The following is a 55,787-nucleotide window of genomic DNA, read 5'->3' as shown; positions in this document are numbered from 1 at the left end:
CGTCCAGAAATCTCGCCAGCATCAACCTTGGCTGCACGCTCCAGCGCACGCTCTTCCGTTAGGCTAAGCAGCGCATTATACTCCTCAATTTCACGCGCTCGTCGCAACGCTTTTTTTACGTTCTCGACCGCGCTCTTGCCGATAAAATCACTAATCTTACTCATTACAATACCTGCGGAACTTTCACTTGGTTATTCTGTTTTTCTGGCGCCAAATCGAGCAATTTCTCAACAGGAATCCCCGCCTGAACTTCATCCTCGCGCCAAACATTGCTCAATCCTGTAACTTGATAAGTCGGCTCAACACCCGACACATCAAGCTCGCCCAACTGCTCAATATAGCCAATTATATTTTCCAAATCTTGGCGCAGTCCGTCGGTTTCGTCATCAGTCAATGCCAGACTACTCAAACTCGCCAAGTGCTGAATATCGCTGGTAGAAATAGTTATCATATCAATATTATACCACTAAAAAAAGCCGCCCATCAAAGTGAGCGACTTTATTTTTCCAAGTTTTATTACATCGAGTAATCTTGGTAGTTCTTGTAGCGACTGTAGTCTGATGGAATAGTCTTTACTGAACTGCCCGTGTCGTGCGCCTTAACAGCGATTGTGATAGCGCCAGTCAATAATACAACAGAAGAGGCCGCAATCAGCATCAAAGACAAAGCCTTTGACATGTTGCGTCCTTTGACAATTTGGCAAATGAAGTAAGCGCTAGTAGCAACAATTGCAAGAGCTAATGCGTATGGCAAGAATTCACCCAAGTACAAACTCTTATAGAATTCGCCGCCGTCACCAACGCCGATAAATAGCAACGAGTTGATCAAAATACTTACTAATCGAGCGACTAAGTCGACAGCTGGAATAATCAAAACAGCCAAACCGCCGTAAGTTACCAATTTGTAAGCTGTTCGCTTTGTGTAGCCTTCACGCTCTGGAACTGCTTTTGATACGCGTGAGAATAGAACTAGTGACAATACAGCCAAAAGCACAGCAAACACTGACGCCGCAATAATTCCCGTTCCCTGAGTTACCATTGATGGGGCAAAAAATCCGCCAACACTTCTTAATAACATTGATGTTGAATTTGTCCACAAACCAAACACCTTAGTTATAATATCAATCAGCAACATGATTGAAATAATCGCTGAACCCATTGCCAAAGCGTATTCCAAGGTCAACATCTTTGCCTTGCCCTTATTCGGGTCTTCATATGCGTATTGTGGATATGCTTGATAAGCATTTGGTTGCATCGGCATTTCTGGTTGCGCGACGTTTGTTGGCTGTGGTTGTTCTTTTGTTGCCATAATCCCTCCTAATCTAATAATATTTTTATTCTACATCGTATGACGAATTTCTGCAATTAAATCACGCAGCTCTGCCGCTTTTTCAAACTCCAAATTAGCACTATGTAGCTCCATCTGCGCCGTCAGATCTTTAATCAAAGCTGGATATTCGTCTTTTGGAATTTTCTTCAGGTTGAGCTTTGGCTTTTTATCAGATTCTTTTTGCGGAATAATCGATCGCAAACCATCGTCGATTTTCTTCTGAATAGTTTGCGGCGTAATATTATGCTCTTCGTTATATTTTTGCTGGATCGCTCGACGTCGATTCGTTTCGTCAATTGCTCGACGCATGCTATCCGTAACATTGTCGCCGTACATAATAACTCGCCCATCAACGTGCCGCGCCGCCCGTCCAATCGTCTGAATTAGCGCCTGTTCACTACGTAAGAAACCTTCCTTATCAGCGTCCATAATTGCCACCAAACTGACTTCTGGAAGATCCAGACCTTCGCGCAATAGATTAATCCCAACCAGCACATCATACGTCCCAAGTCGCAAATCTTTCAGAATATCGCCACGCTCCAGCGTATCAATTTCGCTATGCAAATATGCCGTCTTCACGCCGTTTTCCGTCAAATAGGCACTCAAGTCCTCCGCCATTCGCTTGGTTAGTGTCGTCACCAATACGCGATGACCTTTCGCAATCGTCTGGCGAATTTCCTCCATCAAATCATCGACTTGCCCGTCGGTTGGTCGAACTTCAATCGGCGGATCAAGCAGCCCAGTCGGTCGAATAAGCTGCTCAGCTGGCTTTGGCGAATGAGAAAGCTCATAATCTCCTGGCGTAGCAGAAACGTAAATTGCCTGATGAATATGCTGATTGAACTCGTCAAATCGAAGCGGGCGATTATCCAGCGCGCTCGGAAGACGAAAGCCATGCTCAACCAAAACTTCCTTACGGGCGCGATCGCCGTTGTACATTCCCCGAACTTGCGGCAATGTCATGTGCGATTCGTCAACCAAAAGCAACCAATCGTCCGGAAAATAATCAATCAAAGTCGCAGGCTGCTCGCCAGGTTCTCGGTCGGTCAAATAGCGCGAATAGTTCTCAATTCCCTTCACAAAACCAGTTTCCTTCAACATCTCCAAATCATATTTGGTGCGCTGACTCAGCCTTTGCGCCTCTAAAAACTTGCCATTATCTTCAAACCATTTCAGCCGTTGATTAAATTCATTCTCAATCCCAACAATTGCCTTTTCAATTCGCTCACGTGGCGTCGAATAGTGGCTGGACGGGAAAATTGTCAATTGGTCTGGCCGATCCAAAATCTCGCCAGTCAAAGGGTCAATCTTCGTCAGCCGCTCAATTTCATCACCAAAGAATTCCACGCGAACCGCAGTGTCTTGACCTGCTGGGAAAATATCCACAACATCGCCGCGCACCCGAAAAGTTCCGCGCGCAAAATCGATGTCATTGCGCTTATACTGAATGTCAGTCAATAGGCGGATAAACTTGTCCTGAACTCGACGCTCACCAACGGTCAATTTAATAGCCATATCAGTGTAAGTTTCTGGCGAACCAATGCCGTAAATACAGCTCACACTCGCTACGATAATTACGTCGCGACGTGTAAGCAACGCAGAAGTTGCTGCGTGTCTAAGCCGATCAATTTCGTCATTAATCTTTGAGTCTTTTTCAATGTAAGTGTCGCTTGAAGCGATGTACGCCTCCGGCTGGTAGTAGTCGAAATAGCTAACAAAATAATGGACTTCATTGTCCGGAAAAAATTCCTTAAACTCAGAAAAAAGTTGCGCCGCCAAAGTCTTATTGTGAGCCAAAACCAGCGTCGGCACATTGCGCCTGGCAATAATATTCGCCATCGTAAACGTCTTCCCTGAACCAGTCACACCCAGCAAAGTTTGCTCGCGCTGACCTTTTTCCAAACCATCGACTAATTGAGCAATTGCTCGCGGCTGGTCGCCAGTGGGCTGATATGAAGAAGAGAGGCGAAATTTATTCACCCCTCTATTTTACTATATTTATGAAAACTAGTCTTGGCTATAAGTTTGAGATGAGCCAGAAACTTCACATTTGCCGTCAACTAGACGACTCGGCACAGATGCCTTCTTTAAATCCGAGCACGGCATTCCGCCCTGTTGCGTGCCTGCAACAATTGCAATTTCACCAGTACCGTTCTTTGGTCCGATAATAGTATAAGCGTTTGTTAAACCGTAAACCGCTGCGTATTTTCCGTATGCTCGGTCGATAATTGGCTCATATACAGAACCTTCACGTTCTGGGATTGGCTGACCGACTTTAGATTTCAAGAATTGCTTCAATGACGCGTCAATATCCAATTTATCAACATCACTTGCTGAAGTTAAACGAATGCCCGTACCGTCGCCTTTGGTTCGGAAATCTTTATATTCTTTCTTTGTCTCATTTGATGGCTCCTCGCCTTCACCACGCGCTTTTTCTATTGAGTCAGATGAATCCTTCTTTGTCTGGCTGGTTTTTGCCGAAGAGTTAGAGTCACTATTTTTATGCATAGCACCAGCAATTATCCATGTCGCCATAGCAACAATGATTATGCCCATAATAACCACCACAACGATCAGCCACTTGTTTGTTGTTGATTTATTTTCCATAAAACCTCCATTTAGATTGTGTTTTGATTGTATATGATGGATTATTTGCCGTCAACGTATTGTAACCATAGGCATTTTATGATATAGTAGTAAAGTTAAAATCATAAAATAAAAAGGATAATGATGACACCGAAAAATGTTTGTATTCCGCGCGAATTGCAACTTCAGGCTGCGATGTTCAGATTAGGAAAAGTCGATGACGAAATTCATGCTGGCTATGAAATTCTCCAAAAATATCATAAAACCGTGACTTTTTTTGGATCAGCCAGGACAACTGAAGATAATGAATATTATCAAAAAGCCAAAGATTTAGCGTTTCAGCTAGCTAAAGAAGGCTACACGATCATCACCGGCGGCGGTGGCGGAATTATGGAAGCGGCAAACCGCGGCGCTATGGAAGCTGGCGGAAAATCAGTCGGATTCAACATTCGCTTGCCACACGAGCAATCCTTAAACAACTACACGACAGATTCGTTCGCATTCACTCACTTCGCGCCACGAAAAATCGTTATGACGCTTCTGGCTGACGCGTACGTTTGTTTCCCTGGCGGATTCGGTACGATGGATGAAATTTGTGAGATTATCACATTGACACAAACTAAGAAAATGGCGCCAGTGCCAATTGTTCTGTTTGATAAAAAATTCTGGGGCAAATGGGATGATTTTGTTTGCGAAAATATGCTTCCAAATAAGCTAATTTCTGACGGCGATGAAAAAACCTACACAATTACTGAAGACATTACGGAAGTAGTTGAGCTAATTAGGAATCAGCGAACTTGTTGCGACCGATAATTATTTCTTAGGTTTCGGCTCAATCCAACAAATTCCACCCTGACAAACCACTCGCTCCACAGCTGGATTATATGTACGCGGGTGGTTTTTATATCGGCGCGTAATCTCAAATCCCAGACCTCGCTTGCCATACGTTGTTTGCTGCTTTCCCAGAGGCAACTGGCAGTGATAATTATTTATAATGTCAATCGGATTAAACGAAATCACTTGTCCATCAACATCCAAAAGCACCCACTCAGAAGCCTTAAACGGCGCCCACTTGTCCACTTTCGGCGCGATAGCCATTAGTGATTGATAAATTTCTTCTGCCGTAGCGTTTGACGGATCCAAACCTAGAGAGCGAATAATCGAATGCGCTCTAGCCAATATTTCCGCAATCAATCGCACATCACTATCATCTCTAGTCATCTGCCTGAGCTCGGTTAATGCTCGACGCTTTTTCGCGTCATCGCCCAACAATTTCCCCAAATTTTGCGCCATTATATTTCCCTTTCTTGAATTGGCATAGCATGAAGCACTGTGCCAGCATATAAAATTCCAGCCTTTGCTCCAATTTTCATAACCACCGAACTAGCATTCGCGCTGCCCATAATTACAGAGTTTTTCAAGTTGCCACTTCGCGCCCATTCGCTCAAAAATCCCGACGCAAACGCATCTCCAGCGCCAGTTCTATCAATTGACGGCCTGTCGTCGTACATTAGTGCTCGCACGATAGTTTTTCCATCGCTTGCAATTGAGCCGTTTACGCCGTCCGTCACCAAAACGACCGGAACTAATCTCAAACCTCTTCTAACCAAGGCTTCCAAGTCCTCGCCAGACACCAATTGTTGCATTTCCTCCTTATTAAGCGTCAAAACATCGACATCAGACAAAAGTCCCAGCAATTTATCTTTTTGTGCAAGCTCTTTCTTTCCAGGATTAAAACAGATTTTCATATCGCGATGCTTGGCTTGTTGGAATAATTTGTGAAGCATCGGCATATTTCCCGCCAAAGTTGAAACGTATAGCCAATCCGCGTCCTCTTCAGACAAATCAAAATCCGCCTCATGATAATGCGTTGAAGCACCGCGGTATGTTAAAATCGTTCGCTCGCCATTTGAGGCTAACAACAACACCGAATATCCCGTACTGTATTTTGGCGAATATCGCACCAAATGCGTGTCAATATTTTCCTTATCCAAGTCAGCAATTACCGCTTGCCCTGCTGGATCATGACCAATCGCGCCCATAAAGCTAGCATAATGCCCTTGCCTGGAAAACGTTACCGCGGCGTTTGTAGCGCCACCGCCAGTCGAAAAATGAATCTGGTTTACGTCGGCTTTCGCCCCCAAATCTAGTCGCGCAAAGCAATGTTCTGGACTCTCACAAACTGGCGTCAGTGCGTCTGATTGACTTAAAAATACGTCTTGAATCGCCGCACCAACGGTGATGATTTTCGCCATTAAACCACCGCCTTTCTGACGGAATTAAACGCCTTAATCTTTGACTCCACCACTTCCTGTACGGCGGCATAAACTGGCGGCATTAACTTAACGATAGCATACTCATTTGGATTTTCTCGCAAGGTTTTCTCCAAAGTCGTTCGGAAAGCGTAACGCATATCAGAATTGATATTGATTTTAGAAACGCCAATTTTCGCAGCATCCTCAAAATAATGTAGCGGCGTGCCAGACCCACCGTGCAATGAAATCTGACAATGAATCGCCTCACGAATGTCAGCCAACAAATCCAAATCCAACACTTTCGGAACTGGATATTTGCCGTGCAAATTGCCAATCGCCGCCGCAAAAGTGTCAATTCCAGTCGCCTCGACAAACGCACGCGCACCCTCTGGCGTAGAAAAAGTCTTTTTTATTTCTTCGTAATTTATATCTTCCGTATGGACATTTGAACTTCCGCCAAAATAATGCGGCTCAGATTCCACTAGCGCACCAGTAAACTTGGCATATTCAACAACTTCACGAGTCTTCGCAATAATTTCCTCGTCGGAAGCGTCGTGATTTGCCTGAGAAATATCAATATGGATAAACTCATATCCAGCGTCAATCGCTCGCTTGCAGCCCTCAACCGTCGGACCGTGGTCCAGATTCAAATACATTTCAATTCCGTACTCAGTCTTATAATTATCCACCAAATCACGAACGTTCTCTAGACCCATAGCCTTCACTTCGGCGTCAGAAACCTCAACCAACACTGGCGATTGAAGCTTTTGTGCCGCCCGCGCCACCGCAATCAGCGTCTCTTGATTGTCAATATTAAACGCCCCAACCGCAAAACGCTGCGCCCGTGTCCGCTGCATTAAATGACGCGCCCGCGTCGTGTTTTTCCGAATCTCTGAAATCGATAATCCCATACTGCCCCCTAAAATACTTATGGTAATTATATCAATTACCGCCCGCTATGCCAAGAGAATTGACATTATGTTGTTTTGGTGGTAACATAAAATGGCTTTTGCTCGAGGCTTACCCCTAAGGGCGAAAGAGCCCTTTGGTCTTGAGCATTTTCTTCTCAGAAAGGAAGAAAAAAATGAGCCCTACAGTCAAGGCATCCGTCCTCGCAGCCAAGCTATCCGTGGGGTTAGCTTGCGTGATATGGTGGGTTATTTTTGCTCTGGCGTGGGCGACCTACGGGTTGCTTGGAATTGTGGTGCACATACTGTGGACCATAATGATCCCCGTCGTGGTCACATGTGGGATAAGTCACAGCCACCACAAATACGATCACAATGACCGTAGGCACGACCACAGGTGACACATACCCGTCAGGAGGACTACCGCTTTGAGGTCTATTAGATCTTGGCGGTAGCTCCTGGCGGGTTTTTCACTGGAGAAAATTGACAACACTATAAACAATTGAATCGACATCCAAACCGTGCTTTTTCCACAATTCAGACATTTTACCCGACTCGCCAAATGTATCATTGACGCCAATTCGCTTCATCTTCACGGGCAAATTCTCACTAAGAACTTCTGCCACGCTTGAGCCAAATCCACCAGAAATCTGCCCTTCTTCCGCCGTAATAACAGCTTGGCATTTTTGAGCCGCGTCAAGCACAGCGTCCTCGTCCAGCGGCTTAATCGTCGGAAAATGAATCACTTCTGCCCGAATGTCATATTCATTCGCGAGCTTTTCCGCCGCCAACAACAATTGATAAGTCATCACACCAGTTCCAAACAAAGCAACATCTTTGCCGCGCCTCAACGTATAGCTTTTTCCAATCTCAAAAGTAGATTGATTTAGGAATAACGCCGTTTTTTCTCTCGGCAATCTTACGTAATTCGGGCGTTTATCTCCAGCCATTGCCGCCGCCATTAGCTTGGCCTCATTGGCATCACCGGGCGCCAAAACCACCATATTAGGCAAGCTTCGCATCAGCGCAATATCTTCCAACATTTGATGCGTCGCGCCGTCCGGACCGACATTAAGCCCCGCATGAGAACCCACTAACTTAACCGGCTGATTGTTCAGACAAATAGTCGTTCGAATCTGCTCCCAATTGCGACCCGGACTAAACGCCGCATAACTAGCCGCAAACGGAACATTTCCCATAGCCGCCAACCCAGACGCCACGGTAACCAAATTCTGCTCCGCCACGCCAACTTCAATTACCCGCGGTTTCCCGATTTCCTCATAAAACTTACCAAAGCCAACGCTCTCCATTAAATCCGCACTCAGCGCCACCACCAAATTATTCTTCTTAGCAATATCAACCAGGCCTTCGCCAAAACCCATCCGAATTGCCGCAAGTTCTAAATTCTGCCAATTCTCCATTAAGAAACTCATTCGCCACCTCCTTCACTCAATTGAGCAAGCGCCCGCTCCGCCTCCTCGGCGTTTGGAGATTTTCCATGCCAACGGTAATCATATTCCATAAAATCAACGCCACGACCAGGAATTGTATGCGCAATTATCACGCTCGGCTGTCGAGAATTCTTTGCCTTATCAATCGCCTGAATTATCGCCAAATGATCATGCCCGTCAATCTCCTGCGCATCCCAGCCAAAACTTCGCCATTTGTCCGCCAAATCGCCCAGCGGCATCACCTTTTCCGTATCGCCACCAATCTGAATATTATTTCTATCAACAATCGCAATCAAATTCGCCAGATTATATTTTTTCGCAAACATCGCCGCTTCCCAAATATTCCCTTCATCCAGCTCGCCATCGCCCAAACTGCAGTAAACGAATCGCTCAGAATTGCCGCCCAAATATTGCAATGAATACGCCATGCCTGCCGCCTGACTCAGACCACAGCCCAGAGGACCGCTAGTCGTTTCAACTCCCGCCAGACTACCGCGTTCCGGATGACCTTGAAGCTTGGAGTCAAATTTTCGCAAATTAGCCAACTCTTTTTTATCGAAAAATCCCCGCTCCGCCAGCGTGGCATATAAAAGTGGCGCATAATGGCCGTTACTCATCACGAAAATATCCCGATATTCCCAATTAGGATTCTCAGGATCTAATCGCATGGCGTGAAAATACAAAACTGCCATAACGTCAGCAAAACCCAAACACCCAGCAGAATGACCCGAGCCAGCTTCAGATAGCTCACGAATAACAGACTTTCGCAATTGTTGCGATATTTTCTTCAATTTCGCTATTTGGTCGACATTCATTAAAGCACGCTCGTTTTATTAATCTCCTGTTGCAATCTGGAGAAAATGGTGCGCGGATCTGACGATTTCTGAATAACGCCGCCAACGTTCAAAACGTTAACGCCACCCTGAACCAAACTATACGCATTATCTACAGCCACTCCGCCGTCCCATCCGATTTCAACATTAGGATTAATAGCTTTAATGAGTCGTATTTTTTCTAATTGCATCAAACTAGCAGTGCCGCCAAATCGCCCCAGTTCACCGCTAAAAATCATCACATGATCTGCTATTTTTATCAATTCCTCAACCGTTCGCGGAACCGTTGGCTTAAGTAGTGCCAGCCCCGCCATAATTCCAGCTTGACGAATCTGCATAAGCGCAGTCTTCACATCTCCCGTCGCCTCTGCGTGAATAATAATCATATGCGGTCTTAAGGCAATCAACTTCGGAACATACTCAGCAACATCATTAACCATTGCATGAATATCAATCATCCAACCCTCCGGCGCCCATAATTCTGAAATTCCGACAGTCAAAGTTGGAGCAAATTCGCCATCAGAAATATCAATATGCACACGCTCAACAAGACCAGTTATCTTATCAACCTGCTCTTTATATTGATCAGCATTTTCCGCCAAAATTGCTGGTGCGATTACAGAATTACTCATGACAATTCATCCAACTGCGCATTACGCCTATTAAATCGCGGAGCATTCGTGTAAGGGGTGTTCAGCCACGTTTCCACAATTCCCTTCCAAGCAGACTCGTTGTCTTCCAAAACTCGCGCTGGCAAACATAAAACATTTGAATCGTTATCTTGGCGTGTCATTTTTGCCTCAAACGCATCCCAAATCACGCTGGCACGAATTCCCTTAAAGCGGTTCGCCGCCATACACATTCCTTGACCGCCGCCGCAAATTAATATCGCACGCGGATCTTTGCTATCATCACCAATAACCTTCAACGCCGCCGCCTGCGCGAATTGCGGAAAATCATCATCAGGATTTAATTCTACACCGCCAACGTCTTGCACGTCATAGCCATTCTTAACCAAATAGGCAAAAACTTTTTCCTTCAACATAAAGCCACGATGGTCAGATCCGAGGTAGATTTTCATAATTTTAGTATAAGCGTTTTCGGTGATTTTTGCAAGGAAAAGTTAGGTATTTTATCAGAGGTAGGGTGTAGATATTTGACAAAAAGTATTGACATTTTGTGGCTGGTATGATATATATATATCAGCTTTTCAAACCGTGAAAAGCAACTAACCGGGGAGTTCACCCCGGTTGAGGTCGCGGTTCTGAAAGGCCGCACCTCAAAAATTTCTCTGGAAGGAGAAAGTTATGTCCACTGCCGTTCTGACCGTGGCCATTAGCGTCACGCTCATTGCTGGACTGCTTGCTTTCACCATCGTGTCACTGTACAGACACCGACTGTCGACGGCGGCCCTGTCGGCGGCGGGGCTGTTCGCAACGATCCATATCACGTTCGTCGCCCTGGCTTGGTCGGAGCTGGCGATCGCGTACCTGGACGCACCTCTGACGGTGCAACGGTGGGAGGTGGCGTGGCCGCCAATCTCGTCTTTGTCGACGATGATATACGACGCTCCTGCCTGGGCGGCCATCATTTCTTTCATGATGAGCGTCGTGCTCGGAGCCATTGAGTGGAAGCGTAGGAGAGCCGCCGAAAAGGAGATGGCGGCCTTCTTGAAGTACCTCTTTGGGGGCAATGAGGACACTAAGCCTGAGAAGTCCGAGGAGGACTGATGAGGTGCTCCGCGCCAGCAGAAGGCGTACGTAAAAAATATTCTGTGAAATCGTCAAAATCTGGCGTCCCCGCACTGTCACGGTGCGGGGTTATTTCCTTTTTGGAAGATGGCCTTATTCACTCTTTTTAAAGTAGTATCCAACATCAGCTACCAACTCGACCAAGCGATTAGAATAGCCCCATTCATTGTCATACCAGACCATAACCTTAATCAAATTACCGCCAACTACCTTCGTCAACGGAAGATCGACAATTCCAGAATATGAATTGCCAATGAAGTCGCGGCTGACCAAAGGTTCCTCAGAAACGCCCAAAATGCCTTGATAGAAATTACTCTGGGCGGCTTTTTTGAACGCGTCATTTACCTGCTCGACAGTCACATCTTTCCTGAGAAGCGCCGTCACGTCACTAAGCGACACCACTGGAGTCGGTACGCGCACACTAAGTCCGTCAAATTTTCCGGTTAATTGCGGCAAGGTTTTAGTTACAGCAATTGCGGCGCCAGTCGTAGTCGGGACAATATTTTCGGCAGCATTGCGACCTTCTCTAAGATCCTTGGATGGCGCATCCTGAAGCTTTTGGCTAGCCGTATAACTATGCACTGTCGTTAGCATTGACTTTTCAACGCCAAACTCCGCGTCCAAAATCGCCATAACCGCGCCCAAAGAATTGGTCGTACAGCTAGCATTAGACACGATTGGCGTCGCGTTTTTTACCTTGTCATCGTTAGTTCCCAAAACAATCGTATCGACTCCCTCAGACTTCGTAGGACCACTAATAACCACACGCTTTGCGCCAGCCGTTAAGTGCTTGCTCGCACCATCTTTATCGGTGAAAAATCCCGTCGATTCAATCACCACATCAATATTCAAATCTCGCCACGGCAGATTTTCTGGATCTTTCTCAGCCAACACCTTAACCGACTTACCCTCAATAATCAGCTCGTTTTCCGTAAAATCAACTTGACGTCCGTACTCGCCGTAATTGCTATCATGCTTCAACAAATAAGCCAACGTTTTCGTGTCAGTTAAATCATTGATCGCGACAATCTCCAAGTCGCTTCGCTCGTTCGCAATCTTAAACGCATTGCGTCCGATTCGCCCGAAGCCGTTAATTGCTATTCTCGTTACAGCCATATCGCCCTCCCTGTTAGATATTTTCGCTTTAGCTTTTCCTTATTATACTACAAAGTTGTATAATATAAATATGACGCGCGAAGAGTTATTGTCAATTGCTAAGCAAAAATACGACGAAGTGCCAGTATTGGTTTTAGCGAGCGCAATCGATTACGCTACGGAAAAGCACGCTGGACAAAAGCGCAAAAGTGGCGAACCCTACATCAATCACCCATTGGCAGTGGCGGGAATTCTGATTGAATGGGGTATGGATATCGATACGGTTGTGGCGGGAGTTCTGCACGACACCGTTGAAGATACCGACGCAACTTTGGACGATTTGGAGAGTTTGTTTGGGCGCGATGTGGCGTTTCTGGTGGACGGCGTAACCAAAGTTTCACAAGCTCGCGCCGGGATGCGAAATTTGGATAGTTATTTACCGCACACGAAGGACAATTTGACCAAGTTGATGATTGCCGTGGGCGAAGATGTGCGCGTGATAATTATCAAGCTAGCCGACCGCCTGCACAACATGCGAACGCTGCAATTTATGACGCCAGAAAAGCAGAAAAAAATTGCCAGAGAAACAATTGAAGTTTTTGCGCCGCTGGCCGACCGCTTAAATATGGGGCGAGTTCGCGTTCAGTTGGAGGAGTTGAGTTTTAGATATTTGATGCCGAAAGCTTTTCAAGAAACCAAAAATTTGATGGACAGTCGATTGAAAAAATCGCAACGAAAATTGGATCACGTTCGCCGCGAAGTTGAAGCGCGACTAAAGGCGGAAAAGCTGGTTTTCCAGATGGACGGACGTGTTAAGAGCGTTTATAGCTTGTTTAAGAAATTAGACAAAGTTGGCGATATTGATAAGATTTATGATTTGATTGCCCTGAGGATAATTGTCGATGATTTATCGACCGGCTATCTGGTTTTGGGAATTCTACACGATATGTATCAGCCGATGTACGAGAGGATTAAGGATTACGTTGCCAATCCAAAGCCAAATGGCTATCAAAGCCTGCATACAACCGTGCAAACTCCGAGCGGACAAATTGTCGAGTTCCAGATTCGAACCAAAGAAATGCACGAATACGCCGAGCGCGGATTAGCGGCCAGCTTCCACTATAATGAGCAAAAATTGACCGACGCCTATAAAAAAGGAAAAATCGGAACTATGCCAGCCGATTTGTCGTGGATTCGCGAGCTTCAAGAAGCCGCCGCTTTAATTAGCGAAGGAAAGCGATTCGACTCCAACAAATTCCGAATGAAGCTGTTTTCTGATAGGATTTTCGTGTACTCACCAAAGGGCGACATTTATGATTTGCCCCGCGGAGCGTTTCCCTTGGATTATGCCTACCGAATTCACTCTGATATTGCGGCGCGCGCAAGCGGATTTAAGATCAACGGCGTAATGAAGCCGTTCAATTACAAATTACAGCACGGCGACACAATTGAAGTCTTAACAAGTAAATCCGCTCGTCCAAAACCAGATTGGCGAGACGTCATAATTACGCCACACGCCAAAGATAAATTACGTTTACAATTATCCCGCTCAAACGGCATCTTACAACAATTAACTGGCGGCGTTTCCTCGTTCTTCCGACACAAGTAACGCTCGCCAGTCTCTCAGTTTTAATTAACAATCAAACGTGATTTATTTTTCGTTCCAACGAGTAATTGACTCGCGGATAATCTGCTTTGCTCTTCCTACGTCGCCGAATCCCTTGACTACTGTTGAACCAGGCTTCTTCAAATCCTTGTAGTGGTTGAAGTGGTGTTCAATTTGCTTCAATAATTGCGGAGGTAGGTCTTCTAGTGAGTTGATTGCGTTGCCCGTGTTTCGGTCGTCGGCTGGCACAACGATAACCTTGTCGTCAACTTCATCATCATCAACGAATTCCAACACGCCGATAACTTTTGCTTCCATAAAAATACCGGTCGTCAACGGCTCGTCGGTAATAATTAGCGCGTCCAATTCATCGCCATCTTCATCCAAAGTCTGTGGAATGAAACCGTAGTTTGTTGGCTTTGCAAAAATAGCTGGCTCAACACGATCCAACTGCATCACTGCAAGCTCACGATTCCACTCAATTTTATGACTTGATCCCTGTGGAATCTCAACAACTACATTTACGATGCCGTTATCGACATCACCAGGTGTTAAAATTTGATTAAAATCCGCCATTTTTTACTCCTCTCTGGCTTTTTCTTGTAAATATTCACGAATCTGCACCGCAGCTACTGCGCCTTCACCAACCGCCGAAGCGATTTGCATAGTTGCCCCCGAGCGCACATCGCCAGAAGCAAAAACGCCAGGAATATTAGTGTGCAGATGTTCGTCAGTAATGATGTGTCCGCCCAAATCCAACTCAACGTCCGAGTTTGTCAGGAATTGCGTGTTCGGAATTAGCCCAATAAACACAAACAATCCGTCAGCGGTAAATTCTTTCTGCTCGCCGTTTTGGGTCGATTTAACGCCGTAAAACTTATCGTCCTTGACAATAATTTCATCAGTCGTTGCACCGATGTGAACGGTAATTTTTCCATCATCGACATACTTCTGCAAATCTTTTTGTAAAATGTCACTGGCGCGTAACTTACTGCGAACTAGCAGATCAATGTGGCTAGCGTATCGCGTCAAAAATATCGCCTCTTGCACCGCTGAGTTTCCGCCACCGACAACGATTAGATTTTTATCACGATAAAACGCACCGTCGCAAGTCGCACAGTAATGCACGCCTCGACCATATAATTCGTCTTCGCCCGGAACGCCTAATTTGCGATGATTCGAGCCAGTCGCCAGCAAAACTGACTTCGCGCGGACAGATTGACCGTCAATTGTCAGCTCCAATTCGCCATCAACTTGCTTCAATTCCGTCACGTCGCCATACTCAATCTTCGCACCAAATCGCTCCGCCTGTTGTTGTAATTCAGACGCCAATTTCATTCCCGTAACGCCCTCGGCAAATCCAGGATAATTGTCAATTTGATCAGTAATCGCCGCCATTCCGCCGACCACGCCACGCTCATATAATGTCGTGTTGACATCTTCGCGCGACAAGTAAATTGCCGCCGTTAACGCGCTTGGACCAGCGCCAACAATAATAACATCTTTAGACATTGAAACCTCGCGATCGATAATATTGCTTCATCACTTCTGGCATTTCTGGCTCTGGAATATCGGCTGGCTTTTCAATAGCCATCACTACGAACTTAAGTGGAGAATTTGCAGGAATTTTATCGCCTTGAGCTTTGTCGCCATAAGCCTTGTCGGCCGGGATTGTTAATTCACGCACACCACCAATTTTCATACCAATCAAACCCTCTTTCCAACCCTGAATAACCGCAGTATTTGCCGGGCCATCCATATTGAGCGGAGCTTTCAATTTACCGTCAGCAATTGATTGATCGAAAATCTCACCCTTAGCGTTCCAGCCAATGTAATAAACAGCCAACTTGGTGTCGTCCTTAACTTCAGCGCCTTCGCCCTCAACCAAATCTTCCTTAACAAGCTCTTTCACGTCACCGGCTTCAAACGCGCCAACCCGCGAACTAAACTCAGAAAACTTGCCGTAATATTTTTGGCTCAATTCATTAGCCTGAGCCTCTACTTTCTTTTTTCGCTCGTCAGTAGCCTTGGTGTATTCATCCTGAGCTTTCTTAAACGCGGCTTGATCTTTGGCTTCATTTCCAGGCGCCACCATCATAGCGACAAATCCGCCAACGGTCCCCAAAAACATCATGCCGGCAATAACCCAAATACCTATTCTCTGGCCTTTTGTAGTTGCCATATTCCTCCTTTATTTACTTTTCAATTATAGCAATTTTTATCAAGCGCAACAAATCACGTTAAACCTGAGCGGCGTCAAATTCTTCCGCAGCCATGGCGGCAATCTCCTCAATAATCGGCGTAATGTCTTTATCTTCCAGCGTCCGCTCGGCACTCGTAAACTTTACATTCAAAGTTACAGTTTTTGTCGAATCGTCATTTTTTGGCTGATATATCGCAATCGGCGTTATGCTAATTTGCAGCTCACCGTGTTTTTTCGCAACTTCTTCAGCGCAAGCATAAACCTTCGCATAATCAACATTCGAGTCCATCTTCAATGAAATATCCCTGGCAGTCGATGGAAAACGACTCAACGGCTGGTAATTACAGCCCTGATTTTTACTCAGATTTTCCTGTAATTTTTCAATATCAATAGAAAACGCCGCGGTATAATCTGGCAATTTGAAGTTGCGTCGGGCAGACTGAACCAGCTCGCCAACAATTCCCAAATTGTCGCCATTTTTCGCCACAATCCAAGCGCTGCGTTTCGCATCAAACGGTGCCGGAACATCGGCGTCAGATTCCGCAATCTTCACAAAATCAAACTCAACACTCAAATCCTTCATCAGCCTTTCAGCAATTTTCCTCACCTTGTAAAACGGCGCGCCAACTTGAAGTTTTTTATTCGCATAAACTCCGTCAATGAAAGTCTTTTCAATCGGCAAATTATCATCGTTAAATCCTAATTTCTTATCGTGAATTTTGCCAATTTCAAACAGCATAAATTCGTCATGTCCAGATTTTATATTGGCGTGAACTTTATCCAGCAAACTCGGCAAAATACTAATTCGGTAATATTGCAAGTCGGGACTAAGCGCATTACTCAAGCGATACGCACGGCTCGGATCTTGCTCAGAATTTTTCAAAACTCGCTCATGAACAAAGCTATATGTCAAAACTTCATTCGCTCCAGACCTAGACAAACTTTGGCGAATCTTCTGCTTCAATTCACGACGTTCATTCTTCGGCGCAGATTTAATACTGCGCTCTGGCAAATGACGAGGCAATCTATCAAAACCGTATAATCGCCCAACTTCCTCAACAATATCCTCAGGAAGCTCAATATCTGTTCGCCAAAATGGACTGTAAACCATCACGCCAGCTTCGCCATATTTATTACCATCGTCAACGATAAATTCAACATTCTTTAGTAGTGCTTCAATCTCATCCTCAGCAAAGTCAACACCCAGACGCTCTTCGACAAACCTTTTAGGAATCAACAATCCACCGTGCCAGTGCTTACCATCGACCAACACTTGTCGCAATGAAGAATGATTCTTAAATAGCATAGGACTAGCTTGCTCACCACCAACCATACCAATTAACCATTTTAAGACAGGGTCAATTTGTGCTGGCGACTGCCCCTTATTAAACCTAGTCAGGGCGTCGGTGAAAATTCCGTGGCGCATAGCCGTGCGACGTAGCGCGTACATATCAAAATTGGCACATTCAAGGACAATATTCTTCGTTTCAACCGAAACTTCAGTGTCAACACCGCCCATAATTCCAGCTAGCCCAATCACGCCTTTGCCGTCAGCGATAACAATATCGTCAGCCGTCAATTCATATTCCTTGCCATTAAGCAAACCGACTTTTTCGCCGCCGCGCGCCATTCGCACGCCAAGTTTATGCCCACGCAACTTGTCGTAATCATAAGCGTGAGTCGGCTGCGCCGTCATAAACATCACGTAGTTTGTCGCGTCAACGATATTATTGATAGGCTTGCCGCCCATTGCGACTAATTGACATTGCAACCACAACGGGCTTGGATGAATATCTACATTTTTTATAGCAATCACAGAGAATGCGGGCGCAAGCTCATTGGCTTCATTAAACACTTCAAGCTCTAAGCCATCGCTATCTGCGAATTCTTGAATAGCATTATACCAATCAGGGCTGGTAAACTGCTGATGAAAAATGCCAGCAATTTCGCGCGCCACACCAAGTTGCCCAAAACAATCCGGTCTGTGTGTAAACATCTTATTTTCAATTTCCAGCACGTAATCGTCCAGCCCAAACACTTCCGCAAAACTTGCGCCAGCCTGGAGTGTAACACCCGCCGGAATATCACGCTCATTGATCTCAATAATTCCCTCGTGATCCGTACCAATCGCCAGCTCATCAGCCGCCGCCAGCATACCCTGACTTAGAATTCCACGCAGCGGTCGCGCATCCAGCATGAACGGCTCAGCGTCATCAAAACTTGCTGGGACGGTACTTTTTGGCGGCAACCAAATTGCCCACATATCAGCATGAACATTCGGCGCACCGCAAACCACTTGCACGTAACCATTGTCATCACGCGGCACATCCGCGACCACGCCGCCATCGTCAATTTTAGTCACGCTCAAACGATTCGCATTCGGATGCTTTTCACACTCAACAACCCGCACAATGCGTGCGCCACCATATTTGGCTTTCAGGTCAATCACTTCCTCGACACCACCAAGTTGCTGATTTACCCGCGACACCAGCTCATCAACTGGCGGCAACTCAAAATTAATCAATTGTTTTATAAGATTTAAGCTAACTTTCATACTAGTATAATTATATCACCTTACTATCAATGATTCGACGGAAATCCGCGGCGCAAATCAACAATTGTCAAAATATATTACATAATTAGTTGACATCGCGTTCTGTTATTGATATATATATCAGCCTTTGCACTCGCAGAGGTCGGTTGACATCGCGTTCTGTTATTGATATATATATCAGCCTTTGCACTCGCAGAGGTCGGCGTTTCGCTCAAAACCATTGGGTTTGAGACGTCCCACTTCGCAGAGAATAGTCTTTCTCTGCCCGACTCCAGAAGGAGTTATCATGGAACAGTTCGGCTGGTTCGACGGAAAAGAAGCGAGAATCCAGCGGTCTGGAGGGATGATCAACGTCTACTACGGCGGCAGGTATGGCAACATCCCTGGTGATGGTCATGGCCATGTTAAGGCTACCGGTGGCCCACTCGGCGAGAACATTGTGTTCTGGCGACTGCCTGACAGCGAGGGAGGTCATGTGATCGTGGATAATAAGTTCACGATCATGAATGGCAACGACCTGCGCCTGCGAGACCACCTGACCGGGCTCTTCTGAGCTATATGACCTGGACACGTCATAAAACTGTCTATTTTTCACACTCAAAATAGTATAATTATAAAGACATGAAAAATAGCATCGGCATCACAATACCAGATTTTATCACTCAGGCCTTTCCTGTACTGAATGAAGCGACGTACGTTCGTGAATTTGCTTCTTTCATCACGCTATATCCAGATGCGGTCTATTATCTATTTCAAACAACAGCTGGCCAGTCGCTCATGTCGCTCATACTTGTAGCAATTGACTATCCCGACCCAACAGACGAGAGTCAACAGGTAAAGAAAATGTCTGGTGGTTTTGAGTTTGAATTCACATATCTTATCAAGCCGTATGCCAATGACCAACACCTCAGAATCTGTCCAAATGATGAAGCAGAAGAATTATTTTTCATCTCAGACCCAAATGGCCGTTGCCACTATTATCTGGCAGCAGTCAAACAAAAGCGGAGTTGGTAGGTTTATGCCGACTGAGTGTTTCTAAGTTCTAGATTACCCCGTCCTGGTAGCATAAAGCTACCTGAGTGGGGTTACTACCTTGTTATAATAAACCTATGATTCATAAGCTATACTCTGCCTACGATTTACCAGCAGACCACGACATGTGCCACTTGTTTGAGCATCTGATTATTAGGCGATTCTTAAAGGAAACGGAAAAAGTTGGCAGTAACCGAGCTTTTGTTGGAGAGTTGGACGGCACGACTAGCGAATCAAGCGTATTTTTTACGTCCGCACTATTCACAAGCGAGTCTAATACATTATTTGAAGAAATCATCAACGATATTACGCCTTTTGAAAAGCCTCTTATTCAACAGTCCATCTCACACATAGAAGCCGAGATGCAATCCAACATTGATATAACAGACATGACATTATTACAAAAACAGCTCGCTCTTTGTCAAAAATATTTTATCGATAGTCAAAAAACCACTCCCAGCAATTCACACCCAAAATCTAAAATTTCTCCTCTTAAAATCAGCCATAGTCCGAAGGATTTTACAGACGTTAAGATTGATATAGAAATCGCCGACGCCAGCGATGAATTGACTGCCGCATTTTTCTGCACATATCCAATACTTTTAGATCTAGTGCGCGACATTTGTTTCGATAAAATCTCATCCTACCCGTCCAGCCCAGGAAAGTTTATAGCGTACTATGATGGCAATTACACCAGCCAAACCTACACCGTAAAAAATACAGACCTTGCTCGACTGAGCTCAAGTGAAACTATACAGACATATTTACAAAACTTTGACATATCCTTACATGCAGCCGACCTAAGGAATCTTGCCGAAACTTTCACGTCTGACCCATTTTATATTTCAGTGCCCATATATTTTTATCAACAAACCGCTACTCCACTAGCCAGAAATGATCTAGCGAAAACTATAAACGTCGCAAACATGAACGCAATCCTAAAACAAGTGAAGGCGACGATAGTTCTGGATTGTTAGCTCTAGCCGATTTTCTAGCAGAGAAAAGATTCTGAAGAGGAAATATTAACACTGCCAAATTTTGCAGGATTATTGTGAATGAAAAGGTCATGAAAGGTTTGGTAACGCAATAAACCAACCACTCTTACAGTGATTGTCTGACTGGTGTTTTCTCGATTCGTAAAAGTGACTTCGTCTCCAAGTTGATTTTTTGGCGCTTTTCATTGTTCATAGTATGTCGCATTGACCAAATATTGTCTCTTCATTACAATTGAAATGTGGTTAAAGCAGTATCAAAAGCGCTTATTAAGAATAAAAATAGTAAATATCTACTGCTTTATAGGGGAGACACGCACCCTAATTTCCCTGGACATCTTGACCTTCCTGGAGGAGAAGTAGAACCTGAAGAAACCTCCAGGATGGCGACCGCACGAGAAGTACAGGAAGAAACTGGCATATGTATACATCCAAATGGCTTAAAAAAGCTATTTGTTAAGCAATACAAAAACACAAGACATATACTTTTTGAGATAGTCATAGATAAGACTGAGGCTGACATTTCTGTTAAATTAAGCTGGGAACATAAAAAATACCGTTGGATGACGTTATCGGAACTATTAGATACTAATATTTCAGAAAGCGCAGATCCTTATTATATAGATGTTATTGATTATTTAAAGCATTTATCCGAGACTTGATCTGTCCGACATATTTTCCCATACTACGTGCAGACTTCACACGCTCTTTTTTGCTAAGATAAATCTTCCCAATACTCTTACTGCCCCTATAGCAAGCCTTATGATACACTCTCGATCTCCTCTAGCGAAATATACGCCTGTAAAATTATTCTTAGGTCCACGCTGTGGCGAAAGTTTATATCGTCAATCTTATCCAGATCAACCCATTCTGGCGTGCCGTTAGTATAAGTCTTCTCGCTGTCGGTTATGTTGTCGTTATTGATTTGCCCATGCAGCTGACTGTGGGTAAAGTACAGTTGGATTGACTGGTTAGCTTGCGACTCAGCGTTGCGCTTGAAGAAAGTGGTTGCTTGGTGAATAATTCTATCTGGTGTGATAGTCAGTCCAGTTTCCTCCTTAACTTCGCGGACAATTGATTCCTCGATTGCTTCGCCCTTCTCGACGCCGCCGCCAATTAGGCTATAACCGTCCCATTGCCTAGTTAAAAGAATTTTATTATCTTCAATGATAACTGCATACACGCCGACGCGAATATTTAGCTCGTCAACAGGAACGGTGTATTGATTACCGAAGACGTCTTTGCAGATGATGGATTTAATAAAAGTCACCTCTTTCAGATTATAAACATCCTCTTGCTGCGAAACGGCGCGCGGATGTTATTTGTGGTTTTATTTTAGCATACACAATAGATGCGGGTCTAGACATGTGATATGCCGATAACACTAGGACGATTGTATTATTTGATTTATTACGCGACATCCTGTGTATTATTCTCAACAATATAAACCCAAACTTGACCGATTTCTTCAAATAATTCATCTTTAGTGTTTTCATTAAAGACAGTATAGCCTGTTCGGTATCTTAAGTCAGATACCAGTGACACTAGCCCAAGTCACTCGCATTTGTTCAGATGGATTTCTCCAGCCTAGAGGATGTACACCTCTCTCGTTGTCCTACTTTTGGACCTCGATGACGTGAACACCAAGGTTCTCCTTGTGGCCAGGGTAGATCTTACGAAGGAGGCGGAGAGCCTCCCTCTCGCTCTCTTCCTGCGGCACGATCTGCTGCCACGGCTCAGCCGCCAGCATGTCGGCGAAGCTGCGGTAAATACGTATCGACTTGATCCGTACCACGCCCGATGTGTGACCGGTCTCGAGCTGTAGCAGCTCGCCAGCCTTCAGCCGCTTGATGCTGTTATAGCCGACCCTCACCTCGAGAGTCTTCTTGCCGGACATGATTGCGTCGTAGTATGGACGCTTGATGCGCATCTTACGCATAGACACTCCTTCCTTGTTGAGACTGATTCCCCACTGCTGAACGACGCTGGCAGGCGCATACCCTCCCGGGAACACGCCCTCCAAGCTCCAGCCGTGACGCTGGAGACAGACGACCTGCCACGGCTCAGGGACGAGATGGATGTACAGCTTGCGACCGTAATCCTCCAACAGCCCTTGAAGGTCGATAATGAGCGCCTCAAAAGCTGCTTCCGACTTCGCCACGAGAGGCATCAGCTTGATAGGCTGACCCTTCTTCGGGGTTGCACCAGCGACACCAACAACCTGACCGTTGCACTCAGCGACAAAGATAATCTTGAACTTGTTGTTGACGTCGCCAGATTCCATACGACGGTAGCCAGCGAAGAGGGCGTCAACCCAACTGTCGTCCACTCCTTCGAAGTCGTCACTCGTCTGCGACAGGATGAGAGCTCGCGCACCGTCAGCGTGCTGGCTCTCGTTAAACGGAACCACAGAGATGTTCGGCGAGTCGAACCCCGCCTCGTCAACGAGCTGCTTGTACAGCATGTGCTCATCGACACCAATCTTGTAGTGGTCCTTCGCCGTGCCAGTGACGCGGAAGCCCTTCCGGATGAAGAATTCCAGCGCCTTTTTGTTCGGTTCTGCCACAGTGCAGTAGATCTGCCGAGCACCATGGCTTCGGGCGAAATCTTCGGCGTGCTTGAGCAGCATACTTCCGACGCCCATCTTTCCTCGGTACGCCGTGTCAACAATGAGAGGGCTGATCTTGACAGTCCCCTGTTTCTTGTTGACAACATGAATGACACCCACGGGTTGTCCATCACTCTCGGCGATGAACATGTACTGTCCGGCCGAGAACTGGCCGACGCGGTCAACACCGCCTGCCATGTGCGCATCAAAGATACGCCGTGCGTGTGCGTAGTGGTCACCGTCATAAAACGGTGTTAGCGCCCGAATCATAAGATCCGCGACGAAATCGAAATCGTCCGCCCTTGCCGGACGTACAATGATATCATTGACTGAAACTTCAGTCATAGTACACCTTCCTGTGATGACTACGATTTTTAGTGTAGCCTGATAGGATGGTCATTATTATATCATTAAAATATTTCAAATTCGATACCTATCACGCCATTTTCCAGCTGGTCGCTGAGAGAATAAAATTCAGAAATTTGATTTTCCAACCATTCGACATTATCACCGCCGAACTTTCGCGGATTATTGTGAGAAAATAAGTCACGAAATGTCGCGCATCTAAGCAAACCAACAACCTCAGCGGTAACAGTTTGCTCGGAATTATCTCTATTTGTAAAAATAATCCGATCCCCGATCTGGATCTTCTGTCGTTTGGCGTCATATAGTCGCGACTCGATAGTCTTATTGCCAGAAATAATAGCGTTAAACGGCTCGGTCGCCAATTTTAATTGGTGTGTGGTCATAAAATCATTTACCTTTCTTGCTATAATTAAACCATCATATAAATAAGTATTCAAATATCTACGCTTCCATAAGAAAGGCTATCAAATGACCAAAAAATTACTAGAAATCGAACGCAAGCGCCAGCTAACGGGCAATATTGAAGAGCTAATCGAGCGGCTGCGAAACATCGGTTTTGAACCGAAGAGTAATCTTCGCGAAATTGATACGTATTATTCTCGTCCTGATGTCGACTTTATGCAGACAGTTGAATGCTTGCGGATTCGCCAGCGTGATAGTTTTGCTGAGGTGACGTATAAACCAGCAACGACCGCTGCGACGCATACGGAAAATAATGTAATCATTAAGCCCGAGACGAACCTGCCAATTCAACCCGAAGATGCGGCAACCGCCAAGCAGCTACTAGCAAACCTCGGCATGGCGCAACTGGTCGAGGTTAACAAACACCGTCGCTCGTTTCAATCCTCTGCTTTTCCGCAAGCAACGGTAACCATCGACGAAATCAAAGACGCTGGGACTTTCGTGGAAGTTGAGGTTTTGTCAGATGATGAGACTAGTGCGCTGATGATGATTAGTGAAATTGAAACCAAACTCGGCCTAGATTCAATGGAAATTGTGACGCGACCTTATCGAGACATTTGTATGGGCTATTAAGAACGCTGACGCCACAAAACTTCACAACTCCACTCGCAACCAATATAATATACTCATGGACACTTCACGAAAAAATCGCATTATAAAAATTACTATTTGGGCAGTCTGCTCAATCGTCATTATAACCGCCTTATTGGTCGCCGCAGCTTTCTTTTGGCCAGCAACATCCAAGCAATTGCAATCTTCAAGCTCTGAAAAATTGAGTTACAACGACGCCATCGCTGCTGCAAATCGTACTGTTGGTGAAGACACTTCAAATGCCGACGTTAGACCAGAATGCCGATCGATCATCAAAACCCACGGCAAAAGAACCGCCAAAGCCGTTATGATGATTCATGGCGTAAGCGCATGTCCACAGCAATTCGCAGACTTGGGCGACACCTTTTTCAACGCCGGCTATAACGTCTATATTCCCCGCGTTCCCAGCCACGGTCTGACGGACAACAAACGACACGGAGAAATTACCATTCCAGCAATGGCACAATTTATGAATTCCAGCACCAGCATAATTAGCGGTTTGGGTGATGAAACGGGAATTGTCGGACTTTCTGGCGGCGCAAATATGGCAACCTGGATTACTCAGTACAACAGCCAAACCATATCACGAGCACTACTTCTATCACCTTTTTATCAGCCTTCAGCGTCAGAAACCCCTTCCTGGAAAATTCCGCTTTTACGAAATCTTTACGGACGAAATATTCTTCCAGATTCGTTCACGGGTAGCAATTTGTCATATCGCACTCTTGGAAAATATATAATAATCGCCAAGAACTATAAATCCGATCTAAAAGCTCCAGGGCTAAAATATGTCGGGGTTGTAACGAGCGAAAACGACACTGCAATTGATAAAAATCTCGCAATCAACATACCCAAGCAAATGGCTGCAGCTTCTGGCGCCAAATTCCAATATTATTCAATTCCGGCCTCATTCGGTATCGGTCACGACATTGTAGCCTTAAACCAAGACGAGGTTAAAAAGCACGCCGACAAACTATATCCGTTCTATTTGGATATGTACGAAGGAAAAAACGTAAAATTAGAATCAGAATAGAAAATTACTATTTACCTTGCACGGCTAAAATTCGCGCCTGAATTTCATCCAATTGAGCATCGTCCATTTTTGGACCGTCAGCCGTGGTTAGCCAACCAGGATATTCCTCATAAAACGCTTGCTCGTGTGACACTGGCGAACCAATTCCCTTTGCCAAATCACCATGAAGCGGCATCAATTTGGCATGCACATGCGCCACGCCCGTGCCTTCAAAAATCAGCGCCACTCGCGGCGTGTCAAATGCTTTTTCCAAAATACCAGCAACTTTTTTCACTGCCAGCATCATTTCGGAATATAAATTGTCATCCAAAGAAAATACGTAATCGCCCGGATTCTGCTTCGGAATCACCACAGTAAAACCTGGCGTATTCGGAAACGGTGTTAAAAATGCTAGGAATTTCTCATCTTCCCAAATCTTCCAAGATTTCATTTTTCCAGATACGATGTCGTCAAAAATTGTGTGATTCATAATTACTCCTTTATGCAAATAAATCGTTTAATGCCTCACTCACCGTTGGATGAGTGAATATTTGGTCACGCAGCACAGTATATGGCAGGCCATTATCCATTACAGTTTTGATAATATTAATGACTTCTGGTGAGTTACGACACAATAAACTAGCACCCAAAATTTGTTCAGTGTTTGCATCAATCACCGCACGCAGCAATCCTGTTGTAGCATTATCAACATGCAGGCGTGGAATCGCCATAGCAGGCAGCTCTTTTACGATAATTTCGCACCCCGTCGCACGCGCCTCAGCCTCTGTCATACCCACCCGACCTAGCGGCGTTTGCATAAAGACCGCGTACGGTAAGGTTTTTTGTTTGGCGCGAGTGTACAGACCGTCACCCAGCAACTGGCTTCTCACAATCCGAAAATCGTCCAGCGACGCATAGGTAAATTGTGGCCCGCCCGTTACATCACCCATTGCCCAAATATGCGACCGACTAGTGCGAAGTGTTTCATCAACCACAATTGCCCCGCGCTCATCCGTCGCTACACCAGCAGCTGGTAAATTCAAGCTCATCGTTGCCGGGCGACGGCCCGTAGCCATCAAAACCGCATCATAACCAGCGTAATCATCATGATTTACTGTGCGAATCGTCGCAGTAGACTCACCCTCAATCGCTGTCACATCCACACTAAACACAATCTCAATACCCTGTGCCTGCAATGCTTCAGTAGCAGCCCGAGCAATTGCTGGATCTTCACGTGCAAGCAGAGCATCGCCCCTCTCAAACACTGTTACTTTTGTACCAAGTTTGGCATAAGTTGAGGCAAATTCTAACCCAATATAACCGCCACCAATGATAGCTAGCTGTTTTGGCTGCGTCATTCTATCCAGCAATTCAGTACTGGTATACACAAACGGCTTATCAACACCTGGAATATCTGGGATGATTGATTCCGCACCGGTGTTAATAAAAATCTGCGGCGCACTAACTACTAGCTCATCGCTACCCGCCACAATCTTCACAGTACGATCATCTACGAACGATGCCTCACCCTCAATGACGCTCACTGTTTCACGATCCGCAAGCATATGATAGTTCTTCTCATTCAACCGCGCTACCACTGTTGTCTTATGCGCCATCGCCTCGTCAAAACTTTGATGATGTTCGGCTGCATTGACTAGCACCTTAGTAGGAATACAAGCAATATTAATACAGGTGCCGCCATACATCTTTGGCGACCGCTCCACTAGCGCTACCTTTTTTTCCGCATTTGCCAGCGCTACCGCCAATGTTTTGCCAGCTTTGCCAAAACCAATGATGAGTGCGTCAAATTGTTGTGTATCCATTTTACCTCCTCCTATCTTTTTTAGCGATCTCTCTCGCTGCAACAAATTCTCTATCGGCACACAGAACTGCCTCTTTTATTACAAGTTTTTGAGCTACTACTATTATCGTGTGTAATAGCTCCTTAAAACTGTTCCAAAAAGTCCAACTTACCGCTATACGATGTTGTCAAAAATTGTGTGATTCATAATTACTCCTTTTGAAGTAATTATAGCATTTTATGAAGTTTTCAAGTCGGACAATTTAAGCTCCATTCGACGACAAAACAGGACTAGCCACATCGTCGCAAAAATCCCCAATAAAACTTCTACTATCACAAACCAAAACTTGCCCATCGCGTAACCTTGCGCCGCTATAATTGCCGCAAAAATCGGAAAACTGAAAGATGAGATTCGCTCACGATGAGTTAAATAGCTCAAACTCGACGGTAAAAGAAACATTAAAAGCACCATCAATATCACGATGCCGCGCGAGAAAACAAAATGAGCCGCGTGTATCGTATCGTTCGGACAAAGCGCCACTCCCATCATACAAATCGCAAACAGTGAAAGTATCCAGCCAGATATTCGAGCAGAGCGAATTTGACCAAGTTTAAGATAACCACGATTCATAAAAAACCCAATCGTCGCCATAATCAAACCAGATAAAAACACTCCCGAATTGAACGAAAATGCAGACAAACGATTCGAGGTGGTTTCGCCCAATCTACTCAAACTCCAGTTCGTCCACCGAGTATCATCAGAAAGCAACATCGCCACAACCAAGCCCGCAGCCAAAACGACACCATTAAGAATACAGAGCGCCTGAAGGCGATTCTTACATAAAAAATCCTTAATCTGTCGAAGTTTCATATTGCTAAAATTGTTCCAAAAAGTCCAACTTGCCACTTTCAAAATGACGGACGTCTTCGATTCCATATTTCATCATAACCAAGCGGTCGATTCCGCAGCCAAAAGCAAACCCCGTATATTCATTCGGGTCAATTTGCGCCGCCCGAAGGACATTCGGATGAATCATTCCGCAGCCCAATAGCTCAATCCAGCCCTCACCAGAGCAGACTTTACAATCAGGATTTTTTCCTTCACAAAACGGACAACTTAATGCAAACTCAAAGCTCGGCTCGGTGAACGGAAAGTAAAATGGATTAACGCGAACGTCAAGTTTCTTGCCATAATATTCCTGCAAAAACTCTTGCAACGTAGCAATCAAATTGCCAACATTAACTCGGCGTGAAACGTACACACCTTCGACTTGATAAAACGTATGCTCGTGGCGCGCGTCCAAATCTTCGTTACGAAAAACGCGATCAGGAACGATAGCGGCAATAGCCTCGCCTTTTTCCAAATTGTCGCGATATTTCGTCAATACACGATTTTGCATAGTCGACGTATGCGCCGGCGCAATCAAACGATCGCCATTAGAATCAGTTTCTTCGGCCATAAACGTATCGTAATCGTCGCGCGCTGGATGACCTTTTGGAAAATTCAGGCTCTCGAACATATGGAATTGATCGTCAATTTCTCTAGACTCTTCCGTGACAAATCCCATGCGATTAAAAATCTCAGAAATGCGCTCAATTTCAGCGCTCAGCGGATGAATCGTGCCTTGTTCGCTCGGCAAAAGTTCAGGCTTGGGCGAATTCACATCCATCGGCGCCGTAACGTCAATCGGTTTCAAGTCAACTTTTTCCAGCTCTTCCAGTCGCACATCAATAGCCTGTTCAATCGCCTGCTTCAACTCGTTAATCTGCTTACCAAACGGACCACGCTCAACTGGCGGTAATGACTTGATTTGATCATACAATTCCCTAAGTCGTCGATCACGTAAAAACTCACGCGGGGATTTAGATTGCGAAACCGCCAAAACTATTTCTCTTCTCAATTCGTCTAAGTCAACCATTTTATCGTCCTTGCATTAAAAACATTACAATCACCGCACCAGCCATAATAGCAATTAAAATCCACGCCCACGCCAAAGTCGTCGTCTGTTTCGTACCTTCCAAATATCTTATGTCGTCGACGCCGTCCATAGTTGCCTTTTCTTGCAAACTCGAAGCCTTCGCCTTCTCTCTTAATTCCGCCGCAATTCGCTCTTGCAATTCACTGCGCTGATCTTGCTGATTTACAAATAATCCCATAACTACAGTATAGCAAATTATGTTATAATAGTCGTGATATTACTTTAAGGAGGGAATATGGCTACGAAGAAAACTTCAAAGAAAGCCCCAGTTAAAGCCGCAGAAAAGAAAACCACTGCTGCTAAGACTGAAACCAAAACGACCGTCAAGCGCGTCGTTACTGAATCTACCGCTAAAAGCAAGCGTGTCGAACTAGATTCTAAATTACCAAACAACTTAATTAACATCGTTATCGCGGAAGTTATCGGCACGTTCATTTTGACGCTTGCCGCATTATTCGCATCAGACATTTTGTCATCGATGTATGTCGGTTTTGCGTTGATGTTTATCGTTGCAATTATCGGCAACATTTCTGGCGCACACGTAAACCCAGCTGTCACGTTTGGTCTATGGACAATGCGTAAGCTAAAGACCGTACTTGTTCCATTTTACTGGGGAGCTCAATTCCTCGGCGCAATGGCGGCTATCGTACTTGTTGGCTCATTAACAAACGGCGGATTTGCCCTAAGCTTTGACCAATTCACTGCGTTCTCTTGGAATATCTTCGCGATGGAATTAGTCGGTACCGCTGTATTTGTATTTGGCGTCGCCGCAGTTTTGCAGCGCAAAGAAATCAAAGCAGCTGGTCAAGCTTTTGTAATTGGCCTGGCATTGATGATTGGTCTTGTCGTATCTGGCTCAATCTCTTCGTACATTAAAAGTACTGCTATTGCAAAAATCCAAAAAGATCAAAGCACTGCTCAAACTGAGAAAAACGGCCGCACTTACCCACGCGAAATCTACATCTCAGGCGCAACTTTGAACCCAGCAGTTTCTTTGGCTGTTACAGAGAAAACCGACTCTCAACTACGCAGCAACGGAGTATTGCCAGCTGAAGGCGAAAAAAGCTATTCACGCTTTAGCCTGGAAGTAATTGCCGCTACTCTAATCGGCGCAGCATTAGGCGGCAACCTATTTCTACTCGTCAATTACCGAAACAAAGACGAAGAATAGATTATAACTTCACAATAAAATATCCCGCTTAATCGGCGGGGTATTTTTTATGTCAATCTTCCTGAGTCGGCCGATCAATCAGCTCCGGCTGCGCTTGGTTATCGCCACCAGAAATTCGCACGACATCCTTATCGATCTTCCCCAATTCCTTGTACGTATTGTTGTAATGACCAACGGTCGTACTAAGGCTCTTGCCCATTTTCGTCATCAACTCGTCAAACTTTTTAATATGAACGCCCAATTGACCAACTCGAACTTGAATATCTTTAGCCTGCTCTTCAATCTGCAAACTACGAAGCCCCTGAAGAACGGTCTGCAGGTACGCGAGAAAACTAGTCGGACTCACAATAATAACCCGCTTGTCCCGGAACGCGTATTCAATCAGATCGCGACTCGAACCGCCCTGACCAACATTGTTAATCAGAAGATCGTAATACAAAGATTCGCTAGGAATAAACATAAAAGCAAAGTCCATAGTGTTTTCACGCGGACGAATGTATTTACTAGTTTCGTCGATTCGCCCCTTAAGGTCAGCCTTCACCTTATTTAGCCACATTTCACGCTCAGATTTTGTCTCGGCGTTAATCATGCGATTGTAATTCTCCAAAGAAAACTTACTATCCACCGGCAATATTTGACCCTTGTCCAGAAAAATAACCGCGTCAACAATTTCACCGTCCTTGAAGCGATATTGCATTTGATACTGCTTGGCTGGCAAAACGTTATCCAACACGCTCTCCAGATAAAACTCCCCAAAAACGCCACGCTGCTTTGGATTTTGTAACACGTTTTGCAAGGTTTTCAGGTCGGTCGCCACATCGACCACACGCTTATTGGTCTCATCCAATTTTGCCAATCGCTGTGTCACGTCAGCCACCAACTTTGCGCTTTCTGACAATTGTTTCTGTACGGAAGTCTGAACTTGCGCGTTGCTTCGCTCCAACTTATCGCTAACGGATTCATTCAGTTTCGCAATAGTTCGACCTAATTCCACGACATCGGTTTTAATTAGCTCGACCGATGATTGATTTTTTAGCTCGCTGATTTTTGATTGCAAGACAAATAATGTCACACCCAAACCAATAGTAATAACAATTAAGAGAATAATGATAATGATTTCCATACACTTAGTGTACAGTGATTATAGCGCCAAGACAACTCGTGCTAAGATTGCGAATAAAGTCATAAATAAAATTGCTGCGCCATTGCCACGAATTCTGTTCAACCAGATTAACGACAAATATACCAAAACTGTCGCTAAAACTACCCATAGTAATGACAAAATCCAAGATCCGCCAGCCCATAATGTAGCGCCCCACAATGACACAGTTGCCGCGATTACTACCAACAGAGGTCGCTTGATACCAAATACCGCCAACACTGGAACTAGCATAATTCCCGCCAGAACTAACGCAACGTAAGATGCTATGCTTGTGCTGTTTGCGCAAATAGAAATATGCTCAGCGTTCGCGCAAAATACAGGAGTGATCATAAATTTATCAAACGCAAGCGCCAGCAACCATATAGCCACGCCGCTAGCAACTAAAATCGCCAAAATCCTCAAGAAAACTCGCCTTGAAAATGGATATGTGTAATCTGATATTTCTTCACGGAAAATAGCTGACAATAATTTCATACGTAAATTGTAACGTAAACTTGTCAATATTGCAAATGTATATGCTTAAATATTATGCTTTTTCAAGAGGTCCATCGGTTTATACCAAATAATCCCTACGCAGGCAATCAATAATCCACCAATAACGTCAAGTGGCGTATGTACCAATGCAATAACCCGACCGACACATATTAAGATTGTCATAACTAGACAAACAACAGCCAGTCGCCAACTCTTTGCTCCGAAAAATACCGCCAAAGTAATCGCCATTGTAAATAGAGCGTGATCAGACGGAAAACCCGGATTATTAAGGAATGACGCACCGGCAGATACGCCCAGAATCTCGAACGGGCGCATCTGATCTGGCTGGTAAATTGACCCGATAATTTTTGCCGCCACGTAAGCCGTCAAACCAGCCATCAACACCTGACTATAAACTTGATACTTCTCTTTATTTGGAACCAATTTTATCAGCGCGTACGCACCAATTAGCACGACTGGCACCACTAGCCCGTCAGCAATTAATTTCACAATCCATTGCAAATCCATACTACCAGTATATCGCGTCAACGCTGGCCAGTAAACGCTTGCGGAAATCATTTTTCTATAGTACAATTATGTTTGCCGTTGGGATGTCGCCAAGTGGTAAGGCAGCGGGTTCTGGTCCCGCCATTCGGGGGTTCGAATCCCTCCATCCCAGCCAAGTTTGAAATTTAGCAGCCAATTATTTGGCTGTTTTTTTCGTCGATAAATTTGCACAAATCAGCAAAGCCCACATCACGAATACCAGAAAAATCGCAGCCACACTATTCACATTCTTTATCGTTGCACCAAATATCACCGCCGCATGCCCATTCGCAAACGCCAAAAAACCAATTGCCGTCATAATCCCCAAACTCAAAAAACCAGCCGTTCTGCTCATCAGAGTAATTCTTTTTGGCATATTCATATCAATTAAAAACGGCAACGACGTTAGCTCAACAACCACCAATATTATCGCAATCGGAAGACTTAAATATGGCGTAATTCCCGCAGAAGTAAGGACCGCAGAAAACTTCTCAAACGTAAATAATTGACATAATAATGGCGCCATTATTAATAGTCCTGTAATCAATTTAACAATTTTATTCACTTTTCTAGACATAATTTCAGTATAGCTTGCGTATCAAAAAAGCTCAAGCTTGTTGTATTTTTTACGAAAGCACTTGCACTTTTTATAAAAACGTCATAAAGTTAAATCAGCGAACGTTACAAAAATAAACACCACAAAATCGTATCTTTCGCTCTACGACAAATCCACCACAACTTAAAATACCCCGTCTCTATGGGGTATTTTTATTGGTCAATATCCGCGATTGTTCAGCGCGCCACTCAGCAATTTTTCCGTGGTGTCCGCTCAATAAAACATCCGGCACGCGTAAACCTTTAAACTCCTCAGGTCGTGTATACTGTGGAAATTCCAACGTTTCTCCATCTGAAAAACTTTCAATTTCCGCAGACTTTTCGCCGCCCAAAACTCCAGGAATCAACCTAACAATAGAATCAATCATCATCATTGCCGCCAGCTCTCCGCCCGTCAGCACAAAATCGCCAATACTCCATTGCTCATCAACTAGTTCTAAAATTCGCTCATCAACACCCTCGTATCGCCCACAAATAAATATCACACCCCTGTCATCATCGGCTTCTTCCTGAGCTTTAGCCTGCTTCCAGCGTTGCCCTCGCGGACTCATTAACACCACCTTCGCTGTTTCATCTTGAGATTTCGCAAATTCTACCGCTTTCCATAACGGCTCAATCATAAGAAGCATCCCATCGCCGCCGCCATAAGGAGTATCATCAACCTGACGACGAGGACCCAAACCAAACTCCCGCAGATTCACCGTCGTAAGCTCCACGATACCGTCTTTCTGCGCCTTCCACATCATGGAATTATTAAAAACTCCCGTTGTCATTTCTGGGAAAAGCGTAATTACTTGAAACTTTCTCATCTGTTACAGTGTAGCAAGTGTTGACTTTTTTGTCCAGGTATGATATATATATCAGCTTTTACTCAACCGAGTGAAGGTAGCCCCTATGCAGGAAGGAATTGTCATGCACAAGGACGCTGAATCATGGGAAATGACGCTCGCGGAATGCGGACTGCTAGCTTACTCTGTCGTGGAGGAAGCACCCGACGGGCATGTATCCATCACTATCACCGCCTTGGTCTCTATGGAGCCAAACGCCTCCGACGAACAGTCGGAGGAAGCGGCATTCGAGATCCTCCTAGGATCCGAGGTCAGCGCTATTTGGTGGGCGGACGATGGCTATGGAGTGACTCTTAATTCTCTGTACGATAACTGCACCATCACCGTCTACGACGGCACCGAATGGTGTGATTTCGACAAGAGGGACAAAGAGTCTGTCCAGCTCGACCAGCAATTTGGGGAGATCTCTTGGGAAGGTCATCCCGAAATTTATCTGTACGACTTCCTCAATGAAGTCGTCGGAAGCGAGCTTACGAACGTCTTTCTTAAGCACGCCTCCCCTGAGGTCTGTCTGCGGAGGATTTATGACACCGAGGAGTGTCAGAGACACCTTCCTCAGAGGATCGAAAATAGCTCCCACGAACTCTGGGACAATGTGCGTCCTGCGTGGAGCATTCGCTCCCGCAACTAGGGCTTAACGCCCGCCAATGAGAATAGCTCGCCTTGAGGCTTAAGCCTCGGCCGAAGCTCTTGGCGGGCTATTTTCATGTCTTTTTATAGAAATTATTCCCCACCAAAAAACCGTCCCAGTAAGGACGGTTTTTTAGCACAAATAAGGCTCTCAATGGTTACCCATTGTCTCGCATAGAGCTGTTCTCGCATAATGTCTGTGCTTGAACTGGTTTTAATTATATATCAAGATCGTCGAGTTCTGCAAGCTCTTTTCTGGTGTTTTCTGCGTAAGATGATCCATTTTCCACAGTTTCATCTGTTGAGTTATCCACAGAAGCATTACCGTTATAATCATTTTCTTCACGCTCACCAGAAAAACCATCATTGTTAACGATCTTCAAGTTATATCGAGCGTCATTCTTTGCACCCAAAGCTCGCAGAAGTGTACGCAAACTCTGTGCCGTACTGCCGCGCTTACCAATAACTCGACCCAAATCTGCTGGATTAACTGTCAATGTTAGTAAAACGCCCTTTTCATCAATCGTTCGGTCTACTACAACGTCTTCTGGATGTCCAACCAACGCCTTTACAGTATATTCTACAAACTGCTGATCTATTGTTGACATTCTGCCCTCCTCCTGGAATTAAACTGTATTTTCATTATACACGAGCAGTTTACGCCGTGCAAACTTTAATTATTTCTCGCCAGATTCTTTATATTTAGCAATTGCGGCGCGAGCAGCCTGCTGTTGGGCGACCTGCTTTGACGGACCAATGCCTCGCCCCATCATATTATCGCCAACAAAAACCCCAAGAGTAAAGACTTTATCGTGATCTGGACCTTCTTCGCTCAGGACTTTATATACCGGCGTTTGATTGTCAACTCGCTGAGAAATCTCCTGCAAATATGACTTCGGATCACGCCAACTGCCAGACTCCAAAATTCCATCCAGCTTAACAATTATATGCTTGTGAATAAAATCGCGAGCATCGTCAAAGCCGCGCTCCAAATAAATCGCGCCGATTACCGCCTCAAACGCATTAGCTAAAATCTGTAAATGCGCCCTATCCGAGCCGTTCTTCTCACCCTTTGACATACGAATCAGCGGACCATAACCCAACTTATCGCCAGCATCGCCAATACTTTCTGTTCGCACCAAAGCTGCCCGCCAAGCAGTCAAAATCCCCTCTGGCTCAGAAAAATGCGTAAACAAATATTCTGTTACCGCCAATTCCAAAACCGCATCACCTAAGAATTCCAGACGCTCATTATGATGATGAACGGATTTTCGATGCTCATTCACATAACTACGATGAGTCAAAGCTGTAATCAGTAAATCCAAATTCGTAAATTCAAAACCTAATTTTTCGCGCGCAAAATCTTGATATGGCGCAGTATTCATTCCGTTCATTTATAAGTTCTCCTGTCTAATTCGTTTCATCGCCAAAAGAATCAGCTTGCCAATATCTTCATATTCAACTTCATCCAGCGCCTCATGAAAACTGAACCATTTAAGACCATTCATCCATTCCTCCTTTTGGAGTTTCTCGTTAGGATCCAGCGCCTTAACCAGATAAACTTGCGTTGTCATCAATACCAATTTATCAATTCGACGATAGCGAAAATTCACCTTGCCCAGCCAGCCGTGAAGTTCAATTTTCTTCAGCCCAGTTTCCTCGCCGATTTCCCTACGAGCCGTCACTTGAGCTGTTTCACCCGGCTCAATGTGCCCTTTCGGAATTGTCCAGCGATCGCGAGCGTCCTGATAAAGCAAAAACTCTGCCTCGCCCTTTTTATTACGACGAAAAATCACGCCACCGGCAGTTGGCTCGCGTACAATTTCCTGAATCAATGGCTTCTTGCTGCCACCAAAATATTTTTTTATCTTATCAAAGTTGCTTGTTCTCACTGTCGGACTCCTCCACGAGAGTACGGAGTGCCGTGCCAAGCACGCCATTCACAAACTTACCCGAGTTATCCGAACCGAACGCTTTCGCTAATTCTACTGCTTCGTTAATCACCACTTTTGGTGGAACGGTATCTGCACAATATAGCAATTCATATAAACCAATTCTAAGTACCGCCCGATCAATTCGCGGTAACTGACTGATAGGCCATTCTGGCGCCAATGGCTGTAATTTCTCATCCAATTGACTCTGCGTCGAAAGTATGCCGCTGATCAAATTATCAATAAATTCAATATCGTCAACCGATGATTTATACTCAGCCAAATTACGCTTTAAAATAGTCTTATAATCAACATCGCTATCACCAACCTCTTTGCGAAATTCATGTTCATAAAGTGTTTGCAGTGCGACAATTCGTCCCAAATGACGGTTTGATGCCATTATTAAGCGTCCTGTTCGTAATTATTATTTTGTTGTTTTACCAGTTTCACGCTTGGTTGTCTTCACCTTAACTGGTGAAGTTGCGTTAACGCGACGTGCCAATTTTAGTACCAAGTGGCTGCGACGAAGACCAGTTTTACGTGGGCTACTCTGTTTTTTAGGTTGTGCCATAATTTATTCTCCTCTTTTAGGTTGTCATAAAACTTACGTACCATTATACCTTTTTTATTGGACAATCTCAAGAGCTTGTCTGCAAATTAGATAATAATATTGACTTTTTATGTCGTTTATGGTAACATAGCAAATATGAACACGGAACGATTTACATCACAAAACAACAATGAAGACGACAGACCTGTAATAGAAATACCAAAATCTGTAGTTAAAATCGGTGCAGTAGCATTAGCCACGCTAGGCGTAGCTGGAATTGCAAACGCTCTAGGCTTATTCTATAGCCCTAAATCACCAGAAAAAGGACCAAGCCCTGCCCACCAAGTAGCTCAAGTTGTAGAGAATTATAGCAATGGAATCATCACGGAGCTACCAAAAGATACAGAAATTCGCACTGTCACGCTTGAAGAAGGAGAAAATCCAACTTCGGTAGCCGAAACAGCCATGAAAGAATATAACGAAGAAAATCCTGAAAATAAGATAGACCCTAATGAGGCAAGAAGCTCCATATATGAAACTGCTGCCTACATGAAAGATCTCTACAAAAGCAAGACTGGCAACTCAGAGGTCCAACCAGGATTTACTGTCGACGTTGCCATAGGCGACATAAACGGTGACGGAAAGCCAAGCATAGCTATAGCAGGGATAAAGAACGAATCGAAGTAGACTGTTTCCTAGACTACAATATTCACCAACTTACCTGGAACATAAACCATCTTTTTAGGTGGTTTATTGTTTGTGAATTTCTGGACATTTTCGTCAGCTAGGGCTGCCGCTTCAACACCTTGCTTGTCCATATCACTCGATAGTTCAAGCTTCGCACGAAGCTTGCCATTCACTTGAACTATAATAGTCATCACGCTGCTCTTTAGATATTTTTCATCCCACTTTGGCCAGTGACCAACATGAACCGTATCATTATGACCCATTTCATGCCACAATTCCTCTGTGATATGCGGAGCAAAAGGCGCCAAAATCTGAATCAAGCTTTCTAATGCAAATCGCCATTCATCTGACATGTCAATTCCTTGCGATTCTTTTATCTTATACAGACCATTGACCATTTCCATCATCGAAGCCACGGCCGTGTTAAACTTCTCATCTTCAATGTCACGAGTAACTTTTTTAATCGTTAAATGAGTTAATCGCAATAATTCTTGGGCTGTTTTTTCATCCGCGCCAAGAGAGTCGTTTGGATTCTTATCAACAAACTCCTGAACCAAGTTCCATGCTCGATTTAAGAACCTGTAAGTTCCCGGAACCCCGCGAGGATCCCACGGCGCATCCATATCATAAGGAGCAATGAACATTTCGTAAACTCGCAACGCATCAGCACCATATCCACTATCCATAATCTCCATCGGATCAATAACATTGCCCTTAGACTTGGACATTTTCTGACCGTCTGGCGCCATAATATAAGCATTATACATCATTCGCTTAAAAGGTTCTGGAGTCGGAACGAGACCGAGCTTATAGAAAAATCGCATCCAAAAACGACTGTATAGCAAGTGAGCCACGGCGTGGTCGGCGCCATTGTAATAATCAACCGGCATCCAATGGTTAATTCTCTCAGGATTCCATGCTTCATTATCATTGTGCGGGTCGAGATATCGCAAGAAATACCAGCTAGAACAAGCATAACCATCCAAAGTGTCAGTCTCGCGTCGACCTTCTACCCAATTGTCGCCATCAGGCTTACTTTCTGTAATCGGTACAGTTTTTCCAGTTTCAACATCCACCCAGACTCGCACCCAATTATCAACCTGCGCCAGCACAGAAGTGTTACCACCTGTTGGCTTAAAGTTCTCTACCTCTGGCAAAATCACCGGCAAGCATTCATCAGCCACGGCAATTGGCGCACGACCATCAACATGAACAATTGGAATTGGAGCGCCCCAATAGCGCTGACGAGAAATCAACCAATCGCGCATTTTATACGTGGTTTTACTTCGCCCAGAATTCTGCTGCTCCAGCCACGCAACAATTTGCTCGCGAGCATCCTCACTCCTAGTCCCATTGAATTGACCGGAATTTATCAACTCACCCTCACCAGAATAACAGCCAGCATCGGCTGAATGTTCAGGCTTATCAATAACCTGGATAATCGGCAGGTCAAACTTCTCAGCAAACGCAAAATCGCGCTCGTCGTGCGCTGGCACAGCCATGACTGCGCCGGTTCCATAGCCGCCCAAAACATAATCCGCCACCCAGATTGGCAATTTTTGACCATTAACTGGGTTTATGACATAACTGCCGGTAAATACGCCTGTTTTCTCTTTATTCTCTTGGCGCTCAACATCCGATTTTTGTTGCGAAGCTTGGATATACGCTTCAACCTTTTCGCGCGTATCAGAATTGACCAACTGAGAAATCAGAGAATGCTCCGGTGCCAAAGCTACATACGTCGCGCCAAATAACGTGTCAGGACGAGTTGTGAAAACTGTAATCTTGGAATCTTGACCACTAACCGCAAACTCAACTTCCGCGCCAACTGATCGACCAATCCAATTTTTCTGCATGGTTTTAACCATTTCCGTCCAATCAAGCGCATCGGTTGCCTCTAAAATTTCATCTGCATACGCCGTAATTCGGAAGAACCACTGCTTAAGATTGCGCTTGGTCACAGGATTGCCGCAGCGCCAACATTTGCCACCTTCAACCTGTTCGTTAGCAAGCACTGTGTTATCAGTTTCACACCACCATTGCGGCTGTTCTTTTTGATATGCCAAATCGTGCTTATATAATTGCGTAAAAATCCACTGAGTCCATTTGTAGTATTCTGGATCGGCTGTAGAAATTTCTTTTGTCCAATCATAACTAAACCCAAGTCGCTTCAATTGCTCCTTAAAATGAACCTTCGCCTCATCGTGCGCTACGCGCGGCGTTTTTCCGACTTTAATAGCGTAATTTTCAACCGGCAGACCAAAGCTGTCCCAGCCGATTGGATGATAGACATTATAGCCCTGCTGACGCTTGAATCGTGCCTTGATGTCGGCAAATTGAAAAGTACGACCGTGACCAATGTGAATTCCCGCCCCTGTAATCCCTGGAAGCATGCTCAAACTGTAATATTTCGGCCGAGTCGTGTCATTAAAATCAACCGCGTAAGTGCCGTCAGCCTCCCATTTGTTTTGCCATTTTTGTTCAATTTCTGTCGGATTATAGCGTCTCATATCTGTAATTATAGCAAATAATCCCGCTCATTACGAACGGGATTATTATTAGGTAATTAAATCACTTACCTGATTGAGGTTGATGACAATCCGCTCGAATACCCTTCCATAAAACCTTCTACAAACTCTTTCAAGCTTTCAGCACTCGAAGGAACCTTGATTTCCTCAGACTTGTTCATATTAATGTCAAATGAAATTTCTACAGAAGCCTTCTTATCATTACCCTTAAGCTCTACAGCCTTCAGTTCATGAGATGACCTATCAACCCACACCTTCAATGAAGATTCGTCAATAGATGATGATTCACTACTCTTGTAGCTATTAGATTTTCCGCACTTACCGAGCGCCTTGCCGACTGATGAATTCTTAAACTCTTCCTCAAATTTTGACGAATTAGATTTATTATTACCTTGCAATTCAAAGCCGCGTCCGCCGTTACGATCACTAATCTTTGAATCTTTTATAGTAAATAAACTATTCTTTTGATAAATCTGAGCCAATTCCTTACGTGCACTTTCGTCACTTTGGATTTTCTTCAGAGCGTTAATTCCACACTTGTATTCGCTACCGATTTCATCTGGAGAAATCTTCATCCACGTGTCGCTCATTTTATCTATCTCAGAACCCATCTTCTCCAATGCCTGATCACGGTAAGTTTCTATTTGAGATCTTGATAGGTTGCCGCCAGACGAAGATTCCATAACTACTTCAAGCAAAGTTCCATACAAATCCTTAAAGTTATTTATCTTCACATATATCGTTCCGTCACTATCAAGAACCACATCACCTTTAAGAGGGATATTTTTCTCAACTCCCTTAACATTAAGCTTAGCATCAATATTCGCCTTTGATTTTCCCGAATCAGTAGCAGTCTTTACGTTTAGCTCTATTTTTCCTTGGTCGCGCATATCAATAACCACCTTACCGTCGGCAGTCATCTTCTTTGCCATAATAGCATTAGACACAGCGTCTGTAACCATCTTTTCTGGATTCTGCCACCACAAGAAATAAACTAGCACAGCAGAGATAATAGCAATAAGAGCTATAACTCCCAGCACTATGCCAATTATCAATCCCGTTTTCTTCTTTTTTGGTTGCATCGGCACGCCGTTATATTGCGGCTGCGGTGCAGGTTGATTACCTTGATCCATCATTCCCCCTTATTTTATATACCTTGAATTTAATATATCACATTAATCTTTAAATTGTGAGAAAAATTGATTTTTCCTAGCAATCCACTCCGGCGTTTGCCTGACTAAGTATTTATCGTCCTCAGTGCTATGAAGGTTGATTTTTATAGATTCCTCCAGCCATACGCCGCCGCTCGAACCCTTAAACAGAGCAACGCCTTCAGATTTCAATTTGTCGCGTACGAAAGACCCAGCCTCGATGGCATTCTTACACTCCTTCACCTGACAACCTCTTTGACGAGCAGCCGGTGCCAAATATTGATTAGCTTTCTCGCCAACCGTCACAACCCAATCCAACAAATCCGGGCTACAATGAGAACCAAGTTCAGCGTGAGCTTGCTCGAAAATCCCCTTTAAACCATTCATATTACCAAGTACAGCAATGCGCTGCGGAGTCTCAATTCGATACAAAGATTGCAAAGCAGCTAAGGCAGTCAACGGCGTCGAACTATAGCTATCATCAATCAACCAAGTATTGTCCGCACCCTTCAGTAAATTCATCCTGCCAGGCAGTGGACGCAAATTTTCTATACCTTTTTTTATATTCTCCTCAGTTTCACCAAATGCATAACCAATAGCTGCCGCCACGATCGCTGGACGAATATTATGCTCGCCGATTAGCTTAACGTTGACTTCTAGCCCATTAGGATTTTCCGGCGACATAATAAATCCGTGATGTCCATCTTTCAGGGAAAAATTACGATCGTCAAAATTATACTCCGCCACGGGATCACTTCCGTAAGTAGTGATATTAGGATTCGTCAAAAAGCTAGCAAAACGCCCGTCAATGTCATCACGATTTATCATCGCCATTCGCGAGAAATTCGCCAGCGAAATCATCTCATTCGCTACTTCCTCCAAGGAATATTCAACCTGCATTCGACCATTCGTCACAGAAGTTACAACCGTAATATCCGGCACAACATAAGCCTTAAACCAATCGTTATAGCCAAGTTCCTTTGGATTAAATTCCTGAACAATTACCTGAACTTCCGGTTTTTCGGCCTTAATTCTCTTCTTTACGGCGCGCATCACCTTCCACCATTTGAAAAGGCCTTTTTCAGGCATTTTCACGCCCATCATCTGAAGGAAAATGTCAGCTTTCGTCTTCGGCTCTTCATTGCGAAGTTGAATATCAAATTGTTGCGCCAAAACTGTACCGATAGCTATTTTTGCACTAGCCTTTCCAGCGCTACCAGTTATCGCCACAAGCTTCACATCTGGATGAACAGCAAAAAATTCTCGCACTAATTTTGCTAGTTTTTCTTCCCTCTTTTTTGAAACAGTAACCATAACTATATCATACCATAAGCATTATAGAAGAGCTGCTACGCGCCCACCCGGGGCATATTTGAATGTGTGTTTGTCTTTCAATTGGCAAGCATAGGAGAATGCCCCTATGCGTACCAGCTCATGTTTAATTATGCATTATCGCCCAAAAAAACACAAGCTTTATGTCTCACTGCGACTATTGATCTGTGTCGCTTATCATTTTCAATAGTTCTTGCTCGTCAATGATTTTCGTGCCGTATTGCTCAGCCTTTTTCAATTTGCTAGCACCAACCTTACCACCAGCCACCAAATATGTCGTGTCTTTAGAAACTGCAGTTTGAAAAACTCCACCGAGATTACGAATTTTATCCGCAGCAGTGTCGCGTCCCATAGATTTCAGAGTACCCGTGACGACAAAACTTTTTCCACTCAAACCGCCAGATTTTTTATTGAACTGAGGAACAACACCTAATTCGGTGAATTTATTGAGCAATTTTACGTTATCCTCATCAGCAAACCACGCCACTACAGATTCGGCGACAATTTCACCCACGCCATCAACTTGCCGCAAATCATCAATCGTCGCTTTCGCTAAATTTTCCATACTTTCAAAATGATTCGTCAAATCAATCGCAGTTTGCGCGCCAATATGACGAATTCCCAGACCGTACAAAAATCGTTCTAATTCTGGACTTTTTTTATCAGCAATTGCCGAGATTAACTTTTGCGCAGAAATATCAGCAAACCGATCCAACTTTAACAAATCGTCTTTAGTAAGCGTGAAAATATCCGCCAAATCTCTGACCAAACCGTTGTCAATCAAAACTTCCACGTTCTTTTCGCCAAGCGTATCAATATCAAGTGCACCCTTAGACGTGAAATGCGCCAAAGCTCGCTTCAAAATCAGCGGACCACTAGAGCCCTTGACTCGATAAACAGCTTCACCTTCCGGTCGCACAAATTCCAACTCCGGATATTGCCGTTTTAATTCTGCTTCATAATCAATTGGCTCAGAATCTGCAGGTCGCAATTCCTTCAAGACACTCTCAACTTGCGGAATAATATCACCCGCCTTAAAAATCACCACAGTGTCGCCTCGCCGAATATCCAAACGCTCAATTTCATCGGCATTATGCAAGCTAGCGTGCTGCACCGTAGTTCCCGCCACCACCACTGGATCAAACACAGCCACTGGAGTCGCCGCGCCAGTTCGCCCGATAGAAATGACTATATCTCGAACGATCGTTGTAGCTTCTTCGGCCGCGTACTTATAAGCCACCGCCCCACGCGGATTTTTACCCACCATCCCGAGATTGTCGTATATCTCTCGATCGTTAATTTTAATAACCAGCCCGTCCGTATTAAACGGCAAGTCATGACGCTTGTCGCTCCATTCATCAACAAATTTCATCACGTCGGACAAATTATCAAAAACACTAGCCTGCTGATTGCGAGAAATCCCCAGCGCCGTCAAAGCCTCGTAAGCAAAACTATTCGTCGGAACTTCCGAACCATCATCGCGAATCACATCATATCCACGAAAATGCAACGGGCGCGCCGCCACCAGCGCAGGATCTAATTGACGAATTGTCCCCGCAGCCAAATTGCGCGGATTGGCAAATGTAGGCAGCCCTAGAGATTTCTGCTTTTTATTAAGCTCCTCAAAATCCCGTTTCAGCATGACAATTTCGCCACGAATCTCTGTCCGACCGCGCAAAAAATTTTCAAAACCCGCCGCTTCACGCAGACGAAGCGGTACGTTTTTAATAGTCCGAACATTATTCGTTACATCTTCGCCAACAAAACTATCGCCACGCGTCACAGCTTGCGACAATACACCATCGACATAAATCAACGCGCACGCCAAGCCGTCCATTTTTATATCCGTAAAAAATTCATGTCGCTGACCCGGTATCAATTTATCAGTTCGCTCAATCCACGCCTCAACTTCACTTTTATCGAAGACGTCGTTCAAACTGACCATTCGGCGCACGTGCCTTACTTTTTGAAAACCGTCGAGCAGTTTATTCCCAACTCGCTGCGTAGGACTATCAATAGTAATCAATTCTGGATGATCCGATTCAATTCTCTTCAGCTCATCCATCAGGCTGTCATAAACCGCATCGCTCACACTCGGTTTGTCCAAGGTATAGTATTCGTAGCTATAACGATTTAACAGGTTTTTGATTTCGTCAATTCTTGGTTTTTTTGGTGTCACTTTCAACCACCTTTCTGTAGAACAAATAGACATACACAGAAATCATAATTATCGTTACGTAAAGTAAAATCAAGCCAGTTGTTGGGACAATTGGCAACCAGTCGATACCACTAATCCACCCCTTCAGTGCGCCGTCAAGCAGAATTACCGGAATCAGAACTACCGCCCACAAAAGCACAGACAGAACAACAGCCCACGCAAATCTCAGCAAAATCCTTAGTCTTCGCCCCGTCACAATATCGCCCGACAAACGCAACGCGTGAAACGGATACATCCCCGGCAACGTTATGATGATCATCGCAAAAACCGTAGAAGTCGCCCAATAGACTGACATCGCCACTATCAGAATCGCCGCACCGCCAGCCGCCATCAGAATCGGCGTTTGATTTAACACTCCCGAAGCATTAAGCGCGCTATAAATAATCACCGCCACTGCCGCCGGCACCATTTGAATCAAGAAAACTCCAATGACAATTATTAGCGCAATTATGGGCGATCCAGAACTATACAAACCGTCGCGCATTTTCGGTTTTTTACCAATTAAAATAGCTCGCGTTAGCCAAACGGACGACAGCCAAGTTAATAGCCCCAGAAAGATTCCCGCCGCTTGCTGCACATTTCCACCAGCCGTTCCACTGCCAGAAATATAGCTAACCGCAACGCCAGAAAATAGGCTAATTGTTGTATAAATTCCGCCGAATCCATTTGACTCAGCCTGATTCATCACGTCTTTAAGTTGTTGATATGTATCTTGCGACATGACGCTGGCTAAGGCAAACGTCAATATCGACATAACGATGATTAACGCCAGGAAAGTCTTCTTGTTTCGCCACACCAGACGGCAAGCTTCACTAGTCAGCGACCAATATCCCGGAATTTTTAGATCTCGTTGGTAATCTCGTCGCTTAGTTAGCCGAAAACTACGATGAGGTCGGCGCTGCAGAAAATTACGTCGCTGCTGATTTAATTTGCTAAAGTCATGCTTAATACCAGGCCATACACCTTTTTTATGATCAGCATTTGACTTCTTAGGATTCTTGACTACTCGTTTTTTGGAGGTTTTCGTTGCCATAATTACATCTTTGTTGCGTTATTCCTCAACCTTGCAATTCTATCTTCTAGCGGCGGATGAGTACTAAATAGTTTTGAGAAAAATCCGGGCTTCAAAGGATTATTCATGAACAAATTGGCAGTGGAAGAGCTTTGTTTTTGCATTGGTTTGCCGTATTGGCGTAACTTTTCCAGCGCGCTTGCTAGCCCTTCAGTGTCTCGTGTCAATAATACACCCGAAGCATCCGCCAGATATTCACGCTGCCTACTAACCGCCAATTGAGTTATCGTTGCCAAAAGCGGCGCCAATATACCCACAATCAACCCGAAAGCGTAGATGATAGGATTGACATCCCTGTCACGATCGTCACTATAAAACATCATTCTAAGTGCCAAATCTGCAAATAGACCAATCGCACTAACCAGACCAAAAGCAATCATACTCACACGGATGTCGTAATTTCGCACGTGACTCATTTCATGCGCCATAACCGCCTCCAGCTCACGCTTGTCCATAATATCCAAAAGTCCAGTAGTCACACCAACAATAGCGTGATTTGGGTCGCGACCAGTCGCAAAAGCATTTGGAGCTGGATCATCGATGATATAAACTTTCGGCATCGGCATACCAGAGGCGATAGACAAATTTTCCACCACTCGCCAAAGTTCAGGAGCGTCATTTTTACTAATTTCCTGAGCTCCAGTCATCATCATAGCCAACTTGCCAGCTATAAAATATTGCAACCAAGCATATAAAATTGCACATATAAAAATGATGAGAGCTAGCGAATAGCTATCAGTTGCCACGCCGATAAACAGACCGATAATTCCAATAATTATCACAAATACAGACATAATTAATATTGTGTTGCGTTTGTTTTGAGAAACTGCATTGTACATATGTTAATTATATCAAAAATCGCCCGCTAAAAATAGACGAGCGATTTTCATTTCAGAGTTCAATTAGAACTTTACTTCAACCGGATTTTCAACGCTTGCACGGTCTTCAACGTCGAAAAATTCCTTAGCTTGGAAGCCGAACATTCCCGCGATGATGTTTGTTGGGAAAGTCTGGATCTTCGTGTTTAAGTCGCGAACGCCACCGTTGTAGAATCGGCGAGCTGCTTGGATTTTATCCTCAGTGTCAACCAATTCTTGTTGCAATTGCAAGAAGTTCTGGTTTGCTTTCAATTCTGGGTAAGCCTCAGATACGGCAAATAAGCTCTTCAACGCGCCTTCCAAAGCATTTTCAGCCTTGGCGGTTTCAGCCACGCTGCCGGCATTCATAATTGCTGAACGAGCTTCTGCGACCTTCTCAAACACTTCTTTTTCGTGTGTAGCGTAGCCTTTTACTGAGTTGACCAAATTTGGAATTAAATCAGTTCGGCGCTTTAGCTGAACAGTAATGTCGCTCCATGCCTCTTCTACGCGGTTGCGCAATACAACCAAACCATTGTACGCACCGATTACAACTCCTACGAGTACTAATAAAACTACCACTGTAACAATAAGTACGATTACCAATGGACTCATTTCTTACCTTGTCCCTTTCCTATTTAATATTATTTTCTTTACAACTTTGGTGCGCAAGGCGGGAATCGAACCCGCACGACTTTTGGTCAAGGGATTTTAAGTCCCTCGCGTCTACCAATTCCGCCACTCGCGCTTATTTACATACAATCCAGACGCCTACGCGCCAGACTTCTTATATTATACTATATTCACTAAGTAAAGTGTACAATTTCGCAAAATAAAAAATAGCCCAATACTCAGGACTATTTATCAAAAATTGGAGGCACGTACGAGAGTCGAACTCGTCTAAAAGGTTTTGCAGACCTCTGCGTAACCGCTCCGCCAACGCGCCACCGCCTTTATTATATCAGATTTTGCAAAACATATCACAAACAATTCATCCAATAATTGCAATATGTTTGGTGCGAGCGAGAAGACTTGAACTTCCACGAGCGCAATGCTCACTAGCCCCTCAAGCTAGCGCGTCTACCAATTCCGCCACGCCCGCATAACCACTTACCATTATACCCGATTACGGGGTTTTGTAAACGGACTTTTTCTCTGTCGCCCAATATTGAACATCAACATAGCGATCGACGGGATTGACAACTTCGGTGCTTGCGTCGAGAGCCTTAACGTTCCGAATATGGATATAGTCAAACTTCGGCTGATACAAGGCAATCGCTGGAGCGTCCGCTTGCCAAGTGGCAGTAAACTTCGCGTAACGATCAGCGCGTTGCTTTGCCGAGATTTTAGATCGGCCGCTCTCCAAAGCATCGTCCGCTATCGCATTATTGTAATTGGAGAAATTCAAACCATTATTGGTTGCCTGTGAAGAATGCCAATAGGCGTAAACATCAGGGTCGCCGCCCAAGGAGAGTTCATAAACCAGCACGTCAAAATTGCGCGGTTGCAAAACTGTCTGAAGAATATTTTGAGTGGCGTCGTTCGGATCGACAACTTTAATATCCGATTCTATATTCAACTCGTCATACCAAACTTGAGCCAAATACCTAGCGACCTTTTCGTAATTGCTATTCTTCAAAACGACCACGTTGAGTTTTAACTTATCATTTCCCTTCTGACGAACATTATTCACACTCTTCCAGCCCTCGGCGTCAAGTAGAGATTTTGCTTTCTTGACGTCATAACCAGACGAGTTTGAACTATTTCCCAGGAATTTGTTAAGCGTTGGGCCAGATAATTCCTCCGTAGACAATGACAAAGATTGGCGTAACTTGGACGTATCAACACTGAGCGACAAAGCTTGACGAACTGCTTTTGATCGCAAGAACTGACTATTGTTATTAAACAGCGCGTAAACTCCATTATTCAAAGAATGCGCTTCTGCGGCATACATAGATTTTACCTCGGCGGATTGATCATTATAAATCAATTCTGGAGTTCCTGTAATTTCTCGCGTACGCAAACTTTTCGCAATATCATCCTGCGTCGGATACGCGTACAACTGGAATCGCTCTAACTTAGGCGTGCCGCCATAATAATTGCTATTCGATTGCAAATATAGCACTTTTTTACTGCCATCACTAGTTGCATTCTGCAATAACCTAAAGGCGAATGGACCACTGGATATAGGCGACTTATTAAAATCATGTTCACGTAAATTCGACGGTTTAACATCTTTTAATATATGTTTAGGAATAATCGGGAATGTCAAAGCGTGGACAAACGGCGAATATGACGACGGCAAGATAAACTTCACCGAATCGTCAGACACTTTTTCGAATTTTATAGATTTCCAGCCAGATATCTCAGCTCCAACTTCTGGATTCGCCAATAGCTTCAACGTAAAAATTACATCGTCCGCCGTTAGGTCTTGTCCGTCCGACCACTTCAGACCTTTCTTCAGTTTGACTATATATTCGGTTTCTTTGTCGTTCACGCTGACGCTATCCGCCATGTCAGCCTTTATATTGCCCGTTGAGTCATATCGATACAAACTTGAAAATAGCAATTTCGCGGCGGATTTTTCAGCATTGGTTTTTGCGAAAATCGGATTTAAGTTTTCCAAAGGACCCAACACACCCTCAGAATACGATCCGCCAGAAGTGTACGCCATTGTCGTGAAAGAATTGCGAGAAATATGCCACTGCACCGCACTGGCGCCAATCATCACCAATACTAGAATAATCCAGACAGAAACCCGACGTCGCACATTAGACAAACGGTCTAACCTGGATGTCACGAATTTATGCGCATGGCGCAAGCTTCCCTTTTCAATCTTACGCAGACGCTTATTGACATCTTTACTGGAAACTTTTAGCCGCGCAAAACGATTCCATGACGAATTATCCGAGCTCAAATCTATTCTCCTATTTTTGCAATCCCGGCAAAATCATACTTGCCAAAATCGATAACACAAAAATCACCGCAAAAACAATAGTTACGTCGAACAAGTTTTTATCAAATCCGCGACGAGTAGTAAATAATTCTCCAGACGAGCCGAATCCTGCACCCAAACTTGCGCCTCGTTGTTGCAACAAAATTGCGATAATCATCAGTACGGCAGATCCAAGCGTCACGTACGGTAAAATTGTATCAATTGACATATTACTCCTTTTCTTCCCGCTGCAAAACCAGCGCGCTACTTATAATATAGTTTACCAAACTCAATATAATCCCGGCAATAATTGAATGCGCAAAAGTCATAGAAATCCCTGGTGCCAAAGCGAGCGAAATATAAACCATAAAGCCGTTCACAATTAAGGTAAACAGTCCTAAGGTCAATAAAATTGCTGGCAGAGCTAAAATTGTAACGATTGGCTTCAATACGCTATTCACTACCGAAAATATCAACCCCGCCACCATAAACGTCCACGCAGAAGTTGCGCCCGGAGTTTCATTTCCAAGCAGCCGCACCGCAACCCAAATACCTACCGAGTTAAGAATCAGCCGAATCAAAAACGTTGCAAATTGTCTTTTCATTAGTCTTATTATATATAATTTATGCTTTATTGTCGATTAGTCGCCCAAACTTAAGACAAGCGTTTAATCAAATCTGCCCTTTTCGCGCCAACTTCCGCCTGCAATTCCGCATAATCTGCCTCGATAATTTTTCTCACACTACCAAACTTCCTCAACAATTTAGCACGTGTCTTTGGGCCAATCCCTGGAATTTCTTCCAGCTGGTTTTTCGTCTGATTTTGACGCTTCAGCACTGTATGATAGCTCACAGCAAATCGGTGCGACTCGTCACGAATCCGCTGGAAAAGTTTAACAATGTCTATCGTCGCAATAGAACTTTTTGTAAAATTGTCCCGGCTGGAACCGTCATCAATAGCAGAGCCTCGTAGATTTTTTGAATGAGATCCGGCGTTGCGCTGAGCAGGATGCAAATTCACTACATACACATCATTATCTTCGTAAATAGTGACATCCTGATGAATAGATTTTTGCAGCTTCTCAATGTATGATACATCAATTTGCGAGCCAGTTTTATGAATAATAATTTCTTCCTCGCGTTTGGCGATGCTAATAATCGGCAATTTTATCCCGCGCTCATCCCTCGCCTTAATCGCTGCCGAGAGTTGACCTTTTCCGCCGTCAATCAACAACAAATCCGGACGACCCCAGCTTTTGATGTTTCGCTCGCCAAGCCGCCTAAAAATCACCTCATACATATTTCCAGTATCGTCATTTTTTTCACCCACCTTAAATTTGCGATATTCCGCACGATCGCTCACACCATTCGTAAAGACCACCATACTCGCCACAACCTGACGTCCGCTCATATGCGAAATATCATAGCCCTCAATTCGCACTGGAATATTTTTCAAGCCAAGTAGTTTTGCTAAATCAGCCAGAGCCTTGTCTTTTGAAATATCCAAAAACTCCTTATCGCCAAACATAACGCGTCGCTGAAGTTCTTGCATGGCGCGCAACTTATTCCTCAAACTTGCCGCCCGCTCAAAATCGTGAAGTCCCGCAGCCGTTCTCATATCACGCTCCAGCTCCACAGCAATAGCCTTGCGATTTCCCTTAATATAACTTATCAATTTACGCAAACCAGCTTTATACGCGTCCGAACCATCACTTATTTTCGGACTTAAGCCCAAATCTTCATCCAACTTTGATTGCCCGGGGCGTCTTTGGTGAGTGAGATACGGAAAAATTCGCCTCAAATAGCGCAATGCCTTTTTTAACGCAAAACCATTGTAAAATGGACCAAAATAATCCGCACCATCATCGGCAGGATTCCGCGTAAAACTGACCGTCGGCCAATCGCTTTTCATATTAATCCGAACGTACATCTGAGATTTGTCGTCGCGCAACAGAACGTTGTATCGCGGCATATACCGCTTGATCATCTCGCTTTCCAAAAACAGCGCATCAACCTCACTCTCAGTTTCAATCCAATCAGTATCAAAAATCTCCGCCACCAGCACCATAGTTTTATTATCTCGCCCGCGCGAATCTTGAAAATACTGACGTACGCGATTTTTAAGAACCGCCGCCTTGCCAACATAAATTACCTCGCCGCTCGCCGACTTATGAAAATAAACGCCGGGCGTTCGCGGCAAAGTTTTCAGTTTAGCTTGCAATGCTTGATTCATTAAATACATTACAATCTAAACACGCTAATTATGCAAGTATTCTTCTAGCGATTGACTAATCTTCCAACCACTTTTTGAGAACTATCGCCTGATTATGTTCCGTATCTTTGGCGCCATATAACAGCGTAACTGCAGATTGTTTACTCCAATTATTCTTCGCCTCGGCTGCTGTAGGATTATTATCTAACTCCTTCATATAACGACGAGAGAATTCCGGGAATTTTTCCGGGTCGTGATTAAACCATTTACGCAATTCATCGGTCGGGGCAATTTCTTTATTCCACTCGTCCAATGCAGCTCGTTCTTTGCTAATTCCTCGCGGCCACAATCGATCGACCAACACACGATAACTATCGCCTGACGCGGTCGACTCATAAATCCGTTCAATTTTATACTTTGTCATAATTTCATATAACTACAAATCATTGATCAGATCAATAAAAAGCGAAAGCTAACCATTCTTCAATATTTAATCGACGCTACGTAAATATTCATCCAAAAATTCACTCCAGTCAGACGCATTCTTCTCGCGGAAGTAAGCGCGAAGAAAATCAACCATAATTTGATGACGATTTCCCGCTTCTATTCGCCCCGGCTCAGTCAACATCAAACCTTTCAATTTCAGCAGTTTCTCAAAGAAGTGATTGATAAATCCGTCAGTATCATGCGTATTACCATCAGCGTTATATTCGTGCGCCGCCAGATTGACATTCGGCCAAACTTTAGGATCAAAAATCCGCCCACCATGATGACAAGCATAAACCAACGCTCGCTCAATGCCGACTGCGCCAATAGCGTCACACATATCAGCGTCAGACACCAATTTCCCCGCCAGCCGCTGCGGCTGCTTGCCATTCAGCCGTTTACTATAACCAATCGCCGCAATATTTTCCAGCACAACCTGACTTAAATCATCAGCTATCTCTGCCTGCGCCATAATATCTACCGCGTTCGTCAATTTTTCTGCCTGCGTTTTACCGACTAATTTATAATCATCAACATCATGCAGCCAAGCCGTCAACAGCACTTCTTGCAGGTTCACCGATTCGCTGCATTCGTTAGCGAAACGCTCTGCCAACAACGCCACTCGCTCAACATGATCATCAGCATGCCCCGAAGTGTCGCCACCCAGCAACTGCCGAACTTTAGTCTTTACTATTTCAAGCTGGGAAATTTGTCGATCGTTCATACTCATATTATACATAAAAGCAGAGCCGCCTACTGATGCTTATTAATATACAAAGTGCAATATTCTTCAGGAAGATAATTCATATTAAACCACCGGGCTTCCATTATTTCAAAGTTGCATTTTATGTCATAGTCAGACGCGTGCGCCGCAAAAACTCTAACTGAAAATTTGGCATACGACTCATGAGAATTAGCTTTTCCTAGATATCGCAGATTATGTATCTTTAATCCAATTTCTTCCAAGACTTCTCTAACGGCAGCCTGCTCATAACTCTCATTATGCTTCACTCCGCCTCCTGGTAGAGCCCACTTTTGGCGGCTAAGACGACCCCTAACTAACAAAATCCTACCATCATCACGATAAACAATCACCCGCACGCGGTCATTCTTCGGTGCAATCCTAAAAATTAGCGACATTACACACGCAATTCCACGAAAAATCGCCCGTCCGAATGAACTAAACATCTCGCCGGCGATTGATCCTTTGTGAGACATAATTAGCAGGAACTTTCTCCTTTGGCGACAGCTTACTCGGTAGTTACACCGTCAAAATCTTCTTCGTTAGCCTCCGCTTCTTCGCGAGTCGCCCGAACGATTCCATCTTTGTGATGTGCTGGACTATAAATCGTGTAGAGCTTAAGCGGCTCTTCGCCAGTATTTATCACATTATGCTCAGCGCCCGCCGGCACAATAATCGCACTACCGTCGGAAACAATATATTCATTGCCATCAATCAAAACCTTACCTTCGCCAGACTCAAATCGGAAAAATTGATCATTCTCCTCATGAACCTCCGAACCAATTTCCCCACCAACAGGCAAGCTCATCAATACCAATTGACAATGCCTGGCAGTATATAAAACCTGACGAAAACTATCATTTTCTAACGTAAGTTTTTCGATATTTCCACTAAAACCCTTCATAAATCCCCCTTCTATTTTCTATTTTGCAGCTTTTTCCAGAGCGTCAATCAACGTCTGCTTTGGCTTCATGCCGATCATTTCAGCAACTTCCTCGCCGCCAACAAAAATCTTCATGTTTGGAATTCCTTGCACGCGATATTCCATAGCCAATTGCGCATTTTCCTGACTAGCTTCAGTGTCAACCTTAACAATATCAAACTCTGTTTCTTCAGTAATTTGATGCAAAAGCGGAGCCATTGCACGACATGGCGGACACCACGGCGCCCAAAAATCAACTAGTACAGGACCGTCGCTTTTTAGCACCTTATCTTCAAATTCTTGCTTCGTTGTAATTTCATATAAAGCCATTATTTCCTCCTTTTCTGGCATTTTTTACAAACTCCCGTCACAACCAACGGGCCGTCAATATAACAATCGCTAATTTCATGCGCAATCTGTTTTCTCATTTCATCGGCAATTTTAATATCCATCAAACCATCGCAGTCACTACACACAAAATGATCGTGATCACCCTTACGAATATCATATCGCAAGCAACCCTTTTTGGTCGATGGCGCCAAACCAATCATCCCGTCGCCACACAGGCGCTGAGTTATTCGATGCACCGTCGTGTCGCTGACTTCAGGATGAATATTCCGCAATTCCTGAGCAATTTCCGCATTCGTCGCGTGATGTTTGCTCTTCAAAATCGCCATCACATCATTCGTGTGTTTTGTTGATCGCCTAACAATTTGCGTCATGTTCCTATTGTAAAGTATTTACAATAAATAAACAAGGGCTTTACTCCACAAATTGACTTATATCTATATATTCCATATAATAGTCAAAGTCTATGAACTCCCGACGGCGAGTTCCTCTAATGCATAATTTTGAATAATTAAGAACGCTCAGTTTTCTGTGCAGCTTATAAATATTAATTTATTATCGAAAGGAATTGATTTGAAAAACAAACCAAACAGCAAAGAAATATTTCGTCTATTTTGGAAAACGTCAGCGCCGTACAAACACCGTCGAAACTTGGCAATATTTTTTGCGATGCTGACTCTTGTGGTTACTATTTTTGTCGGTCCGCTCATAATTGCTCAGCTCCTTAGCATTATCCAACACAATCAACTGCACAACGCAAAAAATCTATGGACACTAATTGCTTTATATGGCGTCAATGGATTATGGTCGAGCGTCATCGGCTGGCGATTAGTCTTATATCTCGCCTGGACATTTGAAACCGCCATGCAACGAGATTTGTACGCTCGATGCTTTAGCAAACTGACCAATCAAACATTATTCTTCCATTCAAATAAATTCGGCGGATCGCTCGTTAG

65 protein-coding genes and 4 tRNA genes (2 of these 69 cut by a window edge) are annotated in these 55,787 nt (G+C 44.4%); 14 read left to right on the top strand and 55 right to left on the bottom strand.

All coding sequences use genetic code 11. The features are described from left to right. From gatA to LRM50_RS03830, 5 genes are all read right to left on the bottom strand, one after another. A protein-coding gene (gene gatA, locus LRM50_RS03850; protein WP_243809948.1) for an Asp-tRNA(Asn)/Glu-tRNA(Gln) amidotransferase subunit GatA crosses the window boundary here: on the bottom strand, nt 1–164 show its 5' portion. It extends 1,207 nt beyond the left edge of the window; only the first 164 of its 1,371 coding nucleotides appear in the window; it begins with the start codon at nt 162–164; its stop codon lies beyond the left edge, outside the window. Beyond that, entirely contained in the window at nt 164–451 is a 288-nt protein-coding gene (gene gatC / locus LRM50_RS03845) for an Asp-tRNA(Asn)/Glu-tRNA(Gln) amidotransferase subunit GatC (RefSeq protein WP_129631181.1), read from the bottom strand. Before gatC ends, gatA begins: the two co-directional genes overlap by 1 nt. 65 nt (nt 452–516) lie before the next feature. Continuing rightward, the gene (locus LRM50_RS03840; RefSeq protein ID WP_243809947.1) at nt 517–1,308 is read right to left on the bottom strand and encodes a hypothetical protein; all 792 of its coding nucleotides are present in this window, start codon (nt 1,306–1,308) and stop codon (nt 517–519) included. Between the two features lie 30 nt (nt 1,309–1,338). Further along, the gene (gene uvrB, locus LRM50_RS03835; RefSeq protein ID WP_243809946.1) at nt 1,339–3,309 is read right to left on the bottom strand and encodes an excinuclease ABC subunit UvrB; all 1,971 of its coding nucleotides are present in this window, start codon (nt 3,307–3,309) and stop codon (nt 1,339–1,341) included. A gap of 27 nt (nt 3,310–3,336) precedes the next feature. Next, nucleotides 3,337–3,936, bottom strand: a complete 600-nt coding sequence (locus LRM50_RS03830; protein ID WP_243809945.1) for a hypothetical protein — start codon at nt 3,934–3,936, stop codon at nt 3,337–3,339. Nucleotides 3,937–4,056: 120 nt separating this feature from the next. On the opposite strand from LRM50_RS03830, the gene LRM50_RS03825 reads away from it, so the two are divergent. Then, nucleotides 4,057–4,728: an LOG family protein gene (locus tag LRM50_RS03825; RefSeq protein WP_243809944.1), complete on the top strand. Its 672-nt coding sequence runs from the start codon at nt 4,057–4,059 to the stop codon at nt 4,726–4,728. Here the strand turns inward: LRM50_RS03825 and LRM50_RS03820 are convergent, their stop codons facing one another. From LRM50_RS03820 to LRM50_RS03790, 7 genes are all read right to left on the bottom strand, one after another. Then, the gene (locus LRM50_RS03820) at nt 4,729–5,208 is read right to left on the bottom strand and encodes a hypothetical protein (protein WP_243809943.1); all 480 of its coding nucleotides are present in this window, start codon (nt 5,206–5,208) and stop codon (nt 4,729–4,731) included. It abuts the gene before it with no gap. Further along, complete coding sequence (locus tag LRM50_RS03815) at nt 5,208–6,170, bottom strand: carbohydrate kinase family protein (protein WP_243809942.1); 963 nt, start codon at nt 6,168–6,170, stop codon at nt 5,208–5,210. The genes LRM50_RS03820 and LRM50_RS03815 overlap by 1 nt, the downstream gene beginning before the upstream one ends. Continuing rightward, nucleotides 6,170–7,081, bottom strand: a complete 912-nt coding sequence (locus LRM50_RS03810; RefSeq protein WP_243809941.1) for a class II fructose-bisphosphate aldolase — start codon at nt 7,079–7,081, stop codon at nt 6,170–6,172. The genes LRM50_RS03815 and LRM50_RS03810 overlap by 1 nt, the downstream gene beginning before the upstream one ends. A 467-nt stretch (nt 7,082–7,548) precedes the next feature. Beyond that, entirely contained in the window at nt 7,549–8,511 is a 963-nt protein-coding gene (locus tag LRM50_RS03805) for a transketolase family protein (protein ID WP_243809940.1), read from the bottom strand. Beyond that, nucleotides 8,508–9,344 carry a transketolase gene (locus tag LRM50_RS03800; RefSeq protein WP_243809939.1) on the bottom strand — a complete coding sequence of 279 codons (837 nt, stop codon included), beginning with the start codon at nt 9,342–9,344 and terminating at the stop codon, nt 8,508–8,510. The genes LRM50_RS03805 and LRM50_RS03800 overlap by 4 nt, the downstream gene beginning before the upstream one ends. Then, nucleotides 9,344–9,994, bottom strand: a complete 651-nt coding sequence (locus tag LRM50_RS03795) for a ribulose-phosphate 3-epimerase (protein WP_243809938.1) — start codon at nt 9,992–9,994, stop codon at nt 9,344–9,346. Before LRM50_RS03795 ends, LRM50_RS03800 begins: the two co-directional genes overlap by 1 nt. Further along, nucleotides 9,991–10,443 carry an RpiB/LacA/LacB family sugar-phosphate isomerase gene (locus LRM50_RS03790; RefSeq protein WP_243809937.1) on the bottom strand — a complete coding sequence of 151 codons (453 nt, stop codon included), beginning with the start codon at nt 10,441–10,443 and terminating at the stop codon, nt 9,991–9,993. Before LRM50_RS03790 ends, LRM50_RS03795 begins: the two co-directional genes overlap by 4 nt. Nucleotides 10,444–10,669: 226 nt before the next feature. On the opposite strand from LRM50_RS03790, the gene LRM50_RS03785 reads away from it, so the two are divergent. Then, the gene (locus LRM50_RS03785; RefSeq protein ID WP_243809936.1) at nt 10,670–11,092 is read left to right on the top strand and encodes a hypothetical protein; all 423 of its coding nucleotides are present in this window, start codon (nt 10,670–10,672) and stop codon (nt 11,090–11,092) included. 114 nt (nt 11,093–11,206) lie between these two features. Here the strand turns inward: LRM50_RS03785 and gap are convergent, their stop codons facing one another. Further along, nucleotides 11,207–12,229, bottom strand: coding sequence for a type I glyceraldehyde-3-phosphate dehydrogenase (gene gap / locus LRM50_RS03780; protein WP_243809935.1), 1,023 nt, complete (start codon nt 12,227–12,229; stop codon nt 11,207–11,209). Nucleotides 12,230–12,299: 70 nt separating this feature from the next. Between gap and LRM50_RS03775 the strand changes: the two genes are divergently transcribed. Next, nucleotides 12,300–13,817 carry a RelA/SpoT family protein gene (locus tag LRM50_RS03775; protein ID WP_243809934.1) on the top strand — a complete coding sequence of 506 codons (1,518 nt, stop codon included), beginning with the start codon at nt 12,300–12,302 and terminating at the stop codon, nt 13,815–13,817. Nucleotides 13,818–13,859: 42 nt separating this feature from the next. Here the strand turns inward: LRM50_RS03775 and LRM50_RS03770 are convergent, their stop codons facing one another. From LRM50_RS03770 to pheT, 4 genes are read right to left on the bottom strand one after another with little or no spacing between them, the layout of a single operon-like run. Continuing rightward, the gene (locus LRM50_RS03770) at nt 13,860–14,390 is read right to left on the bottom strand and encodes an inorganic diphosphatase (protein ID WP_243809933.1); all 531 of its coding nucleotides are present in this window, start codon (nt 14,388–14,390) and stop codon (nt 13,860–13,862) included. A gap of 3 nt (nt 14,391–14,393) precedes the next feature. Further along, nucleotides 14,394–15,326: an NAD(P)/FAD-dependent oxidoreductase gene (locus tag LRM50_RS03765; RefSeq protein WP_243809932.1), complete on the bottom strand. Its 933-nt coding sequence runs from the start codon at nt 15,324–15,326 to the stop codon at nt 14,394–14,396. Continuing rightward, nucleotides 15,319–15,996, bottom strand: coding sequence for an FKBP-type peptidyl-prolyl cis-trans isomerase (locus tag LRM50_RS03760; protein WP_243809931.1), 678 nt, complete (start codon nt 15,994–15,996; stop codon nt 15,319–15,321). Before LRM50_RS03760 ends, LRM50_RS03765 begins: the two co-directional genes overlap by 8 nt. Nucleotides 15,997–16,054: 58 nt before the next feature. Beyond that, a complete protein-coding gene (gene pheT, locus LRM50_RS03755) occupies nt 16,055–18,571 on the bottom strand; it encodes a phenylalanine--tRNA ligase subunit beta (protein ID WP_243809930.1) in 2,517 nt (838 codons plus the stop codon). Between the two features lie 286 nt (nt 18,572–18,857). Between pheT and LRM50_RS03750 the strand changes: the two genes are divergently transcribed. The 4 genes from LRM50_RS03750 to LRM50_RS03735 all read left to right on the top strand — a co-directional run bounded on the left by LRM50_RS03750 (nt 18,858) and on the right by LRM50_RS03735 (nt 21,257). Next, the gene (locus tag LRM50_RS03750; protein ID WP_243809929.1) at nt 18,858–19,124 is read left to right on the top strand and encodes a hypothetical protein; all 267 of its coding nucleotides are present in this window, start codon (nt 18,858–18,860) and stop codon (nt 19,122–19,124) included. A gap of 68 nt (nt 19,125–19,192) precedes the next feature. Beyond that, nucleotides 19,193–19,585 (top strand): hypothetical protein, encoded by a 393-nt coding sequence (locus LRM50_RS03745; protein WP_243809928.1) that lies wholly within the window; start codon nt 19,193–19,195, stop codon nt 19,583–19,585. Nucleotides 19,586–19,680: 95 nt separating this feature from the next. After that, on the top strand, nt 19,681–20,580 hold the full coding sequence (locus LRM50_RS03740) for a hypothetical protein (protein ID WP_243809927.1): 900 nt from the start codon (nt 19,681–19,683) through the stop codon (nt 20,578–20,580). Nucleotides 20,581–20,837: 257 nt separating this feature from the next. Then, a complete protein-coding gene (locus tag LRM50_RS03735) occupies nt 20,838–21,257 on the top strand; it encodes an NUDIX domain-containing protein (protein ID WP_243809926.1) in 420 nt (139 codons plus the stop codon). Nucleotides 21,258–21,355: 98 nt separating this feature from the next. Here the strand turns inward: LRM50_RS03735 and LRM50_RS03730 are convergent, their stop codons facing one another. From LRM50_RS03730 to LRM50_RS03720, 3 genes are all read right to left on the bottom strand, one after another. Further along, entirely contained in the window at nt 21,356–21,865 is a 510-nt protein-coding gene (locus LRM50_RS03730; RefSeq protein ID WP_243809925.1) for an NUDIX domain-containing protein, read from the bottom strand. Nucleotides 21,866–22,210: 345 nt separating this feature from the next. Beyond that, on the bottom strand, nt 22,211–23,548 hold the full coding sequence (locus tag LRM50_RS03725) for a GNAT family N-acetyltransferase (protein ID WP_243809924.1): 1,338 nt from the start codon (nt 23,546–23,548) through the stop codon (nt 22,211–22,213). 65 nt (nt 23,549–23,613) lie between these two features. After that, on the bottom strand, nt 23,614–23,952 hold the full coding sequence (locus tag LRM50_RS03720; protein ID WP_243803736.1) for an ASCH domain-containing protein: 339 nt from the start codon (nt 23,950–23,952) through the stop codon (nt 23,614–23,616). 85 nt (nt 23,953–24,037) lie between these two features. On the opposite strand from LRM50_RS03720, the gene cyaB reads away from it, so the two are divergent. Beyond that, nucleotides 24,038–24,604 carry a class IV adenylate cyclase gene (cyaB, locus tag LRM50_RS03715; protein WP_243809923.1) on the top strand — a complete coding sequence of 189 codons (567 nt, stop codon included), beginning with the start codon at nt 24,038–24,040 and terminating at the stop codon, nt 24,602–24,604. 55 nt (nt 24,605–24,659) lie between these two features. After that, complete coding sequence (locus LRM50_RS03710) at nt 24,660–25,655, top strand: alpha/beta fold hydrolase (RefSeq protein WP_243809922.1); 996 nt, start codon at nt 24,660–24,662, stop codon at nt 25,653–25,655. 7 nt (nt 25,656–25,662) lie between these two features. Here LRM50_RS03710 and LRM50_RS03705 read toward each other — a convergent pair whose 3' ends face one another. The 5 genes from LRM50_RS03705 to LRM50_RS03685 all read right to left on the bottom strand — a co-directional run bounded on the left by LRM50_RS03705 (nt 25,663) and on the right by LRM50_RS03685 (nt 29,592). Then, nucleotides 25,663–26,124: an HIT family protein gene (locus LRM50_RS03705; protein ID WP_243809921.1), complete on the bottom strand. Its 462-nt coding sequence runs from the start codon at nt 26,122–26,124 to the stop codon at nt 25,663–25,665. Between the two features lie 10 nt (nt 26,125–26,134). Beyond that, nucleotides 26,135–27,457 (bottom strand): FAD-dependent oxidoreductase, encoded by a 1,323-nt coding sequence (locus tag LRM50_RS03700; RefSeq protein ID WP_243809920.1) that lies wholly within the window; start codon nt 27,455–27,457, stop codon nt 26,135–26,137. 216 nt (nt 27,458–27,673) lie between these two features. After that, nucleotides 27,674–28,306, bottom strand: coding sequence for a hypothetical protein (locus LRM50_RS03695; protein WP_243809919.1), 633 nt, complete (start codon nt 28,304–28,306; stop codon nt 27,674–27,676). A 4-nt stretch (nt 28,307–28,310) separates the two neighbouring features. Further along, nucleotides 28,311–29,354 carry a phenylalanine--tRNA ligase subunit alpha gene (pheS, locus tag LRM50_RS03690; RefSeq protein WP_243809918.1) on the bottom strand — a complete coding sequence of 348 codons (1,044 nt, stop codon included), beginning with the start codon at nt 29,352–29,354 and terminating at the stop codon, nt 28,311–28,313. Nucleotide 29,355: 1 nt separating this feature from the next. Beyond that, nucleotides 29,356–29,592, bottom strand: a complete 237-nt coding sequence (locus tag LRM50_RS03685; protein WP_129631287.1) for a hypothetical protein — start codon at nt 29,590–29,592, stop codon at nt 29,356–29,358. A 57-nt stretch (nt 29,593–29,649) separates the two neighbouring features. On the opposite strand from LRM50_RS03685, the gene LRM50_RS03680 reads away from it, so the two are divergent. Next, nucleotides 29,650–30,585: an MIP/aquaporin family protein gene (locus LRM50_RS03680; protein ID WP_243809917.1), complete on the top strand. Its 936-nt coding sequence runs from the start codon at nt 29,650–29,652 to the stop codon at nt 30,583–30,585. A gap of 52 nt (nt 30,586–30,637) precedes the next feature. Here the strand turns inward: LRM50_RS03680 and LRM50_RS03675 are convergent, their stop codons facing one another. The 3 genes from LRM50_RS03675 to LRM50_RS03665 are packed head-to-tail and all read right to left on the bottom strand — an operon-like array spanning nt 30,638 to nt 32,800. After that, nucleotides 30,638–31,708 (bottom strand): DNA recombination protein RmuC, encoded by a 1,071-nt coding sequence (locus tag LRM50_RS03675; protein WP_243809916.1) that lies wholly within the window; start codon nt 31,706–31,708, stop codon nt 30,638–30,640. Between the two features lie 18 nt (nt 31,709–31,726). After that, nucleotides 31,727–32,221, bottom strand: coding sequence for a hypothetical protein (locus LRM50_RS03670; protein WP_129637143.1), 495 nt, complete (start codon nt 32,219–32,221; stop codon nt 31,727–31,729). 45 nt (nt 32,222–32,266) lie between these two features. Continuing rightward, nucleotides 32,267–32,800 carry a phosphatase PAP2 family protein gene (locus LRM50_RS03665; RefSeq protein WP_243809915.1) on the bottom strand — a complete coding sequence of 178 codons (534 nt, stop codon included), beginning with the start codon at nt 32,798–32,800 and terminating at the stop codon, nt 32,267–32,269. 28 nt (nt 32,801–32,828) lie between these two features. On the opposite strand from LRM50_RS03665, the gene LRM50_RS03660 reads away from it, so the two are divergent. Beyond that, nucleotides 32,829–32,903: transfer RNA gene (locus tag LRM50_RS03660), tRNA-Gln, on the top strand. A gap of 21 nt (nt 32,904–32,924) precedes the next feature. Here LRM50_RS03660 and LRM50_RS03655 read toward each other — a convergent pair. Both LRM50_RS03655 and trmD read right to left on the bottom strand, forming a co-directional pair. After that, nucleotides 32,925–33,344 (bottom strand): hypothetical protein, encoded by a 420-nt coding sequence (locus tag LRM50_RS03655; protein ID WP_243809914.1) that lies wholly within the window; start codon nt 33,342–33,344, stop codon nt 32,925–32,927. Between the two features lie 178 nt (nt 33,345–33,522). Then, nucleotides 33,523–34,191 (bottom strand): tRNA (guanosine(37)-N1)-methyltransferase TrmD, encoded by a 669-nt coding sequence (gene trmD / locus LRM50_RS03650; RefSeq protein WP_129634607.1) that lies wholly within the window; start codon nt 34,189–34,191, stop codon nt 33,523–33,525. Nucleotides 34,192–34,276: 85 nt separating this feature from the next. Here trmD and LRM50_RS03645 point away from each other — a divergent pair, with 85 nt between their 5' ends. Further along, on the top strand, nt 34,277–34,861 hold the full coding sequence (locus tag LRM50_RS03645; RefSeq protein WP_129634605.1) for a hypothetical protein: 585 nt from the start codon (nt 34,277–34,279) through the stop codon (nt 34,859–34,861). A gap of 217 nt (nt 34,862–35,078) precedes the next feature. Here LRM50_RS03645 and LRM50_RS03640 read toward each other — a convergent pair whose 3' ends face one another. From LRM50_RS03640 to LRM50_RS03620, 5 genes are all read right to left on the bottom strand, one after another. Further along, the gene (locus LRM50_RS03640) at nt 35,079–35,468 is read right to left on the bottom strand and encodes a KH domain-containing protein (RefSeq protein ID WP_243809913.1); all 390 of its coding nucleotides are present in this window, start codon (nt 35,466–35,468) and stop codon (nt 35,079–35,081) included. 69 nt (nt 35,469–35,537) lie between these two features. Beyond that, nucleotides 35,538–36,254, bottom strand: coding sequence for a ribonuclease III (gene rnc / locus LRM50_RS03635; RefSeq protein WP_243809912.1), 717 nt, complete (start codon nt 36,252–36,254; stop codon nt 35,538–35,540). Next, nucleotides 36,255–36,752 (bottom strand): NUDIX hydrolase, encoded by a 498-nt coding sequence (locus tag LRM50_RS03630; RefSeq protein WP_164999994.1) that lies wholly within the window; start codon nt 36,750–36,752, stop codon nt 36,255–36,257. It abuts the gene before it with no gap. After that, nucleotides 36,733–37,191: a transcription antitermination factor NusB gene (gene nusB, locus LRM50_RS03625; RefSeq protein WP_129636594.1), complete on the bottom strand. Its 459-nt coding sequence runs from the start codon at nt 37,189–37,191 to the stop codon at nt 36,733–36,735. The genes LRM50_RS03630 and nusB overlap by 20 nt, the downstream gene beginning before the upstream one ends. 24 nt (nt 37,192–37,215) lie before the next feature. Beyond that, nucleotides 37,216–37,362 (bottom strand): hypothetical protein, encoded by a 147-nt coding sequence (locus LRM50_RS03620; RefSeq protein WP_164999843.1) that lies wholly within the window; start codon nt 37,360–37,362, stop codon nt 37,216–37,218. 135 nt (nt 37,363–37,497) lie between these two features. Between LRM50_RS03620 and LRM50_RS03615 the strand changes: the two genes are divergently transcribed. Then, the gene (locus LRM50_RS03615) at nt 37,498–38,028 is read left to right on the top strand and encodes a hypothetical protein (RefSeq protein ID WP_243809911.1); all 531 of its coding nucleotides are present in this window, start codon (nt 37,498–37,500) and stop codon (nt 38,026–38,028) included. 8 nt (nt 38,029–38,036) lie between these two features. Here LRM50_RS03615 and leuS read toward each other — a convergent pair whose 3' ends face one another. The 20 genes from leuS to LRM50_RS03515 all read right to left on the bottom strand — a co-directional run bounded on the left by leuS (nt 38,037) and on the right by LRM50_RS03515 (nt 55,205). Further along, nucleotides 38,037–40,538 carry a leucine--tRNA ligase gene (gene leuS, locus LRM50_RS03610; RefSeq protein WP_243809910.1) on the bottom strand — a complete coding sequence of 834 codons (2,502 nt, stop codon included), beginning with the start codon at nt 40,536–40,538 and terminating at the stop codon, nt 38,037–38,039. 65 nt (nt 40,539–40,603) lie between these two features. Next, entirely contained in the window at nt 40,604–41,692 is a 1,089-nt protein-coding gene (locus tag LRM50_RS03605) for a hypothetical protein (protein WP_243809909.1), read from the bottom strand. A gap of 39 nt (nt 41,693–41,731) precedes the next feature. Continuing rightward, nucleotides 41,732–43,021, bottom strand: a complete 1,290-nt coding sequence (locus LRM50_RS03600) for a glutamate ligase domain-containing protein (RefSeq protein ID WP_243809908.1) — start codon at nt 43,019–43,021, stop codon at nt 41,732–41,734. Nucleotides 43,022–43,196: 175 nt separating this feature from the next. Further along, entirely contained in the window at nt 43,197–45,218 is a 2,022-nt protein-coding gene (ligA, locus tag LRM50_RS03595; RefSeq protein WP_243809907.1) for an NAD-dependent DNA ligase LigA, read from the bottom strand. Next, a complete protein-coding gene (locus LRM50_RS03590) occupies nt 45,193–46,290 on the bottom strand; it encodes a hypothetical protein (RefSeq protein WP_243809906.1) in 1,098 nt (365 codons plus the stop codon). Before LRM50_RS03590 ends, ligA begins: the two co-directional genes overlap by 26 nt. Before the next feature lie 2 nt (nt 46,291–46,292). Continuing rightward, the gene (htpX, locus tag LRM50_RS03585) at nt 46,293–47,168 is read right to left on the bottom strand and encodes a zinc metalloprotease HtpX (protein ID WP_243809905.1); all 876 of its coding nucleotides are present in this window, start codon (nt 47,166–47,168) and stop codon (nt 46,293–46,295) included. A 63-nt stretch (nt 47,169–47,231) separates the two neighbouring features. Further along, nucleotides 47,232–47,801 (bottom strand): LemA family protein, encoded by a 570-nt coding sequence (locus LRM50_RS03580; protein WP_129634583.1) that lies wholly within the window; start codon nt 47,799–47,801, stop codon nt 47,232–47,234. A 47-nt stretch (nt 47,802–47,848) separates the two neighbouring features. After that, a tRNA-Leu gene (locus LRM50_RS03575) sits at nt 47,849–47,934 on the bottom strand. 124 nt (nt 47,935–48,058) lie between these two features. Continuing rightward, nucleotides 48,059–48,132, bottom strand: a tRNA-Cys gene (locus LRM50_RS03570). 68 nt (nt 48,133–48,200) lie between these two features. After that, nucleotides 48,201–48,288 (bottom strand) — tRNA-Leu (locus LRM50_RS03565). A 24-nt stretch (nt 48,289–48,312) separates the two neighbouring features. After that, on the bottom strand, nt 48,313–50,103 hold the full coding sequence (locus LRM50_RS03560; protein ID WP_243809904.1) for a peptide ABC transporter substrate-binding protein: 1,791 nt from the start codon (nt 50,101–50,103) through the stop codon (nt 48,313–48,315). Between the two features lie 10 nt (nt 50,104–50,113). Next, nucleotides 50,114–50,350, bottom strand: coding sequence for a preprotein translocase subunit SecG (gene secG / locus LRM50_RS03555; protein ID WP_129631344.1), 237 nt, complete (start codon nt 50,348–50,350; stop codon nt 50,114–50,116). 1 nt (nt 50,351) lies between these two features. Further along, on the bottom strand, nt 50,352–50,726 hold the full coding sequence (locus LRM50_RS03550; RefSeq protein ID WP_129744418.1) for a phage holin family protein: 375 nt from the start codon (nt 50,724–50,726) through the stop codon (nt 50,352–50,354). Nucleotides 50,727–50,776: 50 nt separating this feature from the next. Next, on the bottom strand, nt 50,777–52,354 hold the full coding sequence (locus tag LRM50_RS03545; RefSeq protein WP_243809903.1) for a helix-hairpin-helix domain-containing protein: 1,578 nt from the start codon (nt 52,352–52,354) through the stop codon (nt 50,777–50,779). Nucleotides 52,355–52,409: 55 nt separating this feature from the next. Beyond that, nucleotides 52,410–52,757: a DUF488 domain-containing protein gene (locus LRM50_RS03540; RefSeq protein WP_243809902.1), complete on the bottom strand. Its 348-nt coding sequence runs from the start codon at nt 52,755–52,757 to the stop codon at nt 52,410–52,412. Between the two features lie 66 nt (nt 52,758–52,823). Continuing rightward, a complete protein-coding gene (locus tag LRM50_RS03535) occupies nt 52,824–53,543 on the bottom strand; it encodes an HD domain-containing protein (protein WP_243809901.1) in 720 nt (239 codons plus the stop codon). A 29-nt stretch (nt 53,544–53,572) separates the two neighbouring features. Further along, nucleotides 53,573–54,037, bottom strand: coding sequence for an NUDIX hydrolase (locus LRM50_RS03530; protein WP_243809900.1), 465 nt, complete (start codon nt 54,035–54,037; stop codon nt 53,573–53,575). Between the two features lie 32 nt (nt 54,038–54,069). After that, nucleotides 54,070–54,465 (bottom strand): cupin domain-containing protein, encoded by a 396-nt coding sequence (locus LRM50_RS03525; RefSeq protein WP_243809899.1) that lies wholly within the window; start codon nt 54,463–54,465, stop codon nt 54,070–54,072. A gap of 18 nt (nt 54,466–54,483) precedes the next feature. Continuing rightward, complete coding sequence (locus LRM50_RS03520) at nt 54,484–54,813, bottom strand: thioredoxin family protein (RefSeq protein WP_243809898.1); 330 nt, start codon at nt 54,811–54,813, stop codon at nt 54,484–54,486. After that, the gene (locus tag LRM50_RS03515; RefSeq protein ID WP_243809897.1) at nt 54,813–55,205 is read right to left on the bottom strand and encodes a Fur family transcriptional regulator; all 393 of its coding nucleotides are present in this window, start codon (nt 55,203–55,205) and stop codon (nt 54,813–54,815) included. The genes LRM50_RS03520 and LRM50_RS03515 overlap by 1 nt, the downstream gene beginning before the upstream one ends. 199 nt (nt 55,206–55,404) lie before the next feature. Between LRM50_RS03515 and LRM50_RS03510 the strand changes: the two genes are divergently transcribed. Further along, nucleotides 55,405–55,787, top strand: the 5' end (the start) of a protein-coding gene (locus LRM50_RS03510) for an ABC transporter ATP-binding protein (RefSeq protein ID WP_243809896.1). The gene runs 1,390 nt beyond the window's last position; 383 of the gene's 1,773 nt are visible here — the first part of the coding sequence; it begins with the start codon at nt 55,405–55,407; its stop codon lies off the right edge, out of view.

Source organism: Candidatus Nanosynbacter sp. TM7-053, assembly GCF_022828375.1.
GTDB lineage: Bacteria > Patescibacteriota > Saccharimonadia > Saccharimonadales > Saccharimonadaceae > Nanosynbacter.
The sequence above is the reverse complement of the archived record's forward strand: the minus strand, read 5'-3'. Positions and strand labels throughout refer to the sequence as shown.

Excerpts from the sequence above, each read along its gene's own strand:
- gatC (WP_129631181.1), bottom strand. The coding sequence starts at position 451 with ATGATAACTATTTCTACCAGCGATATTCAGCACTTGGCGAGTTTGAGT.
- LRM50_RS03840 (WP_243809947.1), bottom strand. The coding sequence starts at position 1,308 with ATGGCAACAAAAGAACAACCACAGCCAACAAACGTCGCGCAACCAGAA.
- LRM50_RS03830 (WP_243809945.1), bottom strand. The coding sequence starts at position 3,936 with ATGGAAAATAAATCAACAACAAACAAGTGGCTGATCGTTGTGGTGGTT.
- LRM50_RS03825 (WP_243809944.1), top strand. The coding sequence starts at position 4,057 with ATGATGACACCGAAAAATGTTTGTATTCCGCGCGAATTGCAACTTCAG.
- LRM50_RS03820 (WP_243809943.1), bottom strand. The coding sequence starts at position 5,208 with ATGGCGCAAAATTTGGGGAAATTGTTGGGCGATGACGCGAAAAAGCGT.
- LRM50_RS03815 (WP_243809942.1), bottom strand. The coding sequence starts at position 6,170 with ATGGCGAAAATCATCACCGTTGGTGCGGCGATTCAAGACGTATTTTTA.
- LRM50_RS03810 (WP_243809941.1), bottom strand. The coding sequence starts at position 7,081 with ATGGGATTATCGATTTCAGAGATTCGGAAAAACACGACGCGGGCGCGT.
- LRM50_RS03805 (WP_243809940.1), bottom strand. The coding sequence starts at position 8,511 with ATGAGTTTCTTAATGGAGAATTGGCAGAATTTAGAACTTGCGGCAATT.
- LRM50_RS03800 (WP_243809939.1), bottom strand. The coding sequence starts at position 9,344 with ATGAATGTCGACCAAATAGCGAAATTGAAGAAAATATCGCAACAATTG.
- LRM50_RS03795 (WP_243809938.1), bottom strand. The coding sequence starts at position 9,994 with ATGAGTAATTCTGTAATCGCACCAGCAATTTTGGCGGAAAATGCTGAT.
- LRM50_RS03790 (WP_243809937.1), bottom strand. The coding sequence starts at position 10,443 with ATGAAAATCTACCTCGGATCTGACCATCGTGGCTTTATGTTGAAGGAA.
- LRM50_RS03785 (WP_243809936.1), top strand. The coding sequence starts at position 10,670 with ATGTCCACTGCCGTTCTGACCGTGGCCATTAGCGTCACGCTCATTGCT.
- gap (WP_243809935.1), bottom strand. The coding sequence starts at position 12,229 with ATGGCTGTAACGAGAATAGCAATTAACGGCTTCGGGCGAATCGGACGC.
- LRM50_RS03775 (WP_243809934.1), top strand. The coding sequence starts at position 12,300 with ATGACGCGCGAAGAGTTATTGTCAATTGCTAAGCAAAAATACGACGAA.
- LRM50_RS03770 (WP_243809933.1), bottom strand. The coding sequence starts at position 14,390 with ATGGCGGATTTTAATCAAATTTTAACACCTGGTGATGTCGATAACGGC.
- LRM50_RS03765 (WP_243809932.1), bottom strand. The coding sequence starts at position 15,326 with ATGTCTAAAGATGTTATTATTGTTGGCGCTGGTCCAAGCGCGTTAACG.
- LRM50_RS03760 (WP_243809931.1), bottom strand. The coding sequence starts at position 15,996 with ATGGCAACTACAAAAGGCCAGAGAATAGGTATTTGGGTTATTGCCGGC.
- pheT (WP_243809930.1), bottom strand. The coding sequence starts at position 18,571 with ATGAAAGTTAGCTTAAATCTTATAAAACAATTGATTAATTTTGAGTTG.
- LRM50_RS03750 (WP_243809929.1), top strand. The coding sequence starts at position 18,858 with ATGGAACAGTTCGGCTGGTTCGACGGAAAAGAAGCGAGAATCCAGCGG.
- LRM50_RS03745 (WP_243809928.1), top strand. The coding sequence starts at position 19,193 with ATGAAAAATAGCATCGGCATCACAATACCAGATTTTATCACTCAGGCC.
- LRM50_RS03740 (WP_243809927.1), top strand. The coding sequence starts at position 19,681 with ATGATTCATAAGCTATACTCTGCCTACGATTTACCAGCAGACCACGAC.
- LRM50_RS03725 (WP_243809924.1), bottom strand. The coding sequence starts at position 23,548 with ATGACTGAAGTTTCAGTCAATGATATCATTGTACGTCCGGCAAGGGCG.
- LRM50_RS03720 (WP_243803736.1), bottom strand. The coding sequence starts at position 23,952 with ATGACCACACACCAATTAAAATTGGCGACCGAGCCGTTTAACGCTATT.
- cyaB (WP_243809923.1), top strand. The coding sequence starts at position 24,038 with ATGACCAAAAAATTACTAGAAATCGAACGCAAGCGCCAGCTAACGGGC.
- LRM50_RS03710 (WP_243809922.1), top strand. The coding sequence starts at position 24,660 with ATGGACACTTCACGAAAAAATCGCATTATAAAAATTACTATTTGGGCA.
- LRM50_RS03705 (WP_243809921.1), bottom strand. The coding sequence starts at position 26,124 with ATGAATCACACAATTTTTGACGACATCGTATCTGGAAAAATGAAATCT.
- LRM50_RS03700 (WP_243809920.1), bottom strand. The coding sequence starts at position 27,457 with ATGGATACACAACAATTTGACGCACTCATCATTGGTTTTGGCAAAGCT.
- LRM50_RS03695 (WP_243809919.1), bottom strand. The coding sequence starts at position 28,306 with ATGAAACTTCGACAGATTAAGGATTTTTTATGTAAGAATCGCCTTCAG.
- pheS (WP_243809918.1), bottom strand. The coding sequence starts at position 29,354 with ATGGTTGACTTAGACGAATTGAGAAGAGAAATAGTTTTGGCGGTTTCG.
- LRM50_RS03685 (WP_129631287.1), bottom strand. The coding sequence starts at position 29,592 with ATGGGATTATTTGTAAATCAGCAAGATCAGCGCAGTGAATTGCAAGAG.
- LRM50_RS03680 (WP_243809917.1), top strand. The coding sequence starts at position 29,650 with ATGGCTACGAAGAAAACTTCAAAGAAAGCCCCAGTTAAAGCCGCAGAA.
- LRM50_RS03675 (WP_243809916.1), bottom strand. The coding sequence starts at position 31,708 with ATGGAAATCATTATCATTATTCTCTTAATTGTTATTACTATTGGTTTG.
- LRM50_RS03670 (WP_129637143.1), bottom strand. The coding sequence starts at position 32,221 with ATGAAATTATTGTCAGCTATTTTCCGTGAAGAAATATCAGATTACACA.
- LRM50_RS03665 (WP_243809915.1), bottom strand. The coding sequence starts at position 32,800 with ATGATTTCCGCAAGCGTTTACTGGCCAGCGTTGACGCGATATACTGGT.
- LRM50_RS03655 (WP_243809914.1), bottom strand. The coding sequence starts at position 33,344 with ATGTCTAGAAAAGTGAATAAAATTGTTAAATTGATTACAGGACTATTA.
- trmD (WP_129634607.1), bottom strand. The coding sequence starts at position 34,191 with ATGAGAAAGTTTCAAGTAATTACGCTTTTCCCAGAAATGACAACGGGA.
- LRM50_RS03645 (WP_129634605.1), top strand. The coding sequence starts at position 34,277 with ATGCAGGAAGGAATTGTCATGCACAAGGACGCTGAATCATGGGAAATG.
- LRM50_RS03640 (WP_243809913.1), bottom strand. The coding sequence starts at position 35,468 with ATGTCAACAATAGATCAGCAGTTTGTAGAATATACTGTAAAGGCGTTG.
- rnc (WP_243809912.1), bottom strand. The coding sequence starts at position 36,254 with ATGAACGGAATGAATACTGCGCCATATCAAGATTTTGCGCGCGAAAAA.
- nusB (WP_129636594.1), bottom strand. The coding sequence starts at position 37,191 with ATGGCATCAAACCGTCATTTGGGACGAATTGTCGCACTGCAAACACTT.
- LRM50_RS03620 (WP_164999843.1), bottom strand. The coding sequence starts at position 37,362 with ATGGCACAACCTAAAAAACAGAGTAGCCCACGTAAAACTGGTCTTCGT.
- LRM50_RS03615 (WP_243809911.1), top strand. The coding sequence starts at position 37,498 with ATGAACACGGAACGATTTACATCACAAAACAACAATGAAGACGACAGA.
- leuS (WP_243809910.1), bottom strand. The coding sequence starts at position 40,538 with ATGAGACGCTATAATCCGACAGAAATTGAACAAAAATGGCAAAACAAA.
- LRM50_RS03605 (WP_243809909.1), bottom strand. The coding sequence starts at position 41,692 with ATGATGGATCAAGGTAATCAACCTGCACCGCAGCCGCAATATAACGGC.
- LRM50_RS03600 (WP_243809908.1), bottom strand. The coding sequence starts at position 43,021 with ATGGTTACTGTTTCAAAAAAGAGGGAAGAAAAACTAGCAAAATTAGTG.
- LRM50_RS03590 (WP_243809906.1), bottom strand. The coding sequence starts at position 46,290 with ATGGCAACGAAAACCTCCAAAAAACGAGTAGTCAAGAATCCTAAGAAG.
- htpX (WP_243809905.1), bottom strand. The coding sequence starts at position 47,168 with ATGTACAATGCAGTTTCTCAAAACAAACGCAACACAATATTAATTATG.
- LRM50_RS03580 (WP_129634583.1), bottom strand. The coding sequence starts at position 47,801 with ATGAGTCCATTGGTAATCGTACTTATTGTTACAGTGGTAGTTTTATTA.
- secG (WP_129631344.1), bottom strand. The coding sequence starts at position 50,350 with ATGTCAATTGATACAATTTTACCGTACGTGACGCTTGGATCTGCCGTA.
- LRM50_RS03550 (WP_129744418.1), bottom strand. The coding sequence starts at position 50,726 with ATGAAAAGACAATTTGCAACGTTTTTGATTCGGCTGATTCTTAACTCG.
- LRM50_RS03545 (WP_243809903.1), bottom strand. The coding sequence starts at position 52,354 with ATGAATCAAGCATTGCAAGCTAAACTGAAAACTTTGCCGCGAACGCCC.
- LRM50_RS03540 (WP_243809902.1), bottom strand. The coding sequence starts at position 52,757 with ATGACAAAGTATAAAATTGAACGGATTTATGAGTCGACCGCGTCAGGC.
- LRM50_RS03535 (WP_243809901.1), bottom strand. The coding sequence starts at position 53,543 with ATGAACGATCGACAAATTTCCCAGCTTGAAATAGTAAAGACTAAAGTT.
- LRM50_RS03530 (WP_243809900.1), bottom strand. The coding sequence starts at position 54,037 with ATGTCTCACAAAGGATCAATCGCCGGCGAGATGTTTAGTTCATTCGGA.
- LRM50_RS03525 (WP_243809899.1), bottom strand. The coding sequence starts at position 54,465 with ATGAAGGGTTTTAGTGGAAATATCGAAAAACTTACGTTAGAAAATGAT.
- LRM50_RS03520 (WP_243809898.1), bottom strand. The coding sequence starts at position 54,813 with ATGGCTTTATATGAAATTACAACGAAGCAAGAATTTGAAGATAAGGTG.
- LRM50_RS03515 (WP_243809897.1), bottom strand. The coding sequence starts at position 55,205 with ATGACGCAAATTGTTAGGCGATCAACAAAACACACGAATGATGTGATG.